Annotated in this window: 56 protein-coding genes (1 of these 56 running past the window's edge); 34 read left to right on the top strand and 22 right to left on the bottom strand. The window is 44.4% G+C overall.

Annotation, left to right across the window (positions count from 1 at the left end):
• Window positions 1-95, bottom strand: the 5' end (the start) of a protein-coding gene (locus NI468_RS04670; RefSeq protein WP_004280142.1) for an OsmC family protein. Its footprint begins 328 nt before the window's first position; 95 of the gene's 423 nt are visible here — the first part of the coding sequence; the start codon lies at window positions 93-95; the stop codon falls past the left edge of the window.
• A 147-nt stretch (window positions 96-242) separates the two neighbouring features.
• Between NI468_RS04670 and crp the strand changes: the two genes are divergently transcribed.
• The 4 genes from crp to clpB all read left to right on the top strand — a co-directional run bounded on the left by crp (window position 243) and on the right by clpB (window position 5,514).
• Window positions 243-950: a cAMP-activated global transcriptional regulator CRP gene (crp, locus tag NI468_RS04665; protein ID WP_004280141.1), complete on the top strand. Its 708-nt coding sequence runs from the start codon at window positions 243-245 to the stop codon at window positions 948-950.
• A 173-nt stretch (window positions 951-1,123) separates the two neighbouring features.
• Window positions 1,124-2,173, top strand: coding sequence for an NADP(H)-dependent aldo-keto reductase (locus NI468_RS04660; protein ID WP_253100265.1), 1,050 nt, complete (start codon window positions 1,124-1,126; stop codon window positions 2,171-2,173).
• A 144-nt stretch (window positions 2,174-2,317) separates the two neighbouring features.
• On the top strand, window positions 2,318-2,683 hold the full coding sequence (locus tag NI468_RS04655; protein WP_253100262.1) for an antitoxin Xre/MbcA/ParS toxin-binding domain-containing protein: 366 nt from the start codon (window positions 2,318-2,320) through the stop codon (window positions 2,681-2,683).
• Window positions 2,684-2,934: 251 nt separating this feature from the next.
• Window positions 2,935-5,514 (top strand): ATP-dependent chaperone ClpB, encoded by a 2,580-nt coding sequence (gene clpB, locus NI468_RS04650; protein ID WP_253100259.1) that lies wholly within the window; start codon window positions 2,935-2,937, stop codon window positions 5,512-5,514.
• A gap of 186 nt (window positions 5,515-5,700) precedes the next feature.
• Here the strand turns inward: clpB and rlmKL are convergent, their stop codons facing one another.
• Complete coding sequence (gene rlmKL, locus NI468_RS04645; RefSeq protein ID WP_071850358.1) at window positions 5,701-7,905, bottom strand: bifunctional 23S rRNA (guanine(2069)-N(7))-methyltransferase RlmK/23S rRNA (guanine(2445)-N(2))-methyltransferase RlmL; 2,205 nt, start codon at window positions 7,903-7,905, stop codon at window positions 5,701-5,703.
• Window positions 7,906-8,137: 232 nt separating this feature from the next.
• Between rlmKL and NI468_RS04640 the strand changes: the two genes are divergently transcribed.
• The 4 genes from NI468_RS04640 to NI468_RS04625 all read left to right on the top strand — a co-directional run bounded on the left by NI468_RS04640 (window position 8,138) and on the right by NI468_RS04625 (window position 12,642).
• Window positions 8,138-8,482, top strand: coding sequence for a hypothetical protein (locus tag NI468_RS04640; RefSeq protein WP_253100256.1), 345 nt, complete (start codon window positions 8,138-8,140; stop codon window positions 8,480-8,482).
• 224 nt (window positions 8,483-8,706) lie between these two features.
• Window positions 8,707-9,723: an aspartate carbamoyltransferase catalytic subunit gene (locus NI468_RS04635; RefSeq protein ID WP_004280134.1), complete on the top strand. Its 1,017-nt coding sequence runs from the start codon at window positions 8,707-8,709 to the stop codon at window positions 9,721-9,723.
• A 10-nt stretch (window positions 9,724-9,733) separates the two neighbouring features.
• Window positions 9,734-10,969 carry a dihydroorotase gene (locus NI468_RS04630; RefSeq protein ID WP_253100254.1) on the top strand — a complete coding sequence of 412 codons (1,236 nt, stop codon included), beginning with the start codon at window positions 9,734-9,736 and terminating at the stop codon, window positions 10,967-10,969.
• Window positions 10,970-11,151: 182 nt separating this feature from the next.
• Window positions 11,152-12,642 carry an OmpA family protein gene (locus NI468_RS04625; protein WP_253100251.1) on the top strand — a complete coding sequence of 497 codons (1,491 nt, stop codon included), beginning with the start codon at window positions 11,152-11,154 and terminating at the stop codon, window positions 12,640-12,642.
• 54 nt (window positions 12,643-12,696) lie between these two features.
• On the opposite strand, the gene NI468_RS04620 is transcribed toward NI468_RS04625, so the two are convergent.
• The 8 genes from NI468_RS04620 to NI468_RS04585 all read right to left on the bottom strand — a co-directional run bounded on the left by NI468_RS04620 (window position 12,697) and on the right by NI468_RS04585 (window position 22,173).
• Complete coding sequence (locus tag NI468_RS04620) at window positions 12,697-14,109, bottom strand: short-chain fatty acid transporter (protein WP_253100248.1); 1,413 nt, start codon at window positions 14,107-14,109, stop codon at window positions 12,697-12,699.
• A 96-nt stretch (window positions 14,110-14,205) separates the two neighbouring features.
• Window positions 14,206-14,844, bottom strand: a complete 639-nt coding sequence (locus NI468_RS04615) for a CoA transferase subunit B (RefSeq protein WP_253100245.1) — start codon at window positions 14,842-14,844, stop codon at window positions 14,206-14,208.
• A 2-nt stretch (window positions 14,845-14,846) separates the two neighbouring features.
• Window positions 14,847-15,551: a CoA transferase subunit A gene (locus NI468_RS04610; protein ID WP_253100242.1), complete on the bottom strand. Its 705-nt coding sequence runs from the start codon at window positions 15,549-15,551 to the stop codon at window positions 14,847-14,849.
• 93 nt (window positions 15,552-15,644) lie between these two features.
• Window positions 15,645-16,547, bottom strand: a complete 903-nt coding sequence (locus NI468_RS04605; protein ID WP_253100239.1) for a hydroxymethylglutaryl-CoA lyase — start codon at window positions 16,545-16,547, stop codon at window positions 15,645-15,647.
• Window positions 16,544-18,538 carry an acetyl/propionyl/methylcrotonyl-CoA carboxylase subunit alpha gene (locus NI468_RS04600; protein ID WP_253100236.1) on the bottom strand — a complete coding sequence of 665 codons (1,995 nt, stop codon included), beginning with the start codon at window positions 18,536-18,538 and terminating at the stop codon, window positions 16,544-16,546. Before NI468_RS04600 ends, NI468_RS04605 begins: the two co-directional genes overlap by 4 nt.
• Window positions 18,539-18,557: 19 nt before the next feature.
• Complete coding sequence (locus NI468_RS04595; protein WP_253100233.1) at window positions 18,558-19,352, bottom strand: enoyl-CoA hydratase/isomerase family protein; 795 nt, start codon at window positions 19,350-19,352, stop codon at window positions 18,558-18,560.
• A gap of 11 nt (window positions 19,353-19,363) precedes the next feature.
• Complete coding sequence (locus tag NI468_RS04590; RefSeq protein ID WP_005107314.1) at window positions 19,364-20,965, bottom strand: carboxyl transferase domain-containing protein; 1,602 nt, start codon at window positions 20,963-20,965, stop codon at window positions 19,364-19,366.
• 35 nt (window positions 20,966-21,000) lie between these two features.
• Entirely contained in the window at window positions 21,001-22,173 is a 1,173-nt protein-coding gene (locus NI468_RS04585) for an isovaleryl-CoA dehydrogenase (protein ID WP_004646592.1), read from the bottom strand.
• A 148-nt stretch (window positions 22,174-22,321) separates the two neighbouring features.
• On the opposite strand from NI468_RS04585, the gene NI468_RS04580 reads away from it, so the two are divergent.
• The 5 genes from NI468_RS04580 (at window position 22,322) to NI468_RS04560 (ending at window position 27,441) form a co-directional block, all read left to right on the top strand.
• Window positions 22,322-22,957 (top strand): TetR/AcrR family transcriptional regulator, encoded by a 636-nt coding sequence (locus NI468_RS04580; RefSeq protein WP_005251442.1) that lies wholly within the window; start codon window positions 22,322-22,324, stop codon window positions 22,955-22,957.
• Between the two features lie 98 nt (window positions 22,958-23,055).
• Window positions 23,056-24,744 (top strand): AMP-binding protein, encoded by a 1,689-nt coding sequence (locus tag NI468_RS04575; RefSeq protein ID WP_253100230.1) that lies wholly within the window; start codon window positions 23,056-23,058, stop codon window positions 24,742-24,744.
• Window positions 24,745-25,053: 309 nt separating this feature from the next.
• Window positions 25,054-25,722, top strand: coding sequence for a class I SAM-dependent methyltransferase (locus tag NI468_RS04570; RefSeq protein ID WP_213687127.1), 669 nt, complete (start codon window positions 25,054-25,056; stop codon window positions 25,720-25,722).
• A gap of 62 nt (window positions 25,723-25,784) precedes the next feature.
• On the top strand, window positions 25,785-26,582 hold the full coding sequence (locus tag NI468_RS04565; RefSeq protein WP_004280113.1) for a thioesterase family protein: 798 nt from the start codon (window positions 25,785-25,787) through the stop codon (window positions 26,580-26,582).
• 82 nt (window positions 26,583-26,664) lie between these two features.
• On the top strand, window positions 26,665-27,441 hold the full coding sequence (locus NI468_RS04560) for a Rossmann-like and DUF2520 domain-containing protein (RefSeq protein WP_253100378.1): 777 nt from the start codon (window positions 26,665-26,667) through the stop codon (window positions 27,439-27,441).
• Between the two features lie 92 nt (window positions 27,442-27,533).
• Here NI468_RS04560 and trmB read toward each other — a convergent pair whose 3' ends face one another.
• On the bottom strand, window positions 27,534-28,250 hold the full coding sequence (trmB, locus tag NI468_RS04555) for a tRNA (guanosine(46)-N7)-methyltransferase TrmB (protein WP_005104490.1): 717 nt from the start codon (window positions 28,248-28,250) through the stop codon (window positions 27,534-27,536).
• 151 nt (window positions 28,251-28,401) lie between these two features.
• Window positions 28,402-29,847 (bottom strand): SulP family inorganic anion transporter, encoded by a 1,446-nt coding sequence (locus NI468_RS04550; RefSeq protein ID WP_253100227.1) that lies wholly within the window; start codon window positions 29,845-29,847, stop codon window positions 28,402-28,404.
• A gap of 217 nt (window positions 29,848-30,064) precedes the next feature.
• Between NI468_RS04550 and NI468_RS04545 the strand changes: the two genes are divergently transcribed.
• Window positions 30,065-30,676: a glutathione binding-like protein gene (locus tag NI468_RS04545; protein ID WP_004280108.1), complete on the top strand. Its 612-nt coding sequence runs from the start codon at window positions 30,065-30,067 to the stop codon at window positions 30,674-30,676.
• Between the two features lie 54 nt (window positions 30,677-30,730).
• Here NI468_RS04545 and NI468_RS04540 read toward each other — a convergent pair whose 3' ends face one another.
• The 5 genes from NI468_RS04540 to NI468_RS04520 form a co-directional block, all read right to left on the bottom strand.
• Window positions 30,731-31,513 carry a thiazole synthase gene (locus tag NI468_RS04540; RefSeq protein WP_253100224.1) on the bottom strand — a complete coding sequence of 261 codons (783 nt, stop codon included), beginning with the start codon at window positions 31,511-31,513 and terminating at the stop codon, window positions 30,731-30,733.
• A 14-nt stretch (window positions 31,514-31,527) separates the two neighbouring features.
• A complete protein-coding gene (thiS, locus tag NI468_RS04535) occupies window positions 31,528-31,725 on the bottom strand; it encodes a sulfur carrier protein ThiS (RefSeq protein ID WP_004280105.1) in 198 nt (65 codons plus the stop codon).
• A gap of 35 nt (window positions 31,726-31,760) precedes the next feature.
• Window positions 31,761-32,126 carry a DUF423 domain-containing protein gene (locus NI468_RS04530; protein ID WP_004280103.1) on the bottom strand — a complete coding sequence of 122 codons (366 nt, stop codon included), beginning with the start codon at window positions 32,124-32,126 and terminating at the stop codon, window positions 31,761-31,763.
• A gap of 119 nt (window positions 32,127-32,245) precedes the next feature.
• Complete coding sequence (gene rpoH / locus NI468_RS04525) at window positions 32,246-33,115, bottom strand: RNA polymerase sigma factor RpoH (protein WP_004280101.1); 870 nt, start codon at window positions 33,113-33,115, stop codon at window positions 32,246-32,248.
• A gap of 136 nt (window positions 33,116-33,251) precedes the next feature.
• Window positions 33,252-33,485 carry a sulfurtransferase TusA family protein gene (locus NI468_RS04520; protein ID WP_035335151.1) on the bottom strand — a complete coding sequence of 78 codons (234 nt, stop codon included), beginning with the start codon at window positions 33,483-33,485 and terminating at the stop codon, window positions 33,252-33,254.
• 382 nt (window positions 33,486-33,867) lie between these two features.
• On the opposite strand from NI468_RS04520, the gene NI468_RS04515 reads away from it, so the two are divergent.
• Both NI468_RS04515 and rhlB read left to right on the top strand, forming a co-directional pair.
• Window positions 33,868-34,083 carry a cold-shock protein gene (locus tag NI468_RS04515; RefSeq protein ID WP_004280099.1) on the top strand — a complete coding sequence of 72 codons (216 nt, stop codon included), beginning with the start codon at window positions 33,868-33,870 and terminating at the stop codon, window positions 34,081-34,083.
• A gap of 101 nt (window positions 34,084-34,184) precedes the next feature.
• A complete protein-coding gene (gene rhlB / locus NI468_RS04510) occupies window positions 34,185-35,336 on the top strand; it encodes an ATP-dependent RNA helicase RhlB (RefSeq protein WP_222112041.1) in 1,152 nt (383 codons plus the stop codon).
• Between the two features lie 60 nt (window positions 35,337-35,396).
• Here the strand turns inward: rhlB and NI468_RS04505 are convergent, their stop codons facing one another.
• Window positions 35,397-35,777, bottom strand: coding sequence for a hypothetical protein (locus NI468_RS04505; protein ID WP_004646604.1), 381 nt, complete (start codon window positions 35,775-35,777; stop codon window positions 35,397-35,399).
• Window positions 35,778-36,036: 259 nt separating this feature from the next.
• Between NI468_RS04505 and NI468_RS04500 the strand changes: the two genes are divergently transcribed.
• From NI468_RS04500 to NI468_RS04440, 13 genes are all read left to right on the top strand, one after another.
• Window positions 36,037-36,618, top strand: a complete 582-nt coding sequence (locus tag NI468_RS04500) for a nitroreductase family protein (protein WP_253100221.1) — start codon at window positions 36,037-36,039, stop codon at window positions 36,616-36,618.
• Between the two features lie 33 nt (window positions 36,619-36,651).
• Window positions 36,652-37,725 (top strand): NAD(P)H-dependent glycerol-3-phosphate dehydrogenase, encoded by a 1,074-nt coding sequence (locus tag NI468_RS04495; RefSeq protein ID WP_253100218.1) that lies wholly within the window; start codon window positions 36,652-36,654, stop codon window positions 37,723-37,725.
• 76 nt (window positions 37,726-37,801) lie between these two features.
• A complete protein-coding gene (locus NI468_RS04490; protein ID WP_253100215.1) occupies window positions 37,802-38,257 on the top strand; it encodes a phosphoglycerate mutase family protein in 456 nt (151 codons plus the stop codon).
• 30 nt (window positions 38,258-38,287) lie between these two features.
• Entirely contained in the window at window positions 38,288-39,427 is a 1,140-nt protein-coding gene (gspL, locus tag NI468_RS04485) for a type II secretion system protein GspL (RefSeq protein WP_180086739.1), read from the top strand.
• Window positions 39,427-39,906 (top strand): type II secretion system protein GspM, encoded by a 480-nt coding sequence (gene gspM, locus NI468_RS04480; protein WP_004280088.1) that lies wholly within the window; start codon window positions 39,427-39,429, stop codon window positions 39,904-39,906. The genes gspL and gspM overlap by 1 nt, the downstream gene beginning before the upstream one ends.
• Before the next feature lie 90 nt (window positions 39,907-39,996).
• Window positions 39,997-40,998: a quinone-dependent dihydroorotate dehydrogenase gene (locus NI468_RS04475; protein WP_004729961.1), complete on the top strand. Its 1,002-nt coding sequence runs from the start codon at window positions 39,997-39,999 to the stop codon at window positions 40,996-40,998.
• A gap of 5 nt (window positions 40,999-41,003) precedes the next feature.
• On the top strand, window positions 41,004-41,585 hold the full coding sequence (locus tag NI468_RS04470; protein ID WP_005246742.1) for a CvpA family protein: 582 nt from the start codon (window positions 41,004-41,006) through the stop codon (window positions 41,583-41,585).
• Between the two features lie 24 nt (window positions 41,586-41,609).
• Window positions 41,610-43,145 carry an amidophosphoribosyltransferase gene (gene purF, locus NI468_RS04465; RefSeq protein WP_004729956.1) on the top strand — a complete coding sequence of 512 codons (1,536 nt, stop codon included), beginning with the start codon at window positions 41,610-41,612 and terminating at the stop codon, window positions 43,143-43,145.
• A gap of 89 nt (window positions 43,146-43,234) precedes the next feature.
• The gene (locus tag NI468_RS04460; protein ID WP_253100212.1) at window positions 43,235-45,124 is read left to right on the top strand and encodes a M48 family metalloprotease; all 1,890 of its coding nucleotides are present in this window, start codon (window positions 43,235-43,237) and stop codon (window positions 45,122-45,124) included.
• Window positions 45,125-45,328: 204 nt separating this feature from the next.
• Window positions 45,329-45,970, top strand: a complete 642-nt coding sequence (locus NI468_RS04455) for a hypothetical protein (protein WP_253100210.1) — start codon at window positions 45,329-45,331, stop codon at window positions 45,968-45,970.
• A gap of 22 nt (window positions 45,971-45,992) precedes the next feature.
• Window positions 45,993-46,958 carry a 2-hydroxyacid dehydrogenase gene (locus NI468_RS04450; RefSeq protein ID WP_253100207.1) on the top strand — a complete coding sequence of 322 codons (966 nt, stop codon included), beginning with the start codon at window positions 45,993-45,995 and terminating at the stop codon, window positions 46,956-46,958.
• A gap of 116 nt (window positions 46,959-47,074) precedes the next feature.
• Window positions 47,075-48,517, top strand: a complete 1,443-nt coding sequence (locus NI468_RS04445; protein WP_224216353.1) for a M48 family metalloprotease — start codon at window positions 47,075-47,077, stop codon at window positions 48,515-48,517.
• A gap of 107 nt (window positions 48,518-48,624) precedes the next feature.
• Window positions 48,625-48,984 (top strand): hypothetical protein, encoded by a 360-nt coding sequence (locus NI468_RS04440; protein ID WP_253100204.1) that lies wholly within the window; start codon window positions 48,625-48,627, stop codon window positions 48,982-48,984.
• A 72-nt stretch (window positions 48,985-49,056) separates the two neighbouring features.
• Here the strand turns inward: NI468_RS04440 and NI468_RS04435 are convergent, their stop codons facing one another.
• On the bottom strand, window positions 49,057-49,503 hold the full coding sequence (locus NI468_RS04435) for a GatB/YqeY domain-containing protein (protein ID WP_004280076.1): 447 nt from the start codon (window positions 49,501-49,503) through the stop codon (window positions 49,057-49,059).
• A gap of 33 nt (window positions 49,504-49,536) precedes the next feature.
• The gene (rpsU, locus tag NI468_RS04430; RefSeq protein WP_001136722.1) at window positions 49,537-49,752 is read right to left on the bottom strand and encodes a 30S ribosomal protein S21; all 216 of its coding nucleotides are present in this window, start codon (window positions 49,750-49,752) and stop codon (window positions 49,537-49,539) included.
• Window positions 49,753-49,899: 147 nt separating this feature from the next.
• Between rpsU and tsaD the strand changes: the two genes are divergently transcribed.
• The 3 genes from tsaD (at window position 49,900) to NI468_RS04415 (ending at window position 53,614) form a co-directional block, all read left to right on the top strand.
• Window positions 49,900-50,916, top strand: a complete 1,017-nt coding sequence (gene tsaD / locus NI468_RS04425; RefSeq protein ID WP_004280030.1) for a tRNA (adenosine(37)-N6)-threonylcarbamoyltransferase complex transferase subunit TsaD — start codon at window positions 49,900-49,902, stop codon at window positions 50,914-50,916.
• Window positions 50,917-51,119: 203 nt separating this feature from the next.
• Window positions 51,120-52,079, top strand: a complete 960-nt coding sequence (locus tag NI468_RS04420) for a sensor domain-containing diguanylate cyclase (RefSeq protein ID WP_004646617.1) — start codon at window positions 51,120-51,122, stop codon at window positions 52,077-52,079.
• Window positions 52,080-52,567: 488 nt separating this feature from the next.
• Entirely contained in the window at window positions 52,568-53,614 is a 1,047-nt protein-coding gene (locus tag NI468_RS04415; protein WP_253100201.1) for a hypothetical protein, read from the top strand.
• A gap of 99 nt (window positions 53,615-53,713) precedes the next feature.
• Here the strand turns inward: NI468_RS04415 and NI468_RS04410 are convergent, their stop codons facing one another.
• The gene (locus tag NI468_RS04410; protein ID WP_253100198.1) at window positions 53,714-54,127 is read right to left on the bottom strand and encodes a DUF6176 family protein; all 414 of its coding nucleotides are present in this window, start codon (window positions 54,125-54,127) and stop codon (window positions 53,714-53,716) included.
• Entirely contained in the window at window positions 54,117-54,989 is an 873-nt protein-coding gene (locus tag NI468_RS04405) for an ATP-binding protein (protein WP_005246732.1), read from the bottom strand. Before NI468_RS04405 ends, NI468_RS04410 begins: the two co-directional genes overlap by 11 nt.
• 188 nt (window positions 54,990-55,177) lie before the next feature.
• On the opposite strand from NI468_RS04405, the gene NI468_RS04400 reads away from it, so the two are divergent.
• Together NI468_RS04400 and NI468_RS04395 are read left to right on the top strand one after the other, a co-directional pair.
• Entirely contained in the window at window positions 55,178-56,689 is a 1,512-nt protein-coding gene (locus NI468_RS04400; protein ID WP_005246731.1) for a DUF3336 domain-containing protein, read from the top strand.
• A complete protein-coding gene (locus tag NI468_RS04395) occupies window positions 56,676-57,497 on the top strand; it encodes a protein kinase domain-containing protein (protein ID WP_213687139.1) in 822 nt (273 codons plus the stop codon). Before NI468_RS04400 ends, NI468_RS04395 begins: the two co-directional genes overlap by 14 nt.
• The last annotated feature ends 174 nt before the right edge of the window (window positions 57,498-57,671 follow it).

Below are 57,671 nucleotides of genomic sequence, written 5' to 3'. Positions count from 1 at the left end.
CCGTATTCAGCTGAACCATCCATGATAAGGCTATGACCACTTTGAGTTTTTGCTTCAAAAGCAACATTCTCTAACCAATGAACGCTTGTTTGCATTGCAACTACCTAAAAAAAGCTATAAATTTGTCAAGTAACTGTACACTAACATAAATTGGGTTGATACGGAATTTCAATCCCACTGTGTGACAAGTTCACATTAGGTCTTGTGCGATCTATAAATTATCCATAATCGGAACTGTTAGCATGACTTCAAACTTTTCACAATTAAGCACTGATGCGCTTTCTCCGGGGCAATTACCAGAATCCGTGAAAGCACTGTTAAAACGTGCATATATTAATCGTTATCCAAAACGTACCACGATCATTGATGCAGGATCAGAATCTAAATCTTTATATTTAATTCTGAAGGGGTCTGTATCTATCATTCTTCGTGAAGATGATGATCGTGAAATTGTCGTGGCTTATTTAAATGCGGGTGACTTCTTTGGGGAAATGGGTCTATTCGAGGTTAATCCACAACGTACTGCGGAAGTTCGTACGCGTGATGTGTGTGAAATTGCCGAAATTACCTATGAAAACTTTCACGAAATCAGCAAGCAATATCCTGATCTGAGCTATGCGGTATTTGCTCAATTGGTACGTCGCTTGAAAAATACAACACGTAAAGTCACTGATCTGGCATTTATTGATGTTTCAGGCCGGATTGCACGTTGTCTGATCGACCTGTCTTCACAGCCAGAAGCGATGATTTTGCCGAATGGCCGTCAGATTCGTATTACCCGTCAGGAAATTGGTCGCATTGTTGGCTGTTCCCGCGAAATGGTCGGACGTGTACTAAAAACCCTGGAAGAGCAGGGCATGATCGAAACCGATGGTAAAGCCATCCTGATCTTTGATGCTTCATTAGAAGAAGCATCTGAAGCAGTGGCAGATGGTGCCATAGACGAATAATCCAGATATTAAAAAGCAAATCTTCGGATTTGCTTTTTTTATGCGTCATTCCTCAATACATAAAAATTTAGAACAAGCTTCTCAGAAAAGATGATTTAAGTCTCCCTTATAATTCCGATAGGCTATAGCCCACTTAATCTCAATTCACTGAATAAAATTCACAGGATGTTTTTATGCAATTCAGACCATTGGCGGATACCGGCATTTTTTTGCCAGAAATTTGTTTGGGCACCATGACCTTTGGTGAGCAGAACACACAAGAACAGGCTTTTCAGCAACTGGATTATGCTTTAGATCAGGGAGTGTATTTCTGGGATACTGCGGAAATGTACCCGGTACCGCCAAAACCTGAAACGCAGGGTGCTACCGAGCGTATTATCGGGAACTGGATCGCTGCCCGTGGTGGCCGTGACAAACTTTTTTTAGCCTCAAAAATTGCCGGACCCTCGCAAGGTGGTAGCCATATCCGGGATGGTAAAACCCGTTTCGTTGCCGATGAAATTTCAGCAGCAATTGACCAGTCATTGTCACGCCTGCAAACGGATTATATTGACCTGTATCAGCTGCACTGGCCGCAACGCCCAACCAATTTCTTTGGCAAGCTGGGTTATGGCAATGCTGAAGCGGCAGAAGACCGTACCGTGACAGATCTCGAAGAAACCCTGACCGCCTTGCAGGATGAAATTAAAAAAGGCCGTATCCGTTATATTGGTCTTTCCAATGAAACCCCGTGGGGCACGATGAAATTTCTGCACCTCGCAGAGAAATTAGGTTTGTCCAAATTTGTCAGTGTACAAAACCCATATAACCTGCTGAACCGTACTTATGAAATCGGCATGTCAGAAATTGCCCATTATGAAGGTGTGGGCTTGTTGGCGTATTCACCTTTGGCATTTGGTTATCTGACCGGTAAATTCCGGCATGGTGCACGTCCTGCCAATGCGCGTGTAACACTGTTCTCCCGCTTTAGCCGTTATAGCAATCCGCAAAGTGAATGGGCAACCGAGCAATATGCCCAGCTGGCAGAACAGCATGGCTTAAGTCTTACCCAATTGGCTTTGGCCTTTATCACGCAGCAGTTCTTTGTGACCAGTACTATTATTGGTGCGACCAACTTGGATCAGCTCAAGGAAAACATTCAGGCGTTTGACGTGAATCTTTCTGAAGAAGTCTTGCAGGGCATTGAAGCCATTCACCGTCAGCAACCCAATCCGGCACCATAATTGTTCAAGTGTTCTCTTTAAATGCCCTTCAAGTGAGGGCATTTTTGTTTCAATAAAGGATCAAATTTAATGATAAACAATATAGCAAGAAAAGGATAAAGGCAGCATAATCAAAACAAGATTCATCAATAGAATTTGACAAAAATGAATAATGAAACGGATATTTCTAAATCCCAAGTATTAGCTATAGCAATATTCAACTTAGCTGAGCATTTGCAATTGCAAGAATCTGAGCTTGCATTAGTTCTGGATCTATCTGAAGCAGAATTATCGTCAATCATAAATCAAAAAGAATTAGAACCAGATACTACCGCAGGTAAAAGAGCAATAACTTTAATCAATATCTATCAGGCATTATTTAGCCTGAATGGTGGGGATCTGAGCTGGATGCGCCAGTTTATCAATTCGCCTAACAAGCTTTTGAATCATCAAACGCCAAGATCCTTGATGCAAACAGAACATGGTTTGAGTGAAGTATTGCGATTACTAGGAAGGTTGCAACCGTACTAAAAATATCTCTCTATTCTCTACTAAGCTGAAAAATAGCAGAGTAAATTAAATAAAATATGAATTGTTTATCTTCACCTTAAAAATTCTTCTAACCTCACTTGAAATATGATTTGATTACACCAATATTATTATTAAAGACTGTCTAAATGTTTATATTAAGTTTTTGAAAAATATATAAAAATGATTTGAAATTTTATCAAGTGCACCCATATATCCATCAAGTAGAAAATTTGTTGTGAGGAATAACAAGAATGCGTTTTGAAAAATTTACCAATCGCCTGCAGCAAACCCTTTCCGATGCACAATCGCTGGCCATGAGTAAGGATCATACCTCCATTGATGGGATCCATATCTTGGCCACCTTGATGGATGAAGCATCCAATGTCAGCCTGCTGCAACAGGCCGGTGCTAATCTGCGTGAGCTACAAACCAAGCTGCAAACAGCATTGAGCAATGCGGCAACCCTGACCAATCCATCAGCAGATATCAACCTCAGTCCTGAAGCGGCAAAAGTATTGCATCTGGCAGACAGCTTTGCGCAAAAAGCCGGAGATGAGTTTTTATCTACGGATTGGGTGCTGTTGGCGCTGGCAGAAACCGGAAATACCAAAACCTTATTAAATAGTATTGGCGTAAAGGCAGAGACTTTAGGTCAAGTGATTAATCAATTTCGAGGCGATGAAAAAGTCATGAGCAACAATCATGAAGATCAGCGTGATTCACTGAATAAGTATACCATTGATTTAACTGAACGTGCGTTGGCAGGCAAGCTTGATCCTGTGATTGGCCGTGATGATGAAATCCGCCGTACCATTCAGGTTCTGTCACGTCGTACCAAAAATAATCCGGTACTTATCGGTGAGCCGGGCGTGGGTAAAACTGCCATCGTCGAAGGTCTGGCGCAGCGAATTATCAATGGTGAAGTGCCTGAAGGACTCAAAGGTAAACGTGTTTTATCACTTGATTTAGGTTCTTTGCTGGCCGGTGCCAAATACCGTGGTGAGTTTGAAGAACGCTTAAAAGCCGTTCTGAAAGATATTGCCAAACACGAAGGCGAAATCATTCTGTTTATCGACGAGTTGCATACGCTGGTGGGTGCCGGTAAAGGCGATGGCGCGATGGATGCCGGTAATATGCTGAAACCTGCGCTGGCACGTGGCGAGCTGCGCTGTGTCGGTGCGACCACACTGGATGAATATCGTCAGTATATTGAAAAAGATGCAGCGCTGGAACGTCGTTTCCAGAAAGTGCTGGTCGATGAGCCAAGCGTGGAAGACACCATTGCAATTCTGCGTGGTCTGAAAGATCGCTATGCCACCCATCACGGGGTACAGATTCTGGATTCCGCGATTATTGCGGCAGCGAAAATGTCGCATCGTTATATCACCGACCGTCAGTTGCCTGATAAAGCCATTGACCTGATTGATGAAGCAGCATCACGTATCAAAATGGAACTCGACTCTAAACCAGAAGCTTTAGATAAACTGGAACGCCGTCTGATTCAGTTAAAAATGCAGCTGGAAGCGGTGAAAAAAGATGAAGACTCAGGTGCCAAAGCTGAGATTCAATACTTGTCCGATCAGATCGCCACAGTTGAAAAAGAGTATCATGACCTGGAAGAAGTCTGGCGTGCAGATAAAGCGCTAGTTGAAGGCAATAAAGATGTACAGATCAAACTGGATCAGGCGCGTACAGCACTTGAAAAAGCGCAACGTGAAGGTGATCTGGGCGAGGCGGCACGTTTGCAATATGGCGTGATTCCAGAACTGCAAAAGCAGCTTGAACTGGCTGAAAAAGCGGATGAAAGTACAACGCCAAAATTGCTGCGTAACAAAGTCACCGACAATGAAATTGCTGAAGTGGTCAGTGCCGCCACCGGTATTCCAGTGGCGAAAATGCTGCAAGGCGAGCGTGACAAGCTGCTGCATATGGAAGAATTCCTGCATAACCGTGTGGTCGGACAGGATGAAGCCGTGGTGGCGGTATCCAATGCAGTACGCCGTTCACGTGCCGGTCTGTCAGATCCGAACCGTCCAAGTGGGTCATTCCTGTTCCTGGGGCCAACGGGTGTCGGTAAAACAGAATTGACCAAAGCCTTGGCGAATTTCCTGTTTGACAGCGACGATGCCATGGTGCGTATCGATATGTCAGAATTTATGGAAAAACATTCGGTCAGCCGTTTGGTTGGTGCGCCTCCGGGCTATGTCGGTTATGAAGAAGGTGGGGTGCTTACTGAAGCCGTACGTCGTAAACCGTATAGTGTGATCTTGTTTGATGAAGTCGAAAAAGCGCATCCGGACGTATTTAACATCTTGCTACAGGTACTGGATGATGGCCGTTTAACTGACTCGCAAGGCCGGGTAGTGGACTTTAAAAACTCTGTGATCGTCATGACTTCGAACCTGGGTTCGCAGGATGTACGTGAATTGGGCGGTAATGCCACTAAAGAAGAAGTCCGTACGGTGGTGATGAATGCGGTATCGGAACATTTCCGTCCAGAATTTATCAACCGTATTGATGAACTGGTAGTGTTCCATGCGCTGGAAAAAGACCAGATTCGCGGTATTGCCGATATCCAGTTGGACCGTTTACGTCAACGTCTGGCAGAACGCGATATGCGCTTGTCGGTAGATGACAGCGCTTTCGATCAGCTGATCGAGGCCGGTTTTGATCCATTGTATGGAGCACGTCCACTGAAACGTGCAATCCAGCAGCGGATTGAAAATGGTCTGGCGCAGAAAATCCTGGGCGGAGAATTCCAGCCGGGCGATACCATTCTGGTGAAAGCTGAAGCAGGTGAGTTAATCTTTGAAAAAATGAAACTGAACTAAACCGCTTCTCCTTGCAACAAAAAACCCAGCCTAGGCTGGGTTTTTTTTAATCTTATTTTTAACTTCGAGCATCACAACATTTTTGTATTCTTGTTGCGGCGAGCTTTAAAACATTGCTTAAAACTCACCTCTGGAAAAAACGAAGAAGATATCAATCGTGATGAAAGCAGTTAGTCCATCATCAAATTACACTTGTGGATGACGGATTTTCCAGGCACGGTGAATCTTTTGATTACGCTTGAAGTCAGGCCCAATGGTTTCTTGAGTGATTTCTTCAACATCAAAGAACGCCAGAATTTCTTCATCCATCTCAAAACCGCGATAGTTATTTGAGAAATACAAGGTACCATCAGTCGTTAAGCGATTCATGGCACGTTTTAACAGGGATAAATGGTCACGCTGTACATCAAACGTACCGTAGAATTTCTTCGAATTCGAGAATGTTGGCGGATCAATAAAGATCAGCTCATATTGCTCATGACCTTCTTTCAGCCATTCGAAACAGTCAGAGGCAAAGAACTGGTGTTGTTCATCCGCATGATCTACAGTTAAACCGTTCAGAACAAAGTTTTCTTTTGACCAGTTCAAATAAGTATTCGACAGATCGACGCTGGTTGTACTTGCAGCACCACCCAAAGCAGCATGTAAACTTGCCGTTGAGGTATAGCTGTACAGGTTCAGGAAGTGTTTGCCTTTTGCTTCACGTGCAATACGTAAACGCATTTGACGGTGATCCAGAAACAGACCGGTATCCAGATAATCGGTCAGGTTGACCAGAATCTTGGCTTGACCTTCCTGAACGATAAAACGCTTGGATGCTGTACTTTGTTTGGTGTACTGGTTTTTACCTTCCTGACGCGCACGCGTTTTGATAAAGATCGCATCACGACCCAGACCTGTTACTGCACGAATCGCTTGTAGTGCCAGGTTAAAACGTTTCTTGGCTTTTTCCGGATCAATGGTTTTAGGTGGCGCATATTCTTGTACATGCAAACGCTCGCCATACAAATCTACTGCGACGTTAAAGTCAGGTAAATCTGCATCATAGAGACGTAAACAATGGATCTGTTCCTTGACTGCCCATTTTTTTAGAGCTTGCATGTTTTTGGTCAGACGGTTGGCAAACTCCATCGCACCTTCAATCGGCTCAAACTGCTGAGGCTGCCAGCTTTCTAGGAATGGACGTACCACAGCGGCCGGTTTAACCGTACCGAAGCGGATATAAATCGGTAATTTACCATTCATCAAACGCAGGATTTGCGGATCATTAAAGGCCAGCACGTCAGCCTGTTCCACTTGGGATGCAATCACTGCCGCTTTTTGATTCGGGAAATTCTTTTGCAGTAAAGCTGATAAACCGAGGTATAAAGAACGGTTTTGGGCTTTATCACCGAGACGTTCACCATAAGGCGGGTTGGTCACGAAGAATACTTTCTTGCCTTCCGCATGGAAATCAGGCCAGTCATTTAAAGTCCGTTCTTCGATCATGATATTGTCGAGAGCAGCTTCAAAACCCGCCGCGATAATATTTTGTCTGGTGGCTTTCACAGCTTCCCAGTCTGCATCGAAAGCATAGAATTGCGGTAATGGATTTTCCATTGCGGCTTGGTGGCGTTCAGCAGCTTCTGCCTTGATGCTCATCCAGAGTTCATGGTCATGACCATTCCAGCCATTAAAACCGAAACGGCGTACCAGGCCAGGCGCACGGTCGGTCAGGATCATTAGTGATTCAATAATAAACGTACCTGAACCACACATTGGATCGACAATGATGTCCGGATTAATCTGTTTAAGCTGGCCTTTTTGCAGAATCGCAGCAGCCAGGTTTTCCTTAATCGGTGCATCAGTCATGAAACGGCGATAACCGCGTTTATGCAAAGAGTCACCAGACAGGTCGAGGCAGTAAGTATGTTCTTTCTTGCCTGCCAGAATATACATGGTGATTTCTGGCTGTTTGGTGTCAATGCTTGGACGTTTGCCTACCGCTTCCATAAAGGAATCTACGACACCATCTTTGGCACGTAAAGTCGCGAACTGGGTGTTGACCTTGATGTCACGCTCGACATGCAAACGAATCGCAAAGGTGCTTTGTGGTGCAAAAATCAGCGACCAGTCGAAGCTGAGAGCCCCTTCATAGAGTTCTTCTGCCACATCACGGGCATCATGAGAAAATTCAATTTCATGCGTGTGGATTGGCATCAAAACACGTGAAGCCAGACGTGACCACATGCAGATACGATAAGCATTTTCCAGTGTGCCTTTAAAGGTCAAACGGCCCGGAAAACGCTCAATATTCTGAACACCTAAGCCTTGTATTTCTTCTTCTAATAAGGTTTCCAGACCATCGGCACAGGTGACCCAATAATTGCTTAAACGTGGAGAGGTATTCATATAATAGAGAGACCAAAAAAGATAAATAAAAAACTGCGCTAAGTTTACCGTATTTTTATATTGAAAGCTTTTGAAATTCTCTGAAAGGCCGTGGCATGTGATAGAGAAAAATAATATTCACACTATAAATTGAGGAACTGGTATGCATTTTGCTCTATACATGGCAAATCAGGCGGTCAGTCGATGGGGAGCGATGGCTGCCTGATTTTTCAATTTTATAATGGGGGTTAAGATGTTAGAGAATCAGTTACGCAACCATGACGCTTTTTCAGTGGCCACTTTAATCTATGCGCGTTTACGACGTGTTTCAGGTCGGGTGATTGATGCAATTTATCTGGCAGAGAACCTGGATTATGCCCGGCATGTGATTCAACTGGCAGAGCAGACCCAAGACCCAGATTTGAATCATCTGATCCAGCGCCTGAAAATGGTACTGGAGATTTCGGAAACAGCACAAGATTCACCAACAGAATCTGCACACCCAAGCCAGCAGGAAGGGCTGATCTCGGTCGAACCCGATCAGGACGATATCTATCGTGCACAGGTGTCACATCGTTATATTGGTGCACTGCGTTAAACCTGAGATGGGTGTGAATGCTCCAGACTGAAGCGCCCGTTGGTTTTGTACTTAAAATCAGCAAGATGCAAATCGGGTTAAATTATCTTATTGAAAAAATACAAAGGAATCTGATTTTTTATTTTTATTGTTCAGATGCTTTTTGTACAAGTAGCAGCATGGCCAACTATAAAAATTCGCCAATCTCTGTATAATATGTTGACTTAACGCATAAGGAATCTCTCATGCACTTGGCGGCATTGCATACACCGAGCCAGATTCAACTCAATAAAGAAGGTAATCTAAAACACTTCTTGACCATCGAAGGTCTTTCTAAAGAAACCCTGACAAAAATATTGGACACTGCACAGTCCTTTTTTAATGACCAAAATCAGCTGATCACCAATAATTTGCTCGAAGGCAAAACGGTGATGAACCTGTTCTTCGAAAATTCAACCCGTACCCGCACCACCTTTGAAGCCGCTGCCAAGCGCCTTTCTGCCAACGTTCTCAATATCGATATTGCCCGTTCGAGTACTTCCAAAGGTGAAACCCTGCGTGACACCTTATGGAATCTGGAAGCCATGGCGGCCGATATTTTCGTGGTGCGTCATTCATCTTCAGGGGCAGCGCATTTTATTGCCAAGGATGTCTGTCCAACAGTGGCAATTATTAATGCCGGTGATGGCCGTCATGCGCATCCGACTCAAGCGATGCTGGACATGCTGACCATTCGCCGCGAAACCAATAAAAAATTCGAAGAAATGTCGATTGCCATTATTGGCGATATCAAGCATTCACGTGTCGCGCGTTCAGATGTGGCTGCCTTGCAAACTTTAGGTTGCCAGGATATCCGGGTGATTGCACCGAATACCTTGCTGCCATTGGGTTTTGAAGAATATGGCGATGGTGTTCGTCTATTTAACAATATGGAAGACGGCATCAAAGACTGCGACGTGATCATTACCTTACGTATTCAAAACGAGCGGATTGATTCTCCGGCACTGGCCTCGCAAGCAGAGTTCTACAAAATGTATGGCTTGAATAAAGAACGTCTGGCCATGGCCAAACCGGATTGTATCGTGATGCATCCGGGACCAATGAACCGTGGTGTGGAAATTGATTCAAGTATTGCCGATGGTCCGCAATCTGTGATTTTGAAGCAGGTGACCAATGGTATTGCCGTGCGTATGGCGGTGTTGGCTTTATCGATGCAAGGCCAGTTACAAGAACAAGGTTTGATTGAAGCGATTGCGGGTTAAGGAATAAGTCATGACTATTGTAAAAATTGAAAATGTCCGTGTTCTTGATCCAATCCAAAACACTAATTCTATCCAGACCGTGTATCTGGAAAATGGAAAATTCGTTGCAGAAACAGCAGACGTCTCTGAAACGATTGATGGTCAAGGCAAATGGTTGATGCCCACCATGGTTGACCTGTGTGCGCGTTTACGTGAACCGGGTCAACAGCAACACGGTACGCTTAAGTCTGAAGGAAAAGCGGCACGTGAAAATGGCATTTTGCACGTATTTACGCCACCCGATTCAAAGCCAATCGTACAAGATAATGGTGCGCTGATTCACGGTCTGGTCGAAAAAGCCATGCTGGATGGTGGTATCTATCTTCAAGTGATTGGTGCACAAACCCAAGGCTTAAATGGTCAACAACCGGCAAATATGGCGGGCTTGAAAAAGGGCGGTTGTACTGCCGTTTCCAATGCCAGTGCACCGTTTGCCAATGATGACGTGGTACTGCGTACCCTTGAATATGCTGCAGGCTTAGACCTGACGGTGGTGTTTTATGCCGAAGAACCACAAATTGCCAAAGACGGCTGTGTACATGAAGGCTTTATTGCTTCACGTCAGGGTTTGCCGATGATTCCGGCATTGGCTGAAACTGTAGCGATTGCCAAATATCTGTTGATGATTGAAGCCACCAAAGTACGAGCACACTTTGGTCTATTGTCTTGCGGTGCTTCGGTGGAACTCATCCGTATTGCCAAGGAAAAAGGCTTACCGGTGACCTGTGATGTGGCGATGCATCAGTTACATTTGACCGATCATTTGATTGATGGATTTAATTCACTGGCACATGTACGTCCGCCGCTTCGTTCTGAACAGGACAAAGAATTATTGCGCCAAGGTGTGAAATCAGGCGTGATTGATGCGATCTGTACTCATCATGAACCGCTAAGCAGCTCTGCGAAAATGGCGCCGTTTGCTGAAACGCAGCCAGGTTTCACTGCTTTTGATACCTATGTGCCTTTTGGTCTGCAACTGATTCGTGAGGGGTTGTTGACTCCACTGGAATGGGTGGAAAAAGTGACCCTAGCTCCGGCTCGTGTTGCACAAATGGCAGATCGATGGATAAATGAATCAGGCTGGGTGCTGCTAGATCCGGAACTGGAATGGACCCTGAATAAAGAAAGCATCGTGTCACAAGGTAAAAATACCCCGCTCATTAATCAAAAAGTGCTGGGTAAAGTGGTTCAAACTTTTGCTGCTTAAATGATCCCAATTTTATAAAAGTCAGCTTCGGCTGGCTTTTTTTATTTTTTAAATTTTGTGTTGGTAAAATGAGTACTCAACAAAAACAGTGAAACTTTATGATATTCATACAATTATTTACATTTTCAAAAAATGGGGATCGTTACACTGATTAAATATTAAACATTAGAAAAATCAAAAGAATGGTGACGATTATGAATATAGACTTTATAGAACGCTTAAAAAGCGATGTTACGGCGATTGTGCTTCAAGGTGAAACCGAGCATTTATTTGCCAAAGATCAAGCTTTGGCTCAATTCTATCCCATATTTTTAAGTATATTGCGTGCACGTCCCGCCTGGATTGAGAATCTTGGTCAGCAACTTAATCCAAAAATTCATGAATTATTCAATGCAAACCCGGCACTCAAGCAGCAATTTCTCGATCAAGTGGATCAGAGCGCGCCACAAGATGAAATAGAGCATACCTTGAACCGGTCAATTGTACCGACTATGAATTTTTTACAGACCGAAGCGGGTGCTTCAAGTCCGGAAGCGATTAGCCATTTGCTGGAAACCCACGCCGATTCGATTCAGCGCGCATTACCCGTTTGGGCTGGACCTATTCTGGCAGCGCTAGGAGTTTCAACCTTGGCAGGGCAAAATTTAAATCAGGAGCCTGTATTGGCGGAGCAGACCATCATTGTTCAGGAAGAAAGAAAAACCGGCTTTTTATGGCCGTTTATTATTTTTCTGATCCTGGCGGGTTTGATCCTGTTTTTGGTTCGTAGCTGCATGCAGGATGATGTTGAAGATTCAAATACCCAAGCGACCAGTGAAGTTGCTGCAGCTCAGCCTGCATCCTTGCGATTAAGTACAGGCAGTAATGGCGAAATTGTCAGTTGTCAATTACAGCTGAATAATCCGCAGTATATGGAAATTTTGCAAAACGAGATCAAACAGATCTTTAATTATAATATTGGTTGTGGGGCGCTGAGCAGTGAGGTTTATCATTCAGAATTTATTGATCAGGATACTATTCCGACTGTGTTGAGAACAATGCAGGGAATGCCAAATGTGTCACTGGACTGGATTGGCAATCAGGTTTCAGTGCGTGCAGCAACCAATGCAGAGGCCGAGCGTCTGGCAGCACAAATTCGTAGTCTGGCCAAAAATGTCACAGTGGTGACCCAGCAGCCGCTCAATAGAAGTGACGTGATTAATACCGCCAATAGTGAGGCAGAACAAGCCTTGGCCAGTATCAAGACCGATAATGTTAAAGCGCTGGATGTGGCGACTGCACTGAATTTACAGATCATTAATTTTGATACGGCATCGACTGAAGTTCCCGAGGTCAATAAATTGGTGCTGGATCAGGCTGCTGCATTATTGCAACGAGCACCGCATGTCATTCTGAAGGTTACAGGACATGCCGATGCTCAGGGTAGTGAAGCAGAAAATAAGGTGCTGTCTGTGCAACGAGCTCAAGCGATTACCAGTTATCTCGTTGGAAAAGGGGTCAATCCTGCACAGTTACAGGCAGTTGGCATGGGAGAGGATCAGCCGGTTGAACCCAATGCCACACCTGCCGGACAGTTTCAGAATCGTCGCGTGACCTTTGAGGTCGTGAATACCGAAACGGGAATTGTACGTGAAGTAGATGATGAAGGTGTAGTTGAGAAGACAGGAAATTAAGAGAGCGGCCTAAATAAAAAAGGACGAATTTTCGTCCTTTTTTATTATCTTAAATTAAGAAAATACCGGCGGGCTATAAGTCAATGTCCGACCAAGGAACCACAGCAGGAACAGTACCAAAGGCAGATGGAAAATCAGCTGGGTCACCGTAAATCCAATCACATCTTTGGCTTTTAATTTCAGGATACCCAACATCGGAAGCATAAAGAATGGATTAATCAGATTCGGCAAGGCTTCTGCCGCATTATAAATCTGTACCGACCAGCCCAGATGCACTTTCAGGTCATGCGCAGCCTGCATCACATAGGGCGCTTCGATAATCCATTTCCCTCCGCCAGAAGGAATAAAGAAACCCAGAATCGCCGAGTATAAGCCCATCACAATGGCAAAGGTTTCCTGCGAGGCAATGGAAACAAAGAACTCGGCAATGTAATGTGACAATGACAGATCGGCCGGGTTTAGCGCATTGGTCATCATAAAGGCAATACTGCCATACAGCGGAAACTGGATCAGTACCCCAGAAATGGCGGGTACGGCTTTGGATACCGCATTCAGGAAATTTCGCGGTGTACCGTGTAAGGCCACGCCCAAAATCAGGAAGATAAAGTTATAGGTATTTAAGCTGGAAATGGCCAGAATCGGATTGCTTTTGGAAAATTCGTTAAACATCCAGACTGCGCCCAGAATCACAATCAGAATGCTTAAAATGGGTGAATTTTCCAGCCAATCCCCCGGTCTTTTTTCGGCAGATACTTCCGGTTTTTCTTCTTCAATCTGAATCGGAAAGTGCTCAATGGTTTTAATGTCAGACCCTTTAGGTGCTGACCAGTAAGCAATCGCAATTGAAGCTACAATCAGTACCGCCGTCATGATCATGGATTGCGGCAGGAAAATGGTTTCGGTAAATGAAATCACGCCCGTCAGATTATAAATCGGTTCAGGCAGACTGCTTTTATTGGCCTGTAACTGTGCAGCTGAAGAACTGATCCCCAGTGCCCAGGTCGCACCCATCCCGATAATCGCGGCAGCCGCAGCAGCGCGGTAATCCATGTTAAGCTCTTTACGCTGTGCCAGTGCAATCACTAGGAGTGCAGTCAGTACAGTACTCATGGCCCAATTAATCAGAGAAATTAACAGGCTGACCGTGGCGACCAGGACAATCGCACCACGACCGGAATGTGGCAGGCGCGCCATTTTCTGGATCAGAAGCTGGACAGGCTTAGATACGGAAACCACATAACCGACCACGATCAGCATGCACATCTGCAAGGTAAAGGGAATCAGGCTCCAGAAGCCGTCTCCAAAGGAAATCGCGACATCCTGTGCGGGTGCACCAATTCCGATGGCGGCAATCGCCACAATGATGACGCCAAGCAGGGCAAAAATATAAGAATCCGGAAACCATTTTTCAGACCAGTCGCTGACGCGCAAGGCGAAGCGCTGCAAAATATTTTGTTGAGTTTGCATGATTAAAATCCATTTATTCTGCGATTATTATTTTGAAATGAAACAGCTATATATAAAAAAGCCCTTAAGATGCTTCATTCTTAAGGGCTGGCTGGATCAGGCAGCGTTACGTAGTAGCGCTACCCCCGTGACTTTTTGAATCTCTTCAAAACTTACCTCTGGTGCCAGTTCAACCAGTCGAATTCCATCAGGACTAACATCCAGTACACCGAGATCGGTAATAATCCGGTTCACCACAGCCTGGCCGGTCAGCGGCAGACTACATTCTGGAACTATCTTAGGTGTACCATCTTTGGCGCAGTGTTCCATCAAGACCACGACCTTTTGTACACCCGCGACCAGATCCATGGCACCGCCCATGCCTTTGACCTTTTTGCCTGGAATCATCCAGTTGGCCAGATCACCAGTTTCGGACACTTCCATAGCACCCAGAATGGCAATATTGACATGACCGCCACGGATCATGGCAAAGGAGTCGGCACTTGAGAAAAATGAAGCACCTTTACGCGCGGTAACCGTCTGTTTACCGGCATTGATCAGGTCGGCATCCACTGTCTCCTCGGTTGGAAATTCGCCAATCCCCAGCAGGCCATTTTCCGACTGCAGCCAGACATTGATATTTTCCGGAATATAGTTCGCGACTAGCGTCGGCAGGCCAATCCCTAGATTGACGTAGAAACCATCTTCAAGCTCTTGTGCCGCGCGCTGCGCCATTTCATTACGTGTCCAAGCCATGATCAAGCCTCCGCCTTTAAAGTCATCTGTTCAATACGTTTTTCCGGTTGAGCATTCAGGACTATCCGGTTCACATAAATTCCCGGAAGATGGATCTCGTCCGGATCCAGCACGCCAATTTCTACAATTTCTTCAACTTCAGCAATGGTAATTTTGCCGGCCATGGCACAGACCGGATTAAAGTTCTGGGCGGTTTTACGGAAAATCAGGTTGCCAGCTTTATCGGCCTTATAGGCTTTAACCAAGGCGACATCAGCAGTTAAAGACTCTTCCAGGATATATTTCTTGCCCTTAAATTCACGTTCATCCTTACCTTCAGCGATTACGGTTCCGACACCCGTCGCCGTATAAAAAGCCGGAATACCGGCACCGCCAGCACGTAATTTTTCTGCCAAAGTCCCTTGTGGAGTAAGTTCAACTTCCAGTTCGCCATTTAAATATTGACGTTCGAATTCCTTATTTTCACCGACATAAGAGGAAATCATTTTTTTAATCTGTTTGGTTTCCAGCAGAAGTCCCAGACCGAAGCCGTCTACACCGGCATTATTGGAAATACAGGTCAAATTTTTGGCACCAGTTTCTTTTAGGGCCGTGATCAAAGCTTCTGGAATACCACATAGGCCGAAACCACCGACAGCCAGAGTATGACCATCTTGCACCACATCCTTTAAGGCGGATTGAGCGCTGTCATAAACCTTGTTTGACATCTTGTCACCTCTATTGTTATTACAGCAGACTTAAATCTGCTGTTTATATCCTTATGGGTTGCTTAAGTTTATTCTGCTCAAGCATGCTTATTGTTAAGCACAGGCTTTTTGCCAGTAGGCATTGGCATAATTGGATGGATTATTGCGCTGCAAGACTTCACTGATATTACGACTGGCCTGCATCAGGGCATCCAGCTGAATGCCGGTTTCATAGCCCATCTTGGAAAGCAGGTAATACAGGTCTTCGGTTGAGACATTGCCGGAAGCCCCTTTGGCATAAGGGCAACCACCTAGGCCAGCAATGGATGAATCAAAGACCCGGATGCCTTGCAACAGCGATTGGTAGATATTGGCGATGGCCATACCATAGGTATTGTGAAAATGACCTGCGAGAACTTTGGTATCAACTTGTGCCAAGCATGCTTCCCAGACTTTTTGCACACGGTCAGGGGTTGCGGTGCCAATGGTTTCACCCAACGATACTTCGTAGCAGCCCATCTCCAGCAAACGTTGCGTGACTTTCACCACCTGTTTCGGATCAATGGCACCTTCATAAGGACAGTCCACCATGCAGGAGACATAGCCGCGCACCTTAATATCATTGGCTATGGCCGCTGCCATGACATCGGCAAACTTCTCGAAACTTTCATCAATCGAGCAGTTGATGTTCTTGCGGGTAAAGCTTTCAGAAGCAGCGGTAAATACCGCGACTTCTTTGCAACCCACAGCCAGTGCCGATTCAAAACCTTTCAGATTTGGGGTTAACAAACTGAACTGAATATTCGGATCTTGGGGTAGGCTGGCAAAGAGCACATCACTGTCTGCCATTTGCGGTACCCATTTGGCTGAAACGCAGGAGCCAACTTCGATTGACTGTAGACCGGTTTTCATCAGGTCTAGAATCAGGTTTTTCCGGTCATTCAGGGTTAGTGGCGTCTTTTCATTTTGCAGGCCATCGCGTGGCCCGACTTCTACGATTTTGACAAAATCCGTCATGCCACTTCCTCCGCCAGAGGCTGGAACTCGACCAGTTCATCACCGGCCTTGACTTGGTCACCTTTCTGGAAATATGAACTTGCAATGATGCCGTCATGCGGTGCACGAATTGAATATTCGATCTTCATGGCTTCCAGCGTCATCAGTACATCATCTTTTTTGACTTTGTCATTGGCTGCCACGAGCACCTGGGTAATGACACCTGGCATTGGCGCGATCAGATTATTTTCCGTGCCTTGTTCATCCTGATTATTAAAATCAGACTTCAGGTAATTGAACTTATAGCTTTGACCATTCTGGAATAGGGTAATGCCTTGCTCAGTCTGGCTAAAAGTCAGTTTTTGCTGTTTACCCGCCAGTTGCAACGCTAAAGTATGGGCATCGACGAGCTGACCCTGAATTTGAATTTGCTGACCATTATAACTGACAACAAAACCTTGATCTTGGGCCTTGAACTGAATTTTCAGGTTGATGCCATTGCGTTGTAATTGCACTGTATGGCTATTTTGCTGATTCAGACGCCAGAATGCTTTTTGCTGCCACACCGGATTGCTTGGAACGGGGTTCTGTGCCTGACGTGACAGAAGTTCAATCAGCGCGGCACTGACCACCAGTTCGGTACTGATATCCGCAGAAGGTTTGAGCAGGAATTCCTCTTCACGCTGAATCAGGCCAGTATCTAAATGTGCATTTTTAAACGAATCACATAGCACCAGGCGATCTAGAAAGGCAATATTGTTACCCAGACCATCGACATGGAACTGACCCAGTGCATGGTGCATCTGGGTTAGGGCCGCTTCACGGTTTTTGCCCCAGACAATCAGTTTGGCAATCATCGGATCATAATAGGTGCTGATCTCGTCACCTTCGACAATACCGCTATCGACACGTACACAGTCACTTTGCTCCGGATAATGCAGGTAGCTGATCTGACCAATCGCAGGAATAAAGCCTTTTTCCGGTTCTTCTGCATAAACACGGGCTTCGAGTGCATGTCCATGAATCTGCAATTCATGCTGCTGCTTCGGTAAAGGTTCACCAAAGGCCACGCGCAATTGCCATTCCACCAGATCCTGTCCGGTAATCATTTCCGTCACTGGATGTTCAACCTGAAGACGGGTATTCATTTCCATGAAGTAAGCTGTGCCATCTTGCTCCACGATAAACTCGACTGTACCGGCACCGACATAGTTCACTGCACGCGCAGCATCGATTGCCGCCTGACGCATTGCCTCCAGTTTGTCTTCCGGCATTTTTGGTGCAGGCGCTTCTTCCAGCACTTTCTGGTGACGGCGCTGTACCGAGCAATCACGTTCGAACAGATGTACATAATTGCCGTGGGTATCACCAAATACCTGCACTTCAATATGACGTGGTTGAATCACATAGCGTTCAATCAGTACATCTTCATTACCAAAGCTGGAGCGTGCTTCACTTTTACATGAGGCCAGTGAACTCAGGAAGTCTTCACTGCGTTCCACCAGACGCATGCCTTTACCGCCACCGCCGGCACTGGCTTTAATCAATACCGGATAACCAATATTGTCTGCCTGCTGTTTCAGGAAATCTGCATCCTGATTGGTACCATGATAGCCGGGTGTTAAAGGCACACCGGCTTTTTCCATCAATGCTTTAGAGGTGGCTTTAAGACCCATTGCCAGAATGGCATCGACTGGCGGGCCAATAAATACAATATTATTGTCCTGACAGGCCAGGGCAAACTGGTCATTTTCGGACAGGAAACCATAACCCGGATGAATCGCCTGGGCACCAGTCGTTTTTGCCGCCTGAATAATACGGTCAATCTGTAAATAGCTTTGTGCTGCTGGCGATTCACCAATATAGATCGCTTCATCAGCTAGTTTCACATGCTGTGCCTGAGCATCGGCATCGGAGTAGACGGCAACGGTGGCAATTCCTAATTTCTTCGCTGTACGAATCACACGGCAGGCAATTTCACCACGGTTGGCAATTAAAATCTTCTCAAACATTGTAGGATCCTTCTCGTTGTTATGCCGTGGTCTTGATCCAAGCCGGGCTTTGTTTGTTTAAAAATGCATTCAGTCCATTTTTCGCCTCATCTCCCTGGCGAACATGGGCAATATGCTGTGCGGTTTTAAGCAGCAGATCTTCAGTCAAAACTTGTTGGTCAACCAGTTGAATCAACTGTTTGGATGCGCTCTGTGCAGCAGGACCACCCAGTAAGAGCGCTTCCACAATCTCATCAATTTTGCTGTCGAGCTGTTCTGGTGCAATCACTTCATGTGCCAGACCAATGCTTTGAGCCTGTTCCGCAGTAATCCGCTCGGCAGTCAGGAAATAACGTGAAGCTTGACGTGCACCAATTGCACGAATCACATACGGGCTGATGGTCGAAGGTGCCAGACCTAAACGTACTTCCGACGTCGCAAACTTGGCATCAGTACTGGCCACGCAAATATCACAGGCCGAAGCCAGACCCATGCCGCCGCCAAACGCAATACCATGTACCCGGGCAATGGTCGGCTGTTTCAAGGTTGCCAGACTTTGCAGCATTTTCGCCAGTTTGAGCGCATCCGCCTCATTGTCTGCCTGTGATGCCTGACCGGCCTGTTTCATCCAGTTCAGGTCAGCACCGGCCGAGAAGCTTTTGCCACGACCCGCCAGAATCACCACGCGTACATCATCACGGTTATTTAAAGACTGGAAGCAAGCATGCAGTTCTTCAATGACTTGAGTATTAAAGGCATTGTGCAGTTCAGCACGGTTAATCCAAACCGTTGCCACCTGATTCTGCTGTTCGAGCTGTAAAAATTGATATGTCATTTTGTCACCTCTTACATGCGGAACACGCCGAATTTGGTTGGCTGGATGGGCGCATTCAGGGCTGCAGCCAGACTCAAGGCTAGTACTTCACGCGATTGCGCTGGATCAATCACACCATCATCCCATAAACGCGAAGACGCATAATAAGGATGGCCTTGGCGTTCGTACTGGTCACGAATCGGCTGTTTAAACTGGTCTTCTTCTTCAGCTGACCAAGTTCCGCCTTTTTGCTCAATCTGGTCACGTTTTAAGGTCGACAAGACGCTGGAGGCCTGTTCACCGCCCATCACTGAAATACGCGAGTTTGGCCAGGTCCACATAAAGCGTGGCGAGTAAGCGCGTCCACACATACCATAGTTGCCTGCACCAAAAGAACCGCCAATCACTAGAGTCAGTTTCGGTACATTGGCATTGGCGACGGCCATCACCAGCTTAGCACCATTTTTGGCAATGCCTTCATTTTCATACTGGCGGCCGACCATAAAGCCGGTAATATTTTGCAGGAAAATCAGCGGAATATTGCGCTGGGTACACAGTTCAATAAAATGTGCGCCTTTTTGGGCAGACTCGGAAAATAGAATGCCATTATTGGCAATAATCCCGACCGGCATGCCATAGAGCTTGGCAAAACCGGTCACCAGGGTAGTGCCGAAACGTGCCTTGAACTCGTCAAAACGTGAGCCATCGACAATACGCGCTATCACTTCACGGATATCAAAAGGCTTGCGCGCGTCACTCGGCACAATGCCGTACAGTTCCGAACTGTCAAACAGCGGCGCTTCGATTTCATCTGCGGTCTTGTTTGGCTTTTTGTTCAGGTTGGCCACGATGTTGCGGGCAATCGCAAGTGCATGTTCATCGTTTTCAGCCAGATGATCAGCCACGCCAGACAAACGGGTATGCACATCACCACCACCGAGATCCTCACTGGACACCACTTCACCAGTAGCTGCCTTAACTAGAGGAGGGCCGCCGAGGAAGATCGTGCCCTGATTGCGGACAATAATGGTTTCATCTGACATGGCAGGCACATAAGCACCGCCTGCAGTACAGCTGCCCATCACCACTGCAATTTGGGCGATACCTTGGCTCGACATACGTGCCTGATTGTAGAAAATACGGCCGAAGTGATCGCGGTCTGGAAATACTTCATCCTGTAAAGGCAAATATGCACCGCCTGAATCCACCAGATAAATACAAGTCAGATGGTTCTGTTCGGCAATTTCCTGGGCACGTAAATGCTTTTTCACTGTTAATGGATAATAAGTACCGCCTTTCACCGTAGCATCATTGGCGATGATCATGCAGGTCACACCGTTGACCTGACCAACACCAGCGACCACACCTGCGGCAGGAACATCATCCTGATACACCTGATAGGCAGCCAGCTGACCAATTTCCAGAAAAGCGGTTCCTGGATCGATCAGGTGATTAATCCGTTCACGGGGGAGTAATTTGCCACGGTCCAGATGTTTTTGACGGGCAGTTTCGCCACCACCCAAAGCAATTTTTTCAACTTTCTGTTTTAGGTCATCCACCAGTTGCAGCATGGCAGTCTGGTTGGTTTTAAACTCTTCACTACGTATATTGATTTTGCTCGATAACTGATTCATGACCAACATCCTTGTTTTATTCTAAGTGTTAAGGTTTAGGCTGTTTCGTTGAAAAGTTCACGGCCAATCAGCATGCGGCGGATTTCTGAAGTACCGGCGCCAATTTCATACAGTTTGGCATCACGCCATAAACGGCCGGCAGCAAATTCGTTGATATAACCGTTACCACCTAAAGTCTGAATGGTTTCTCCTGCCATCCAGGTCGCTTTTTCAGCAGCATATAAAATGGCACTGGCAGCATCTTTACGCAGGCTACGGCTATGCTCAGCTTTGTCACATTCAGCACCGACCGCATAAACCAGTGCCTTACAGGCTAGCCAGGTCGAATACATGTCGGCAATTTTGCCTTGCATTAACTGGAATTCGCCCAGCGCCTGACCAAACTGTTTACGGTCATGAATATATGGAATCACGGTATCCATACAGGCATCCATAATCCCCAGTGGGCCAGCACTCAATACAGCACGCTCATAGTCCAGACCACTCATCAAGACCTTGGTGCCATTACCGACGCCGCCCATGACGTTTTCTTTGGGTACTTCGACATTGTCAAAAAACAGCGGATAAGTGTTTGAACCGCGCATACCCAGTTTGTCCAAATGTGTGCCATGACTGAAACCTGGCATATTTTTTTCAACCAGAAAGGCGGTCATGCCTTTGGCGCCGGCCTGCAAATCGGTTTTTGCATAGACCACCAGGACATCGGCATCGCCACCATTGGTGATCCACATTTTTGAACCATTCAACAGGTAGTGATCGCCTTTGTCTTCTGCTTTCAGTTTCATGCTCACCACATCCGAGCCTGCATTCGGTTCAGACATTGCCAAGGCACCGACATATTCACCTGAAATCAGTTTAGGCAGATAACGCTGTTTCTGTTCTTCAGTACCATTTCGCTTAATTTGGTTCACGCATAGGTTAGAATGTGCGCCATAGGACAGCCCAATGGATGCAGAAGCACGGGAAATTTCCTGCATGGCAATGATGTGCGCCAGATAACCAAAATTTGAACCGCCATATTCCTCACTGACTGTCAGCCCGAGCAGGCCCATCTCGCCAAATTTTTTCCAAAGGTGAGCAGGGAACTCGTTGTCACGGTCAACCTGTTGAGCAATCGGGGTAATTTCTTTGGCGCAAAATGCGGCCACTGAATCACGAAGCGCTATTAGAGTTTCATCCAAACCGAAATCCAAGCTTTGTAAATTCATTCTTCATCCATCCTGAGGTTATATTTGTTGTGTCCAAAAAAGCATTGTTGTTGTGCTTGTGGTTTTAACATACAACGAAAAAATAAAAAAGTGAATCTATATTCACAAAATGATTTACAATTCATTTTATCTTGTTGAGATTAATTTTATGAGTTATAAAAGATCATCATTGATGCAGGAACGAATGGAACAAAATCGCCTGTCGATTTTGGAATCTGCTCGTGAACTGATTATTCAAGGGGGCTTGAAGGAGGCATCGATTCAGGCGATTGCAGAACGCGCAGGCGTTTCTACAGGGCTGGTCTATCGATATTTCGAAAGCAAAAGCCAGATTTTAATTGAGGTTTTGTCGGCCGCGATTCAGCATGAAGTCGGAATTCTGAACCATATTGCCGAGTCAGATTTATCGCCAAAACTGAAATTGCAAAAATCTGTTACAACTTTTGTCAAGCGTGCCATGAATAGCCCCCAATTGGCGTATTCACTGATGTTCGAACCGGTTGATCCGGAAATGGAACATGAGCGTTTTCGCAGTAAGCAGCTGCTTAAGCAGAGCATTAAGGAAATTCTGGCCGAAGGAAAGGTCAATGGAGAATTCGAATTTGAAGATTTGAATACGGCAGCGTTGGGCGTGGTTGGTGCCATGACCTTTGTCGTGATTGAACCTTTAAATCCGTCCCGAAATGTCATGTTTGATCAGAAGTATAAGGATCACTTTGTCAAACAGATTGCCGATTTTTGTGTCAACGCAGTACGTGGGCAGGAGGAAAATTTACAAGCATAAACACACAAAAAACCGGTACACAGACAAGGTCGTCGTGGTCATAAAACAATTAGTAAAGTTGAAAATCAGAATTACAAAGAATCAAGGAGATCGATTCAATGACACAAGTACGGTTAAGCTATGCCTATGGAACCAGCAGCCAGCCTTTATTGGGCATGACGATTGGTGAAAAATTTGATCAGGCTTGCGAGCGGTATGCAGAACGTGATGCGGTAGTGAGTTTGCATCAGAACATACGCCTCAGTTACCGGCAGCTACAGGAACAAGTCAATGCCTTTGCCTGTCAGCTGCTGAAAATGGGTATGCAAAAAGGTGACCGTCTGGCGATCTGGTCGCCGAACTGTGTGGAATGGACCATTACCCAGTTTGCAGCCTTCAAGGCAGGCATTATTCTGGTGAATTTAAATCCAGCTTATAAAAGCAACGAGCTTGAATATGTGCTGAATAAAGTCTCTTGTAAGGGACTGGTGATTGCAGCGCAGTTTAAGACGACGGACTATCAGGAAATTCTGACTAAAATTGCACCGGAATTGCAGGAAACCGAAGGTAAATTCCTTAATGCAGAGCGACTGCCACATTTAAAGCATGTGATTAAAATTGATGATCAGCAGCATACCGGCATCCACCGTTTTCAGGATTTACTAAGCTCGCCTAGTGCGCAAGAGTTGGAACAACTGCAACAGATCTCCAGTGAATTGCAGTTTGATGAAACGATTAATATCCAGTTTACCTCGGGCACTACGGGCAATCCGAAAGGCACCATGTTGACCCATAATAATATTTTAAATAATGGTTATTTTGTCGGTGAAGCCATTCATTTAGGGCCAGAAGACCGTGTCTGTATTTCAGTGCCTTTATTCCACTGTTTTGGTATGGTCATGGGCAATCTGGCCTGTATTACGCATGGCTCTGCCATGATCTATCCATCAGCTGTATTTAATCCGCTGGAAACCTTGAAAGCCATTCAGCAGGAAAAATGTACTGCGGCTTATGGTGTGCCAACCATGTTTATCGCCATTCTTGAGCATGAACAGTTTGACGAATTTGACCTGTCCAGTCTGCGTACCGGGATTATGGCGGGTAGTCCATGTCCGCAGGAAATTATGCAGCGCGTGATTGAACGCATGCATATGTCTGAAATCACGATTTGTTATGGCATGACCGAAACTGCGCCAGTGAGTGCACAAAGCTCAACGGCAGACAGTGTCGAGCGACGTGTTAGTACGGTTGGCCGGGTACATCCGCATCTGGAAGTTAAAATTGTCGATGAAAATGGCAAGGTGGTGCCACGCGGTCAATTGGGCGAGCTATGTGTACGCGGTTATTCCGTCATGCTCGGTTACTGGGAAGACCAGGACAAAACTCAGGAAGTGATTGATGCTGCACGCTGGATGCATACCGGTGATATCGCTGAAATGGATGATGAAGGCTTTGTGAAAATCAAGGGTCGAATCAAGGATGTCGTCATTCGTGGCGGAGAAAACCTGTTCCCGAAAGAAATCGAAGATTTCCTTTATACCCATCCTGCCGTTTCAGATGTACAGGTGATCGGTGTGCCAGACCATAAATATGGTGAGGAACTTTGTGCTTGCATCATCCTGCATGAAAATGATCCGTGTACTGAGGAAACTATCCGTCAGTATTGTAAGGAGCATATTTCTCACAATAAAGTGCCACGTTATGTGCGTTTCTTCCAGGAATTTCCAATGACGGCTTCCGGTAAGGCGCAGAAGTTCAAATTGCGTGAATTTATGCGTGAAGAGCTGAACTTGAAAGAGATTGCTTAAATTGTATTGATGCGATTCTTAAATGGGGCAAAGCAGTATTTAATGCATGCATTGCCTCCATTTGTATAACGGTTTCGATATCAATGTTTAGGCTTTTCTTACTTTTGATGGGCCAAAAGTAAGCAAAATCCCTTTATTTTGCTGAAGGGACTTCCATGTCCCTCAGCAAAATGGCGACATCCATGTCGCCGGGTCTATGATCAAATTTCAAGAAAACAGTAAATAAGATCAAGCTACAAGATTTAAATATTCAATCTATCTAAATACCCGCCTGAGTTTTAGATTCGTGCATAGATTTAGAGTAAAAATATGGCAAAAAACTTTCACAGTGAAGTCGTGGTCGTCAGTTATGACGATCATATCCGTAAACTGATTCCCGGTTATGAACTGGTGCATCAGCAGATTGAAGCAATTCTCAGCACTGAACTCCCAGAAACCGCACATATATTAATAGTGGGTTGCGGAACAGGTTATGAATTGTCGTATTTATTAGAGCAACATCCAGACTGGACCTTTACTGCAATTGATCCATCAGCAGCCATGCTGAAACAGGCTAGTAAAAATCTGAATTCTATAGATCGACAAAGGGTGCAATTCATCCAAAGCACGATTCAAGATTTGAATCAGCCGGATACTTTCGATGCCGCATTGGCCATTCTGGTGGCTCATTTCATTCCAAATTCCGAAAAAAATGGATTTTTTCAGGCTATCCATCAGTGTCTTAAAACCAACGGTCTTGCATTGACCTATGACCTGATGCAACCCGAAGATCAGCAAGACATCAAAATTATGCAGAAGCTGGCACAGCAGACAGGGTTAAGCATGGTGCAAAGTAGCAAGATGATTGAACGCTTGGAGCAGGATTTTCACTTGTTATCTGCGCAAAATTTTACAGCACTTTTAACCAAAGTCGGATTTAAACAGTGCAAAATTTATTGTCAAATCATGAATTATCATGGCTTTTTGCTCAGAAAATAAAGATCAAAGAACTTTTTGCAAATTCTAAAGTTTAAGAGAATATTCAGGGAAGTATTAAAACAATGTCGGCATATTACAGTTTTATTCAGCGCGAACAGCATGCAGATGGCAGTACTACGGCTTATTACCGTTCTAATATTCATGCACAAGGTGCGTGGAATCCGCATGAGCAGCACATGGCGCCAGCCACCGGTATTCTATGCGTCGAACTGGAACAGTTTCAGCCACGTGCTGACATGCGTATTGGTCGGGTCGGACTGGATATTTTTGGCCTGATAGCCTTTGGTGAATTTTCGATTACCACACGCATGATCCGTCCGGGTAAAACCATTGAACTGGTTGAAGCTGAAATGTGTGCCAATGGTAAAACCTGTATCGTGGCACGCGCGTGGAGAATGCTAACTTCAAATACCACGGCCATTGCTGGAGTGGAAGATTTTCCGATCGAAAGTCCAGAATATTTACCGGTTTGGGAGGGTATGCGCTGCTGGCCGGGCGGTTATATCCAGAGTATTGAAACCCGGGCACATGCTGACCATCGTGCAGGCAAGGGCATTGTCTGGCTAAGAAATTCGCTGGACATGGTAGAAGGTCAACCGACGACAGACTTTAGTCGTTTGCTCGGTATGGTCGATACGGCCAATGGCATTGTGCCACGTCAGGACCCGAATTCCGGTTGGGGATTTCCGAATCTGGACCTGCAGATTCATATGCACCGTCTGCCGCAGGGTAAATGGCTGGGACTGGAAGTGGTGCAGCAATATGGTGAAGATGGTATTGGTTTGACCAGCGGGATTCTGCATGATGTTCATGGACCTTTTGGTCGAAGTGAACAAATTCTGACCCTGCGAAAGTTTTAAAGTCTATTCGAAACATCAAGACCAATTGCCTCAATCTTTATTTATTGGCATGCTGTGCGCAATGAGTCAGGAACAGCACAAGATGCGGATAAGTATGATTGGGGCAGGGCGAGTGGCATATCATCTTGCCCTTGTATTGTCAGCACAACATGAGATCGTACAGATCTACAGTCGAACCCTAGAAAAATCACAGCAACTGGCTGAGCAATTCAACGCTCAGGCCATCGCTCGACCTGAACAGCTGAGTCATGAGGTGGATCTGGTCATTATCGCGGTCAGTGATCAGTCGATTGCCAGCGTCATTGAACAGATTCATCCGTATCTGCAGCAGAATCTGATCGTACATACCTCTGGCAGTACCCATCTTGACTTACTGAAAAATGTGCATGCGCGTGCAGGCGTATTTTATCCTTTACAGACCTTTAGTCTGGAACGCCAGATTGATTGGCAGCAGACGCCAGTGTTTATTGAAGCGGTGAATGAACAGGACCAAATCCTGTTATTAGAGCTGGCAAATAGCCTAAGCAATCGTGTTTATACTTATAGTTCTAGTCAACGTCTCAGTTTGCATCTTGCAGCGGTATTTGCCTGTAACTTTGCCAATTATTGCTATGACATGGCCAAGCAGGTAGTGGATGCACAACAGGTCGATTTCAGTTTACTGTATCCCTTGATACTGGAAACCGCCAATAAAGCTACTCAGAATGATCCCAAACAAATGCAGACCGGTCCAGCGATGCGTGGTGATCAGAATATTTTGAATATGCATCAGCAGATGCTAGGCAATATGCAGCGGGAAGATTTACAAAATGTCTATCAGCTATTGAGCCAGCAGATTCTCATGCGTCATCAGAAATGAAGAAGCTGATAATTTATCTACGGAGCAGGGTTCAAAGACAAATTCTGCCCATAAAAAAGCGCTGAATAATCAGCGCTTTTTTGAGTCTTAGATTAAGAAATTTTCTTGAAGATAAAATCATTAATCTTGTGACCTGCTTCAATCCCGCGACGTTCAAACTTGGTTTGTGGACGCCATTCCGGACGAGGATAGCTATTGCCTTTGCCCGCCAGATTTTCCAGTCGTGGACGTTCTTCCAATACTTCAATCATCCATTCCGCATACGGTTCCCAGTCCGTTGCAGCATGGAAAGTTCCGCCAAGTTCTAGCTTTTGCTCCACCAGTGGCATACGGTCATGCGAAACAAAACGGCGTTTAAAATGACGCTTTTTCTGCCATGGATCCGGGAAATACAATTGCACAGTATTGATACTATTGTCTGGCATTTCACGTAATACCTGAATTGCATCAGCATCCAGCACACGTAAGTTCGTTAGGCCTTCAACACCTGCTTCATACACGCACTGCGCAATTCCAGGTACATGGACCTCAATCCCGACAAAGTTTCGCTCAGGATTGGCTTTGGCCATCAATACCAGTGAACGGCCCATACCAAAACCGATTTCTACAGTCAAAGGACGTTCAGGATGTTCAAAGTGCTCACGCAAATCACCGACTGGATATTCCAAAATTAAGTGACCATATTGTTCAAGCGCAGTACGTTGAGAGGTGTTTAGCGGCATTGAGCGGCGCATAAACGTCACGATTTCACGGTGCTCGCTTAAGTTTTCCAGCTCCACGACTTGCTGGTCTAATTGATCGTTCGACATAACTTTGGCAAATCTAAAAATTCAGAATGCGGTATTTTAAGTCCTGAGCCGAGCAAGTCAAACTTTTCTCGGTATTTCTCCATAAAAATTGGCGAGATCTTCCAGATAAAATAAAAGAGCCAATTGAGGCTCTTTTATTAATCACCGTTCATCAGCTACTAAACCGGTCAATCAGTGTACTGCTGGCTTCATTTAAACCGATCACTGTTACGTCTATATTTTGGGCTTTAAATTTCTGGATCACATTATTCAACATGTTCACTGAGGTCACATCCCAGATATGCGCGTGGGTTAAATCCAGTTCGACATGCTCAAGCTTTTCCTTAAAATCAAAGAACTGATAGAATTTTTCTGTACTGCTGAAGAATATCTGTCCGGAAATAATATAGCTGCGTGAATGAGCCGAATTCGAATGTGTATGCACATGTACGGTTCTTTCCAATTTATTAATAAAGAACAGAGCAGAAAGCAGCACGCCGACAAATACACCGAGTGCCAGATTATGAGTGGCAAGCACGACAATAATCACGGCAATCATCACGGTATTAAATTCCAGTGGATGTTTGCTGAATTGCTTGATTGCTCCCCATTGGAAGGTGGTAAATGCCACCATAATCATGATTGCAACCAGTGCTGCCATCGGAATATAAGCCAGCCAGTCTTTCAGGAATACCACCAGACAGAGCAGAAATACCCCAGCGACCAGAGTCGATAAACGGGTACGTGCCCCTGAAGACACATTGATAATTGACTGGCCGATCATGGCACAACCGGCCATCCCGCCCATAAAGCCGCTGACAATATTGGCCATACCCTGACCACGACATTCCTGATGACGGTCACCTTCAGTTCCGGTCACTTCATCAATGACCGTAGTGGTCATCATGCTTTCCAGCAAACCGACAGTCGCCAAGGTAAAGGAATAAGGCAGGATAATTTGCAAGGTTTCCAGATTGAGTGGAATTTCTGGAATCAGGAATACTGGCAAAGTATCCGGGAATTGTCCAAGATCGCTCACGGTACGCATATCTGCACTTAACAACAGCGCCAACCCGCTTAATACGATAATACAGATTAAAGGTGAGGGAATGGCTTTACCGATTTTAGGGATATAAGGAAACAGATAAATAATTGTCAGACCAATCGCAATAAACAGATAACCGGTGCTATCCATCCGGTTAATTTCCGGGATTTGTGCCACAAATATCAGGATCGCCAAGGCATTCAAAAATCCGTATACCACCGCCTGCGATACAAAACGCATTAATTTAGCGACTTTAAAATACCCCGCAATGACCTGAATGATACCGGTCAGAATTGTGGCAGCCAGCAGATATTGCAGACCATGTTCTTTTACCAAGGTAATCATCAAAAGCGCCATTGCGCCTGTAGCAGCAGAGATCATGGCGGGACGTCCGCCAAAAAAGGCAATGGATACTGCAATGCAGAAAGAAGCATATAAACCGACTTGCGGATCGACGCCGGCAATGGCAGAGAAGGCAATTGATTCAGGAATCAGGGCAAGTCCCACCACCAGACCTGCCAGTACATCTGTGCGGATATTGGAAAACCATTCTTCTTTTTTCAGGCTAATCACGAAATATCATCTATATTTGGAAAACCTGTGTATGTTAAACAGATAGAGATAAAAATCTACACAAGATTGACTTGCAAAAGCCCGGAATATCCTGAATATTGAATGAGTAACTGCCCTGAAATGATAGTTACGCTTTTTTGCAATTTACAGGTTTGATCACTTGAAAGTTTGTCAGAAGCGATTTAAAACATTGAGAAGTGTATAACAAGGATCAGAAATGAAGCTTTACTATTCACCAGGTGCCTGCTCACTGGCAGCACATATTATTTTAAATGAAATTAATGTCGATTTTGATTTGGAACGTGTTGATTTAAAAACACATAAAACAGAAAAAGGTACGGATTATTACGAAGTTAATCCTAAAGGCTATGTACCAGCGTTAGAAATTAACCCTGGTCTGATCCTGACAGAAAATGTTGCGATTCTACCGTTTCTTGCTCAACACGATCCAAAACAAGATCTAATTCCACCATCGGGCATGGGACGTGCCAAGGTGCTGGAATGGTTAGGTTATCTGAACTCTGAACTACATGATGCCTATGCGGTGTTCTTCGGTGGCAAGTTATCCGAAGATGAAAAGAAAAAAGCCTATGCGGAGATTGATCGTCTATTGAGTTATATCGATAAAGCGATTGGTGAATCGGACAATGATTATCTGGTGGATGATAACTTTGGGCCTGCGGATGCCTATCTATTTGTCTTGACCAACTGGTCGAACCAGATTGAGCATGATTTGAGTCCATATAAAAATATTATTCATATCCGTAATAAAGTGGCAGAACGTCAGTCTGTACAGATTGCTATGCGTGATGAAGGTCTGATTCCTTAACTAAAAACAAAAATAAAGGACTCAATTGAGTCCTTTATTTTTGTTCATGAAAATTTATTTAAAGAAATAGCCGGTTTCCGGTGAGCTGGCATTGGCCATACGCTTGCGCGGCATACGGCCTGCAAGAAAAGCTTCTCGGCCTGCTTCAACGGCTTTTTTCATCGCAGATGCCATTAATACCGGATTTTGTGCAGCTGCAATCGCTGTATTCATGAGTACACCATCACAACCCAGTTCCATCGCAATCGCGGCATCACTTGCTGTACCGACACCGGCATCGACCAGGACAGGAACTTTGGCATTTTCCTTGATGATTGACAGGGTATGTGGATTCAGAATGCCCAGACCAGAACCAATCAGGCTACCCAATGGCATAATCGCAACACAGCCCATGCTTTCCAGCTCTTGCGCCACGATCGGATCATCCGAGGTATAAACCATGATCTCAAAGCCATCGTCAATCAAGGTGCGCGCAGCTTTCAGTGTTTCGGTTACGTTTGGATAAAGTGTCTTTTCATCACCCAAAACTTCAAGTTTGACCAGATTGTGGCCATCGAGCAACTCACGCGCCAGCATACAGGTGCGGACGGCACTATTGGCATCGAAGCAACCTGCGGTATTCGGCAAAATGGTATATTTTTCCGGAGGAATGACTGACAGCAGGTTCGGCTGGTCAGGATTTTGGCCAATATTGACACGGCGAATAGCGACAGTGACAATCTCTGCACCACTGGTTTCAATGGCCTGCTGAGTTTCATTTAAATCTTTGTATTTGCCCGTGCCTACCAAAAGGCGTGACTGGAATTGGCGTGAACCAATCTGTAATAAATCTTGCATAATTGTCCCGAGTATTAGCCGCCACCGACCGCGTGAATAATTTCTATTTTGTCTGTATCGCAAATTGGCGTATCGCCCAATCTGCTTTTAGGAATAATCATTTCATTGACTTCAACTGCAAAACGCTTACCCTCAAGCGCCATACTCTGAATCAGTTCCAGCAGATTCTTGCAGTGAGTTTCCTGTTGTTCGCCATTGATGTAAATCATCATTCTAGCAACCCTCCATGATTAAGTGTTGTTCAAACTTATCTGGCGTATTTTAAAGCATTCCAGGCCAGAATTAACCATCCGGCAATCATTAAAGCCCCGCCGATGGGCGTAATAGCACCTAAACCGCGGGGTAATCCTAAGGCCATGATATACAGTGAGCCAGAAAACAGTAAAATGCCGACCTGAATCAGACCGAAGCTCCATTGAATGGGCAATGCAGGGATGACTTTCGCCAGTAAAGAAAGAATCAGTAGTCCTAAGGCATGATAGAAAAAATAATCCGTTGCCGTTTGCCACCAGCCGAGCTGTGCTTCAGTCGCCCGCGCTTTTAAACCATGTGCACCAAAAGCACCGAGCATGACTGCAAGTGCCAAATTAAGTGCTGAAATCGCAATCCACATTTGAATTGATCTTCCTGATAAAGTTTGCGCTCAACCTTAGCATAAATTCAAAATGCGGACATAAAAAAGCCTTCATCAAAGAAGGCTTTTTCGAGGTAAATCAGTAACAGAATTTGGTATTAATTGGATGACATCGCCACTTTAATTTTTTCCATGGCATTTTTTTCCAGCTGACGAATACGTTCCGCAGAAACATTATATTCGGCTGCAAGTTCGTGCAGGGTCGATTTCTCGTCATCTAGCCAGCGACGCTGCAAGATATTACGTGAACGATCATCGAGCTGATCCATGGCTTCATGCAGAGCAGAAGTACTTTGCTCTTCATAGTCTTCATTTTCAATCAGACGGGCCGGATCATAACGGTTATCTTCAAGATACAACGCTGGTGCAACATGGGTGGAACCTTCATCATCGTCATCGCTTGAAGCATCAAAAGCCGCATCATACGCCGTCAGACGGCCTTCCATTTCCAGGACTTGTTCTGGTGTGACATTTAAATCATTGGCAATCGACTGTGCTTCTGCGAGCGTCAACTTTTTCGATGATTTCTTCAGGCTGCGCAGATTAAAGAACAGTTTACGTTGCGCTTTAGTGGTGGCGATTTTCACGATACGCCAGTTACGGATCACGTATTCGTGAATTTCCGCCTTGATCCAGTGCACGGCAAATGACACCAAACGTACGCCCATATTCGGGTCAAAACGTTTCACAGCTTTCATCAGACCCAGGTTGCCTTCCTGAATCAGGTCACCTTGTGGCAGACCATAACCTGCATAACTACGCGCAATATGTACCACAAAACGCAAGTGCGACATGACCAGCATTTTCGCTGCATCTAAATCTTGGTCATAGTAATAGCGTTCAGCCAACTCTTTTTCTTGTTCGGCTGTTAAAATTGGAATCTGATTGACAGTGCTGATATAAGCACCGAGGTTGACACCTGGCGCCGATAATGACAGGGGCATCAACTGATTGCGGCTGTCACTCATGTGTTCTCCTTGAAGTGCGGGATAACCCTAAACTAGGTTTTATCTTAATCCAATCTCTCCACAAATAATGGATATTTGGGTAGAGAAATGTAAAAAAGTATACGAAAGTGAGGATCAACAGTTTAATTGAAAATTTTTAAGATTCAATTAAGTAGTGAAACTCTGTATCAGAAATTTTTTTAAATTCAAGCTTGAGCTGATGCAGCTGACAATAGCGGCTGACATCCGTCTGGCTATGCGGATCAGATGATTTCAGCAGGAATGTTTTCTGATTTCCGGCCTTTAATGCGCGCTTTAACATTAATAGCGGCATCGGGCACGGTTTTCCCATGGCGTCTATAAGGCTGAAATGCGCTGGATCTTCGAGCATTACGGTTTCATTTAGGTAGCAGAAAAGGCTATAAATAGTAGCAAATATGATGCCAGAACCAAACTAGTTTAAGAAAAAGAAGATCTAAATGACTTTATAAAGTCTTTTGACAATTTTCATCAAAAAAATAACTAAATCAAACAGAACATGCTAAAAAAAATCTATTAATTGTGATAAACCCATGTTAAGCTCGTTGCGTATTTGGGACTTTGAATAAACAAAGTGATTGTTTTTCACCCTATTACATAAATGGATGTAACCGGGATTTTGTTGATAGTTTTACAGAATGATTACAAGCTTAAAAATAATATTTTCAAACTTGTTTGCTCTGCTGTTTGCAACACCGGGTGGTCCTTCTTTTAGTTTCAATGAGGATTAACTTATGACAGCTGCTCGCGAACAAGGCGTAGTTAAGTGGTTTAACGATACTAAAGGCTTCGGCTTTATTCAACGTAACGGCGGCGATGACGTATTCGTTCATTTCCGTGCTATCCAAGGTGACGGTCACCGTTCACTTCGTGACGGCCAACGTGTTGAATTCAGTGTTGTTAAAGGCCAAAAAGGCTTTCAAGCTGAAGAAGTTCAACCATTAGACTAATCTTCGGATTAAGCTAAAAAGAAAACGCTCCAATATAACTTGGGGCGTTTTTTGTTTATACTATCCCTATCTTAGTGATTACCCAATTAGAGCACCGCTTTATGTCATCTGGTTTTGAAACCTTAAATTTACATCCCAATCTAAAAAAAGCGATTGATGCTTTAGGCTTTACCACCATGACGCCTATCCAGCAGAAGGTTTTGAAATTCACGCTGGCAGGACATGATGCCATTGGCCGTGCACAGACAGGTACAGGCAAAACTGCTGCCTTTTTAATTAGTATCATGAATGATCTGTTAAATAATCCGATTCAGGAACAACGCTATCGTGGTGAGCCACGTGCGCTGATTTTGGCACCGACCCGTGAACTAGCGTTACAGATCGAAAGCGATGCACAGGATCTGGCGAAATATGCTGGTCTCAATGTGGTGACCTTGCTGGGTGGTGTGGATTTTGACAAGCAAAAGAACCAGCTTAATAAAGCGCCTGTCGATATTATGGTGGCTACACCGGGTCGTTTGATCGATTTTGTAGAACAAAAAGAAGTCTGGCTGGACCAGATTGAATTTTTGGTCATTGATGAAGCCGACCGCCTATTGGATATGGGCTTTATTCCTTCAGTAAAGCGCATTGTACGTTTCTCGCCGCGTAAAGAGCAGCGTCAGACTTTAATGTTCTCCGCTACTTTTAGTTACGATGTACTGAATCTAGCACAGCAATGGTTATTTGAACCGGTCACAGTTGAAATTGAACCGGAAAAGAAAACTAATGCCGATGTCGAGCAACGGGTTTATATGGTCGCCAAGGCGGACAAATATAAATTATTGCAAGAAATCCTGCGTGATGAGCCGATTGAAAAAGTCATGATTTTTGCCAATCGTCGTGATCAAGTGCGCAAACTTTATGATCATTTAAAACGGGATGGTTATAAGGTGGTGATGTTGTCTGGTGAAATCGCGCAAGATAAACGCACGAAAATGTTAGATCAATTCAAAAATGGTCAGCATAATATTATGATTGCGACGGATGTGGCAGGGCGTGGTATCCATGTTGATGGTGTATCGCATGTAGTGAACTTCACCTTGCCGGAACAGTCGGATGATTATGTGCATCGTATTGGCCGTACCGGTCGTGCGGGAACCAGTGGTGTGAGTATCAGTTTCCTTGCAGAAGATGATGCGTTCTATCTGCCAGAAATTGAAAAAGCCATTGGGCAAAAATTGCCTTTGACCCGCCTGGAAGGTTACTGCTAATCCAGACCATAGAAAAACCGCTCTTGAAGAGCGGTTTTTTATTGCGCTGTGGTTTAAGGCTTATTTGGCCTGACAGCGAAATGTAAGCACTGTCTGATAATCATCATTCTGGTTTAAACCGGTATTGGTACCTGCGATATTCCCGAGAACGGTAGCCGCTGCCTGAATCATCTGACCTGTTTGTTCATCGACCACGCCTTTTAAAGCGCCGTTATAAGCTGTCTTTTCATCCACAATAATTGGGGTTGATCGAGAGCCACAGGCTTTATTGGCCGCAGTAATCGCGTTGTTTTTCGAGGTCAGTTGATTTTTACCTAATCCGGTCACTTCGTACTGGTTATTTTCCTTTTGCACTGCCAATGCAGTCGGGTTTGAGGCACAAGCAGTAAGCAATAATGCGGAAATAGCTAATCCGCTGAAAGCGATTGTTTTTTTCATCATGAAATCTCGAGTAAATAGGATGCTGAATATTTCAACACAGCAAGCAGCGCAGATTTTGTAGCTGTTGTATAGGTTTGGCAATTTTTGGTATAGCTCTATGTGACTTAGGTGAAAAATAGAGCAGCACAGGATTGAAAAACCAAGCAACTTTATCTTCAAATTGTGATGAGCGTGCTGAATCGCTATGAAGTTTCTAGCGTATTTTTCTTTGAATATGCTAATCTTGAGTATGGTTTTTTAAGTGTAGATATACAAGGCAATGACGGAATCTGCGATTGACATCGTTCATCAAAATATTCACCAACGGCAATCGATTGGTCATCTGCTGGCACCCGCACCCAATGCAGAACAACTGGAAAGAGCCTTTCAAGCGGCATTAACTGCACCCGATCATCATCGGCTCAAGCCGACCACATTTGTGGTGGTTCCTGATGACCAACGTGAAGCCTTTGGAGAATTGCTGTCGCAGGCGCTCATCGATTTGGGTGAAACTGAAACAGCGCAGATTGAGCGGGTCAAGAATCATCCATTTCGTGCGCCTTTACTGGTACTTGCCTTAACGCGTTTGCAGGATCATCCTAAAGTTCCGCATTTTGAACAAATCCTTAGTTCAGGCGCAGCGATTCAGAATTTTCTGCTGTCACTTCAGGTTCAGGGTTTCTCAACCATGTGGCGTAGCGGTGCTGTAGTCGAGTCTGGCCTGTTTAAGCAGGCATTGGGAATTTCAAAAGACGATCTGGTCTCGGGTATTATTTATATTGGCACTGCCGCAAAAGCAATTCCAGCACGCACAGAGATTCGAACCGGTGATTTTGTCAGTTACTGGAACCAGAACAGCTAGTTTGCACGGTATAACAGGATATTAAAAAATAAGATGTCAGAATTAAATTTCTCAAAACTGGTAGAACCGGTTGCAGTTGATCATAAGACAGCTTTAAGAGTAACGGTATTGGGTGGGGGCAGCTTTGGTACTGCAATGGCCAATACTGCAGTGCGTAATGGTTGCAATACCATGATCTGGATTCGTGATGAAGCAGTTGCGGCAGATATTAATGCCACCCATATCAATAAACGCTATTTGCCAGATTTTAAGTTAGAAGAAAATCTGCTGGCGGTGTCAGATCTGGAACAGGCTGTGCGTGATCGCGATATTATTTTAGTCGCAATTCCGAGCCATTCTTTCCGGGATGTTTTGCAGCAAATCAAACCTTTTATTACATCGCAAGCCGTGATCTCGCTGACCAAGGGTATTGAAGCCAAAACCTTTAGTTTCATGAGCGATATTATTCGTGAAGTGTTGCCTGAAGTGCCTTATGGTGTGTTATCAGGACCGAATCTGGCCAAGGAAATTGTGGCAGGACAGCCGGCAGGAACCGTGATTGCCAGCCAGTCCGAGCTGGTGCGTTATGCCGTACAACAAGCCCTACATAGTGCCTTGTTCCGCGTATTTGCTAGTGATGATGTGCATGGGGTAGAACTCGGGGGCGCATTAAAAAATATCTATGCTGTCGCGATGGGCATGGCTGCTGCGTATAACGTGGGTGAAAATACCAAGAGTATGATCCTGACCCGTGCTTTGGCCGAAATGAGCCGTTTTGCAGTAAAACTCGGTGCTAATCCGCTGACTTTCCTTGGGCTTTCAGGGGTGGGTGATTTGTTCGCAACCTGTAGCAGTCCGCTCAGTCGTAATTATCAGGTGGGTTACGCACTTGGCAAGGGTAAGACTTTGGAGCAGGCAACAACTGAACTGGGTCAAACGGCAGAAGGGATTAATACCATTTTGCAGGTCAAGGCACGTTCGGAAGAACTCGATGTGTATATGCCGATTACTTCGGCCTTGTATGATGTGATTTTTGAAGGTGCGCCGCCACTCAATATTGCCTTGTCATTGATGAAAAATGGTCATCGCAGTGATGTTGAATTTGTCTTGCCACATCATCAAGTCTGATCTATAACACAGGGACTGTCTGCGAATTGTCATATCAGCTAGTTAACATGCAGGCAAAAGAATATAAGGAAATCAAATGCAACTGACTTTAGTTCGACATGGCGAGGCCGCACCACCGGTCAATGGTAATGACACCAAGCGACCTTTAACGGAGCGTGGTCATCAACAGGCTGAGCAGACTTCACAGTTCTTAAAGGATCTGATTAAGCCTGAAGTCTTTGTGGTCAGTCCGTTATTGCGTGCGCAGGAAACTCTGGCACATTTGCAGCAGTATTTTAAAGATGTGCCGGTGGTGATCTGTAATACCATCAAACCGGATGATGATGCCAAAGTCGCAGTGGAATGGTTGTCGCAACTGCCTTATGAGTCGATTGCAGTGGTATGCCATATGAATGTGGTGGCACATATGTCTTCCATTCTGCTGGCTGAATCTTTTCAACCTTATGCATTGGCAGAAGCACGTATTTATGATCAGGCGGTGATTGCCCCTAGCTTATCCACACAGATAAAAAGCTTTAGTCCTACACTATAAAAAATTAATTAAAACGGCAGAACACAATCAATGTTGTATTTATGGATGCCTGAAGCCAATGGGGTTTGGCAATGGTCAACTGGGGAATTCTGGAACACTGCGGACACATTAGAACAGCTGATTCAGGATATACAGGCTCATCATGGCGAAGAGGCGGTGGTATTTTTCCCGAGCCGTCATGTGCAAATTTTGCAGCAGACCTTGCCCAAGAGCCAATATAAGAAAATGGGCAATGATGGCATTAAATATTTGCTCGAAGAATATGTGGTGCTGCCGGTAGATGCCATGAAAGTGCTGCATCATTTTCAACAGCCGGATCAGATCAGCATTATGGGAATTGCGAATTCTACGCTTGAGACCTTGCAACATGCTTTAAGCCTGATCCCGGTCAAGCTAGCAGCTTTGTTGCCGGACTTTTTGGTGCTGCCGGTTCCTGATGCCAATCAGCGTGTGATTGCGCAAATCGGTGGACGTTTGCTGGTGCGCGAGTCGGAATATATAGGCCAGTCGCTGGATGATCTAAGCCTTTATCTGGATTATCAGCCCAAGGATCTCAGCTATAAGGTGAGCAATCTGAACCAGGAGCAGTTGCGTAGTCTTGAAGCACTGGTCACTCAGGAGCAACTGGAGTCTTTCCAATATGGAATTCCTGTACTGAAAAAACCGAAACAGCATCCGTTTAATGTCTTGCCTAAAGCAAAATCCAATGGCGCTATTTCCGGCTACTGGAAAGCCTGCGCGGCGGTTTTTCTGGGTATTTTAGTATTGCAGTTTAGTTATGATGCTGTGCGCTGGTATCAATATAAGAAAGTGGCGAATCAGACCGCCGCGCAAGCCATCGACCAGTTTAAATACTGGTTTGGACAAAATTATCCGGTCACTGAGCAGAATATCAAAAGTCAGTTTGAAGGGCAGTTGCGTCAAAGCCAGATTGCAGATACGCATGCATTGCAGCTGATTAGTCGGGTGGGGCCAGTCTTGATGCAAAATCAGATTGTGGCACAACGGGTGAATTATGATGCTTCTGTGTTAAGTATGGAGCTTAAGGCCAATTCATCAGAAACGTTAAATGCACTGACCACACAATTAAGCCAGCAAGGCTTTAAGGTGGAGCTGGGGAATATTCAGGCCAGCGGAACAGCTGCGATCGGACTGGTGAGGATTCAATAATGAAAGGCATTGAAGCGCTACAAAATCGTATGGATCAGTCTTTTGAAAAACTGAGTGATTATCTGGACAGCTTGTCGGTACGTGAACGGGTAATGGTGATTTTTACCACTGTTTTTGTGATTGTGGCGGCAGTCGGTTCTGCACTCTGGTATATGCATCAGGCGGCAGACACCCAGCAAAAACGCTTAAATCAGCTGAAAGATACCATTGTCTGGATGCAAAGTAATGCAGTGACCATGAAACCGGCTGGGGACACCCAACTGGATGCTGCAGAGAAAGTACAGCGGGTCGCACAGCAGCAAGGATTGTCGGTGGCTTCCCAGCAAATGGAAGGAAAAATTCAATTGGCGGTCATGCATGAAAATTATGCAGTACTGGCAAATTTCCTGACTCAGCTGGCACAAATGGGGCTAAGTATCGAGAAAATGGAACTAAATAATGAGGCAGGACAGATTAAATTAACGGCGACCATACAATAAACGGTAAAAATAAAGATTTGCAAAGCATGGTTTTTTTGTCAGCCTATGCCTATAATATGCCGACTTAAAAAGCAGTAGACTTTTCTGGATATGTTGTATTCTCTAGCCCGCCCTTTGTTGTTTTCTTTAGCACCAGAGCGTGCACATGAGCTGACATTATCACTATTGAAATCATCCCATAAAATGGGCTTGATGCGTCAAAACGTTGCTGCGAAACCTGTGACCTGTATGGGAATCGAATTTCCCAATCCGGTAGGTCTTGCGGCAGGTTTGGACAAAAATGGTGCCTATATTGACGCCCTTGCCGGTCAAGGTTTTGGTTTTATTGAAATTGGTACCATTACCCCGCGACCGCAAGCCGGCAATCCTCATCCGCGTTTATTCCGTTTGCCACAGGCCAAAGCCATTATTAACCGTATGGGCTTTAATAATGATGGCGTGGATCAGCTGGTTGAAAATGTCAAAGCGGCCAAATTTAAAGGCATTCTCGGTATTAATATCGGTAAAAACGCTGATACTCCGGTAGAAAAAGCAGTAGATGATTACCTCATCTGTTTAGAAAAAGTCTATAATTATGCTTCTTATATTACCGTCAACATTTCTTCTCCCAATACCAAAAACCTGCGCAGCCTGCAAAGTGGTGATGCACTCACCGAACTGCTGGAAACACTGAAGAAGCGTCAGCTTGAATTGGCTCAGGAATACCAGCATTATGTACCTTTGGTACTGAAAGTGGCGCCTGATCTGGATAACAGCGATATTGCCTTTATTGCCAAGCAATTATTGCAATTCAAGATTGATGGCCTGATCGTGACCAATACCACACTGTCACGTGAAGGTGTAGAGGGTCTGGAGCATGCAGAGGAAGCAGGTGGTTTGTCTGGCGCGCCAGTATTTGAGAAAAGTACCGCATGTCTGGCTGCATTTGCTGCGGTATTAAAAGGACAAATTCCATTGATTGGTGTGGGTGGTATTCTTTCAGGTGCAGATGCTGCTGCCAAGAAACAGGCAGGCGCCAGCCTTGTACAAGTTTATAGTGGCCTCATCTATACTGGACCTAAACTTGTAAAAGATTGTGTAGACGCACTTTAAATCCTATGAATGCCATTGATATCTTTCTACTGATTATCTTGCTCATTGGAGGGCTCAACGGTTTGCGTCAAGGATTTATTAAAGCCTTTGCGAACTTAGTGGGATGGATCTTTGCCCTGATTGTTGCGGCAAAATATTCAACGCTACTTGCGCCGTCTATGGTTGCTCTGAGTACAGATCCAGTCGTACAAAAGATTGCGGCCTTCGCTTTTATCGTCCTGCTGATTGTAGTTCTGACCTGGATCGTTACTGCACTGTTGAACCGTATTTTAAAGAGTCTTAAACTGGGCCCTCTCAACCGTCTGGCGGGTGGTGTCTTTGGTAGCCTGAAAGGTTTGCTGATTGTTCTGATTACCATGCAGGGAATTGGCCCGTGGGTAGAAAGCTCACCTCACTGGAAACAGTCCAAGTTTATTCAAGCCTTATTGCCTTATGCACCTTGGGCAACTCAAATGTCGAAAGAAGCCGCGAATGGCGCACTACAACATATCAAGCCTGAAGGGACATCGAAACCTTCAGCTTCATCATCTGAAACATCGTCCAAGTCTGGAGCTGCAGATGAGTCTACAAATAATCCTTTTTATTAATCCTAGCTTGTCTGCGAGGTTGCTATGTGTGGAGTAGTTGGTATAGCTGGTAAATCACCCGTTAACCAAATGTTGTTTGATGCATTAACGATGTTACAACATCGTGGACAAGATGCAGCTGGGATCGTGACATGTGATGAAGGACGTTTATTCCTGCGCAAAGACAATGGCATGGTGCGTGATGTATTCCATACCCGTCATATGCGTGCTTTGAAAGGAAATTACGGTATTGGTCATGTGCGTTATCCAACAGCCGGTTCATCGAGCAGTGCTGAAGCACAGCCGTTTTATGTGAACTCGCCGTACGGGATTACCTTGGCACATAATGGTAACCTGACGAATGCCGAAGAAATTCATGATGATCTGTTCAAAACTGACTTGCGTCATATGAACACCGATTCTGATTCGGAAGTCCTGTTAAACGTGTTTGCGCATGAATTGCAAAAACATGGCAAATTGGTACCGACGTCGGAAGATATTTTCCATGCGGTGACGCGTGTGCATGAGCGTTGCAAAGGCGCTTATGGTGTGGTGGCGATGATTACCGGTCAGGGACTGGTAGGCTTCCGTGATCCAAATGGTATTCGTCCACTGATCTACGGTTCACGTGAAACTGAACAGGGTATGGAATATATCATTGCTTCTGAATCTGTTGCGATTACTGCGCTGGGCTTTAAAGTTGAGCGTGATATTTTGCCTGGTGAAGCGGTATTTATTGATTTAGAAGGTAATTTTTTTACCAAGCAATGTGCGGCGAATGCTGAATACCGTCCTTGTATTTTTGAATATGTTTATTTTGCCCGTCCAGATGCCATCATTGATGGAATCTCGGTGTATAAAGCACGTTTGAAAATGGGTGAGAAGCTGGCGCAAAAAATTCTGCGTGAGTGGGGTGAAGAGCATGATATTGATGTGGTGATTCCGATTCCGGATACTTCACGTACTTCAGCGCTAGAACTTGCCAATATGTTGGGCGTGAAATTCCGTGAAGGTTTCATGAAAAACCGTTATATCGGCCGGACCTTTATTATGCCGGGACAGCAGCTGCGTAAAAAATCGGTACGTCAGAAACTCAACCCGGTTGAGCTTGAGTTTAAAGGTAAAAACGTACTGTTGGTGGATGACTCGATTGTCCGTGGTACGACCTGTAATGAAATTATCCAGATGGCTCGTGATTCTGGCGCGAAAAAAGTATTCTTTGCGTCTGCAGCACCGATGGTGAAATATCCAAACGTTTACGGTATTGATATGCCGGCGAAATCTGAGCTGATTGCATCGGAACGTAGCGTAGAAGAAATCCGTGAAATTATTGGTGCTGACCGTCTGATTTTCCAAGATCTGGAAGATTTGAAAGATGCGGTAAGAACCACCAAAGTACCGGATGTCAAAGACTTTGATTGTTCAGTCTTTGATGGCATCTATGTTTCGGGCGGTATTGATGCGCAATATCTGGATGATCTTCAGCAAAAACGTAGTGACAGTGCCATGAAAGAAAGCAATTATATTGATGTCAATATTGATGCAGCTTCAGTGGATTTGACTGGCGTACGCGAAGTCTAAGTAGTTAAAATCATCATGAAAAAGCGGGAATTTCCCGCTTTTTTGTTTTATGATGAGCCCATTGAAAATCATCATTTTAGGATTCTGCATTGCGAAACGTAGGATACGATTTTATAAAAAACAAAAATATAGTACTGCCTGTAAGTTTTTGCCTGATTGCAATTCTGTTGACTATTTTTATTATTAATACCGTTGTTGGTCTCTTTGTTTTTTATACTGATCCTAGCCAGTCAATCTTCTGGCATGTGCTGAGTCCTTATCTGATTGCTTTGCTGTTATGTGCCATGATGATCTCGGTCATCTACGAGTTTTATATTTTTCGCAATGGTGGTTATTCACTGGCGAAGCAGTTGGGTGCGCGTCGGTTGAGTCCGATGGACGGTATTCCCGAAGAAAGTGCTGCATTGCACATTAACCAACAGTTGGCAGAGACTTTTCTGATTGATGTTCCTGCAGTATATGTGCTGCCCGATGAAGTCGGTGTCAATGCGCTGACGGCGGGTTTTAGTCCGCGGGATACCGCAATTATCCTAACTTGGGGTGCGATACAAACACTGGATAAAGTCGAGCTGTATGGCTTGCTCAGCCATGAATTCAATAAAATCCTCTCTGGTGAAGCTGCAGAAAATACCCGTTTGAAAATTCTGTATAGCAGTCTAACCACGTTTAGTCAGTGTGGCAGTAAGATTGCCAAGTCCGGTTTTTATCGAGCGGGTAGTCCCCGTGAAAACAAGTTTGAAACTTTCTATGTTGCAGTCGGTGCGGTGATCTGGCTGATTGGTAGTTTGGGTGTTTTTATTTCCCGTTTTATTAAATATATTTCACTGGGTGGTCGAACCTATAAAAATGATCGGAAGACCCGTCGCCTGATTCAAAATGATGCCAATATCCAGACTTTACTCAGAATCCATGTGCATCATTCTGGCTCGCAGATTTATAGTGAATATGCTGAATCCATTTCACATATGTGCTTTGCCAATTCCTTGAGCCCACAAAACTGGCTGAATATTCATCCCAATATCAATCAGCGGATTTATGAATTAAATCCTGCCTTGATTCAGGACTTACAGCTTGAGAATCTGAAAAAACTCAAAAATCAGCCTTTGTTTAGTTTGTTCCGTTCTTTAGAAGAAGTGGTGCCTGAAACTGCAATGAGCTGGAGCTCGCCACAGCCTTTGCCATTATTGCGGCTGTCTCCGATCAGTTTTGCGATTAAAGATGCGATCAAACCACTGAATCCGGAACTTCGGCTCAAGATGCCACGTCCGGAACTGATTAAGCGTGCATTACAAACCGCAACTGGTTCTCGTGAAGTGATGGTCGCCATTTTAATGATCCGTCAATATCGTGAATTTATTCCGACTGAGGCTGAAGTTAGCCGTGCCATTGTAGATTCATTGCTCAATCTGGACGGGCGGGTGCATATCTCGATTTTCCAGCAAGCTTGTAACAATATTGGTGGCATGCCGACAACTGTTGCACGCCAGTTTTTGATGAAGCTGGCAGGGATTATTCAGGAAGATGGCGAAATTGGCCTGTTGGATGCATTATTACTGGAATGTGTGAAATACGAACTGAATTTGCTTCCTGCACATACGCCTACAGCACTCGATGAGGTCAAGCCACAGATTGTGCGTTTGATCGACGCCTTGCTGCATGTACAGCAGATTAATAGCGGCAACCAGCTTGAGGTGCGGGAGCGGATTTTAAACCGGATTCTGACCGCTCAGGAACTGGACTTATATAATGAAATTTCTGATGAGCCGATTGATCTAGCAGAAATCCTGAATGATATTGCGGGGCTGTTATTGCGTGATCGCCTCAGTATTTTAGGTATTGCAGAGGCCTGTTTGTGGAGTGATCGTATCGTGACACAGGATGAGTTGGACGTGATAGAGCTGTTGTATTGGCGCTTGGGTTTTGAGGCAGAACAGGTCGTTCAGCAAATGTTAAAGAAGAACAGTTTAACCATTCTGTAGAAAATAAATGAGAACGCGCAGCTTTAGCCGGAATCTGTTATAACAGCAGGAATGGTTTAATTGTGTATTAAAAGCACGGTTTTTAGCAGACAGCTAAACTTTGTACTAGAATCCATCAGGATAAAAAAGAAAAGCTGAAAAAGTTCGGCAAAGCACAGGCAATCCGGCTAAAATGTTCAGCCTGAAATTGGTGATGATGAAAAGATGATTGGGCATCAGCGTGACATACTGGCAACATTAGGAATCGATCTCTGGATTCCTGGGGACAGCGCATGTCAGCCGCATCAGGTCTCGATCTGGCGTGATCAGGCTGAACCTGAATTTCATACCGAGATTGTCTTGTCTCAGCATCATCCGGTCGAGGCGCTGGTGGAGTTGCCGATTCCTGAACCAGAGTCGCTCGGCACGTTTAAGACTGATACCTCGCCTACAATACCTGAAGTTTTAGCTGTTCAGGAACCTCGTGAAAGTGTACACATCCCGCCATTCAGTTTACAGGCTTTAAGTTTGACACATTGCAGTATCGTGATTGATGCAACTGGAATGACTGAAGCCACCCTAAATTTATGGGCAAATATCCAGCGTGCTGTTTCGGGTGATTTTCATGAGCTGAACTGGCCATTTCCTTGGGCCAATGTCCAGGATGGACGTGGTGTGGAATCCTATATTCAAGGATTTCTGGATGGGATGAGGACAGAGAAACATATTATTTTCTTGGGGCCGGTAGCGCACATTTCAAATATCAAAGCAATCCAGTTAGCGTCCCTGCAAGAGATGCTGGATCAGCCGATTCTAAAAAAACGTTTATGGCAGTTTATGCAAAATAGGTCTGCCAGTCTGGAATAATTCTGCTGTGGAATAAAAATAGATGAAACAAAAAGTGGTTGTATTTAGTCAAATTGATGCTGATATTCAAAATAGGCTCGAACAAAATTATCAGGTGAGCTATATACAACCGAAGCTGGGTGATGTGAATCAACAGCTTTTGCAGCAGGTTCGGGATGCTGATGGTATGATTGGTGCAGGACGTTTGCTGAATCGCGATAATCTGGCCAGTGCTACCCGATTGAAAATTATCTCCAGTGTCAGTGTCGGTTATGACAACTATGATCTGGATTATTTAAATGAAAGAAAAATCTATCTGAGTCATACACCGCATGTGCTGACCGAAACTACAGCTGATCTTGCTTTTACTTTACTGATGTCAGCGGCACGCAAAGTGGCTTATCTGGATCAATGGACCAAGCAGGGGCAATGGCAGCGTACTGTGGGTGAAGCACAATTTGGTGTGGATATTTTTGGAAAAACCCTGGGAATTATTGGTCTGGGCCATATTGGGGCTGCGATCGCACGCCGTGGTTTTTACGGTTTTAATATGAATATTCTGTATTATAATCGCCGGGAAAAACCAGAACTTGCTCAAGGGTTGAATGCGAAATATTGCCAGCTTGAGGAACTGTTACAGCGTTCTGACTTTGTGGTCGTTGCAGTAGATTTGAATGCGGATTCTAAGGCGCTGATTGCGACAGCGGAATTGGCTAAAATGCAATCCCATGCAGTATTGGTCAATATTTCACGTGGCTCGGTCATTGATGAACAGGCATTAATTTCAGCTTTAAAAGCCAAGCAGGTTTTTGCTGCCGGTCTGGATGTGTATCAGAAAGAGCCGTTAAAGGAATCGGAATTATTCCAGTTGGATAATGTGGTTACATTGCCACATGTGGGTTCGGCCACTGCAGCCACCCGTAAAAAAATGGCAGAACTGGCTTATCAGAATCTTGTTGATGCCTTGGAAGGACGAGTGCCCCGTTATGTGGTCAATCCGGAATTTTAAAATGCATCTGATTCGTCGTTTAAATGGTATTAAAAAATAACATTTTCTTGCGTCTCTGCTCATTGTTCAATGCTATATTCAAGATAAATTAGATCGGCAGGATTAGAGATTTTTCATTGAAACGATTGGCGCTGGCGTGTGGCTTAAGTCTGTATATGGTAGCAGGGCACGGCTCTAACCATGATTTTAATCAAGTAAATGTACAATTTTCTGTGCCTGATATTGGTACAGGCGTCGGCTTACTCGATCAACAAAAAGAAAAAATGATCGGTGAAAAAGTCTATCGTGAAGTGCATAAACAAATGCCGGTCCTGCAAAATCCATGGCTTGAAGATCAGTTGCTTTCAGTATTTTCTCATATCCTGAGTCAGACTCAATTGCAACAGCCGATCGGTTTGCTGGTCATTAATGATCCCCAAATTAATGCTTTCGCCGTACCGGGTGGCCTCTTTGCACTTAATGCTGGTCTGATTAATTCAGCCCGAAACATGGATGAAGTGGCAGGAGTGATGGCGCATGAAATTGCACATGTCACACAACGTCATTACAGTCGCTCTCAGGATGCCTTTAAAGGGCAAGGTTTACTGGCGCTAGCCGGAATTCTCGTCGGTGCTTTGGTCGCTTCTCAGGCAGATGGCGATGTCGGCACAGCGGTCATGATGGGTTCACAGGCAGCACTTCTGGATAAACAGCTCACTTATAGTCGTAATCAGGAACGTGAGGCAGACCGGATTGGTATGCAATATATGTATCGTTCCGGCTATAACCCGCATAGTATGGCAGATTTCTTTGAGGTGATGCATCGCTCGACCAGCCGATTAAGCTTTCTGCCGGATTTCTGGTTTACTCATCCGCTGACCACCGAGCGTATGAGTGAAGCGCGTTTACGTGCCAACCAGCTTCCTGCGGTGAAACGTAATCTCAATGATCAAGACTTTGAAATTATCAAGTGGTATAGCAGGGTGTTGTCTGGTCAGACCAATGCAGAGCAGCTTATCCTGATGGACCGGCAAAATAATTTTGCAGGCCAGCTTGCCTTAACTGCCTATCAAATACAGCAAAGTGATTTTCAGGCCGCGCAGGCTACTTTAGATCGAGCAAAAAAGCATAACCAGAAGCATCCTTTACAGGTTTTATTCCAGACTGATATTTATTTAGCCCAGAACCAGCTTGATGCAGCTTTGAAAAGTGTAGCGTCAGCAGCGCGGATCATGCCAGAGAATCGAGCGCTCAATTATAAATATGCAGAAGTGTTGATTCGTGCCAAGCAACCCGATAAAGCAAAAGTTTTAGTGCAGCGATTTTTAAATGCCAATTCACGTGATGTGAGTGGCTGGCGACTGATGCAAGTGGCTGCCAATGCAGAGCCAGATTCGCCGATCAAGGCTGCTAATGTACTGCGCTATCGTGCAGAAGTAGAATATTGGTCGGGATATGAAGAAACCGCCATCAAATCATTATTACATGCCCAGCGTAGCGTGAAAAACAATCAATCTTTATCGTCCACCATTCGCCAGCGTCTGAAACAGATGCAGCAGGCACATCAATACAAGATTTAAGGTTGCACTGGGTTTTAAGTTTTTGTATCAGGATGATATAGCAAGAATATATTCAATCAGGCTACAATCTTTTTGAAAGATCAGCGTGAATCAAACTGAAGCATAATATGAAAAAAATACTATTGGGTATGTGTCTACTGGGGTGGAGTTATGGGATTTTTGCTGCGAGTGCAGTTGAATATATAGAAGCGATAGAGCGAATTAATGCAGATTATAAAAAGGAATCGCGTCAATTTTTAAGTGGGTTAAATCCGCAGCAACTGGGATTTAGTCCTGAGCAGAATGCAAAATTTTGTGGAATTGTAGGACGCTATGTTGATCGTTTATATCAGGCCGCTGACCAGAATCGTGCTTATCTGGATCGTCAGTTTCAAAATATGAGTAAACAGGATGTAATTGTAGAAGTGAAATCGTCTAAAGAGATGCAATTACTCAAGCGTTATCAGGTCGATTGTAATTTGCAATGAGAATACGTCAAGAACTGTCTTTGATGATTAAAGGCAGTTCAACGTTAAAGAGAAAATGCTAGAGAGTAGGGATTAAGCAAGTTGCGCTTTGATTTTGGCGGAAACTTGTGCAGGATCGGCGCGCCCGGCTATGAGCGGACGCAGAGAATTCATCACCTTACCCATATCTTTCATGCTAGTAGCTTGTTGCGCTGCAATAGCTTGCGCAATCATGGAATCAAGTTCTTCCTCAGTCATAGCTTCTGGTAGAAACTGAGACAAAATCTCAATTTCGGCTTGTTCCTTACTAGCTAAATCATCTCGGCCAGCGCCTGCAAAGGCTTTAACCGATTCTTTACGTTGTTTAATTTGTTTTTCAATGACCGCAAGAACCTGAGCGTCGTCAAGTTCTTTGCGCTCATCGACTTCGATTTGCTTAATTGCTGCCTGTAGACTGCGAATGACCGTCAGCTTGGACATTTCTTTGGCACGCATTGTTGCTTTCAAAACATCCGTGATTTGGTCTTTTAAAGTCGTCATTATTTATTCCAGGCAATCAATCACAAATTAATCTTAGTAAAGGCGAGTCGTACGTACTGATTCACGCGCCAATTTCTTTTGGTAGCGTTTAACAGCAGCAGCTTTTTTGCGCTTACGTTCTTGAGTTGGTTTCTCGTAGAATTCACGCTTACGTACGTCAGCAAGAACACCCGCTTTTTCGCATGAACGTTTGAAACGACGGATAGCTACGTCTACTGGTTCGCCTTCTTTCAATTTAACTTGTGGCATGAAGAATCCTCATATCAGTTAGGGTAAGATCTCGGGCTGAATTGCCCTCAATCACAAGTGAAGGTCAGTATTTTACTCATTTACATCTCATACCACAAGTCTATAATAGTTGCTGCAATAGAATTGATACAGGTTATAGGCAGTTTAATGATCGTTTTAGGCTTGGAAACGTCGTGTGATGAAACAGGACTTGCGCTATATGACAGCGAGTTGGGTTTGCGCGGACAGGTGCTTTATAGCCAGATTAAACTGCACGCAGAATATGGCGGTGTAGTTCCAGAGCTGGCGTCACGTGATCATGTACGTAAATTGATTCCACTTATCAATGAGCTGCTGGAACAGAGCGGCGTGAAAAAATCAGAGATTGATGCAGTGGCTTATACGCGCGGACCGGGTCTGATGGGTGCACTCATGACAGGTGCATTGTTTGGTCGTACTTTGGCCTTTGCATTGAATAAACCCGCAATTGGTGTGCATCATATGGAAGGTCATATGCTAGCACCTTTGTTGTCAGAAACTCCACCTGAGTTTCCATTTGTTGCATTGTTGGTATCAGGTGGGCATTCACAACTTATGGCAGCTTATGGCATTGGCCAGTATGAACTCTTGGGTGAATCTATTGATGATGCGGCAGGCGAAGCCTTTGATAAAGTCGCGAAGATGATGGGTCTGCCGTATCCAGGTGGTCCAAATATCTCCAAACTGGCGGAGCAGGGTGACCCGAATGCCTTTGCATTCCCGCGTCCAATGCTGCATCAAGGCCTAGAATTTTCATTCAGTGGTTTAAAAACAGCTGTTTCTGTACAGATGAAAAAACTTGGTGATGAAAATCGTGATGCCGATATCGCTGCCAGTTTTCAGGAAGCCATTGTTGATACTTTGGTGAAAAAGTCGGTAAAAGCACTGAAGCAAACTGGGCTTAAACGTCTGGTGATTGCGGGCGGTGTCAGTGCCAACAAGCGTTTACGTGAGCGTTTAGAAGCAGATTTAGCCAAGATCCGTGCATCTGTTTATTATGCTGAACCTGCACTCTGTACAGACAATGGTGCCATGATTGCTTTTGCGGGCTATCAGCGTTTAAAAGCAGGGCAGCATGATGGCTTGGCGGTGACCACCACACCACGCTGGCCAATGACGGAATTGACTAATCCGACAGAGGCATAGATTTCAGGCTTCAAAAAAAGAGGCTAAGGCCTCTTTTTTATTGTGAATTTTAAATGAAAACTTATAGCAACGGTATGTTGTAAATATATAGTTTTATGGCTGTATTTAGAGCTCTTATATTCTATTGAAACCGGAAAAATAGTTTAATAGCTTAAGTTGATATCATGCATATTTTTACAGGTTTGCAGCAGAGGCAATCTCGAATGGAAAATATAAATTTCAAAAGTTTTCAGGATGCTGGAGAGGCGGTGTTAAAGTTTTTGCATCAGCATTTTGGCTTTAATTTATGGATGATCACCCGGGTAGAAGGCCAAGACTGGATTGTACTGCAAAGTGAAGATCATGGTTATGATATACGACCCGGTCAAGTGTTTCAGTGGGCTGATTCTTTTTGTTCTCATATGGTCGCAGGTAAGGCCCCGAGAATTGCCCCCCGCTCTGAAGAAATTCCTTTATACGCCACAGCGCCGATTAATCAGCAGGTCTGTATAAAATCTTATATTGGTCAGCCACTCCTTAAAGAAGATGGCAGTTTGTTTGGAACGCTCTGTGCGATTGATCCAGAAACCAAATCAGAAGCTATTGTGCAAGATATACAACTGGTCGAGTTGTTGGGACAATTACTCAGTTCGATCTTGCAGGCAGAATTACGTCAGAGTGAGCAGATGAGACAGCATGAATTATTGCAGGAAGAAGCCAGTAAAGATGAATTGACCGGGCTATATAATCGTCGCGCTTGGGAAAAACTGCTGCGAGCAGAAGAAGAGCGTTGCAAGCAATATGGTCATCCCGCCGCTGTATTATTTATTGACCTGAATGACCTAAAAAAAGTGAATGATAATTTAGGTCATGATGAAGGTGACAAACTGATTCAAAATGCAGCGCAAATATTACGAGATAATGTACGGATCAATGATATTGTTGCTCGTTTGGGTGGTGATGAGTTTGTGATTCTTAGCGTGGAAAATGATGAAACGGGTACTGAAAGTTTAGTGGATCGTTTAATTAATGCCTTTGCAGCAGCAAACATTGGCGCAGCGATTGGTATGGCGATGCGTCATCCTGGTCATGGTTTATTTGCAGCGCTCGCACAAGCGGATCAGAACATGTTTGAATATAAGCGTCGGAAAAAATTCAGTGAATCCGTGACCAATCTAAAATAATCGACGCTTTAAATCTTCTGTAAATAATTAAGTATTTCATATCATAAAAATGATCATTTTATATGCTCTAAAGTCATCCTATCTTTCAATATTCTCTTTCATGGCTCTGTATAAAAGTTGAACATGATTCTCCATAAAAAGAAAATTCAATCCATCTTTAACTTAACAATTACAAATTTTATAAGCTTTGTTGCAAAGTAAATTGATTTAATTAAATGCGCTTTAATTGTATTGAAAAGTGACACTGGTAAGGAACAAGATTCAAATAAGCACTTCATTTCTTATGATAATTGTTGTTTGAAATATACATTAAAATTACAGAACCAAAAATTTCTTTGTTTAAAGATTAAGCGATATCGAAGGATAAAGCTGGCTGCCAAGAAAAAATATCACCGGCAGAAATAGCATTTGAGCTGTTCAGTTTCGAGAAGGCCAATCTTTAGTGATCACCAAATAAAAATGCAAAGAAATTTTAGGGAATAAATTTTATGAAAAAGCAGATTTCTATCTTTGGACTTGCTCTTGTTTCGGGTTTAATGAGTGCTTGTGGCGGTGGTGGGGGAAGTAGCTCAGACAGTCCTACTGTCACTACACCTCCAAATGTTCCTACGGAAAGTATTTCCCCTGAGCTTTCAGAGGAGTTTGTCCCGTTTGAAGATCAGGATATTGTAAAGAAAATTCGCGATAAAATTTCCGGAAATACCAGTAATGATACCGACTATAATGTTGCTCTAGGTCACATGATTGGAGAAGTATTCGCAGATTATCCTTATGGGCGTACTGCACGTATTATCAAAATTTATAATTTGGGCATCAATAGTATTAAATATCCAAATCTGATCTGTTCGGAAGTCAATACCACTGGTTCGGTCAAAACCCTGAAATTAAAAACAGATAAAGATAACTGTATTATTCTGGATAAAACTTACCGTAAAGGCTCAAACATTACTCAGACGGTGAATGGTGACACGACGACTTTAAGCTTTAGCAATGTCCGTTATGGTTCAAATGTAGATTTTAATCTCAAGGACGACTACCTGATTTCTGGCACAATTGTGCATCGTAAAACCAAAAATAACATGGGGCAATCCGAATCTTATCAAATCGATCAGTTGGAATTCCAGCGTATCGTCGAGACCGGTCAGGCAGGTACTTCTGGAATCGCGTTTGATACAAAGAGCAAAGAATATCTGCAGGTGCGTAATTATAATTACAGCTTAGTCGATGATTATGGCAGTGGCAGTAATGGGATTCGTACCTTAACCAGTCGTGGTACGATTATCGGTCAGCCTGATCTGGCAGATTATCGTTACAGTTTTGATTTTAATACCACGACACCATTTAAAATGGATGAAACCGTATTAAATAACTATAAGCATTTGCCAAAAGAGGGCGTGCTTAGAATTGATGACAATTATGATCAGGTGATTGAAGTCAAACAGAACCAGCCTGAATCGTTGAAGGCTACTGTTTATTTCAATGGCAGTCAGATTGATGACCTGCTGTGGTCTACCATTATCGGGGATAAAAAATAATTAGAGATGTCAAAAAAGCCCTGTATTTCCGGGGCTTTTTTTATTATTGATCAGGGTGATGTTTATTATAAAACTATTTTGAATAGCCGTGCTAATAAATCAGGTCGCTGTAGTATCCAATAACAATTCAGCAGAATATACCGCCTGCCATGAAGTTTTAAACTGTTTATGCACTTGGTCAATTGGGAAAGTACTGAGTTTTGCAATATTTTGCGCTTTTTGAATATTGTCGGCGCGCATATATGCAATCAAATAGTCCTGACCATGAAGTTGCAGATAAAACCAGGACTCGACATGAACCTGTTCAGCCTTAAGCGTTTCAATTACTTCGTCTTGACGTGCTTTCAAAGTACGCTGCCAGTCATGAACTTGCTGCATGTGTAAGGGCTTAAGTTGAATGAGAACTGCGCCGACATCCATAATTTTAATTTTCTTTTGAATATCATCATTATATAAATGATTTATATGAAAAAAGCGACCTGAACCGGTCGCTTTTAAGTTGTTAAGAGGCATTTAGTTGGGTTGAACCAATCCAGTGTTTGGAAAACTGATAGGCAGCACGTCCTGAACGTTGACCGCGTGCCTGACACCAGCGTAGGGCTTCAGCACGGGTTTCTGGCGTGAGTTCCATGCCTGCCTTTTTGAGGTAATGTTCGACAATTTCCAAATACAGGTTCTGATCCATTGGATAGAAAGACAGCCATAAACCAAAGCGGTCAGACAGTGAAATTTTTTCTTCAATCGCTTCCTGAGGATGTAATTCAGTATATTGCGGCACATCAACTCGGGTAACGGGCGTATTTTCATGCATGAATTCGGGTAATAAATGACGACGGTTACTGGTCGCATAAATCACAAAATTGCTGGAACCGGACTGTAAAGAACCATCCAGAACACTCTTTAAACTGCGATAATTTTCATCTTCGGCATTAAAGGCCAGATCATCACAGTAGACAATAAACTTCTCTGGACGCTCTGCAATGAGTTGCTGAATTTGAGGCAGATCGGATAAATCATCCCGTTCGATTTCAATTAATCGTAACCCTTGATCTGCATACTCGGTGAGTAGGGCACGAACAATGGAGGATTTACCCGTACCGCGTGAACCGGTCAGTAAGACATCATTGGCAGGTAAGCCGTTTAAAAACTGCAACGTGTTCTGGATGACTTTTTCTTTTTGTCGCTCAATCCCTTTTAAATCGGCCAGTTCCATCTGTCTAAGTTGATGAATCGGTTTGAGTTCACCCTGTTGCCACTTATAGGCATGGGCAGAAAAATCAGGAATTTGTTTCAGTTCGGGCAGACTTTGCTGAAGTTGCTGCAGAACAGTCGAAAGGGTATTTAAAATATGCTCAGGTAACTCAATTTTCGCCATGATTTAACATTACAGATTTGAAATTATGCCTAAGATAGTAGCATTGCAAAATTCACAGTCAAAGCCGGAAAAGTATGATAATTTGCTTAAAGTAGAGAATTTTCGTTATTGTAGAGGATAGAAAATTTGTACACATTTTCTGGCTCTGGGTACGAGCTGTATCAAGAATAAATATAGGGAAAAGGCAGATGCTGTTTAAAGATTTTACTCAGGATATTAATCCACATCAGGCCTATCGTATTAAAAAGCTCAAGCAGCAGCTGCAACAGGCTGAGTCCTATGAGGAATGGAAATATATTGCCCTGAAAATAGATGAAGAATCAGGTGCACAGGAATGGAAATTTGATAACAGTTCACCCTACTTTGATGCAGAAGTGATTGCACATCGTCTGGGTAAATTACGACGCTATCGACAACAAAAGCGCACCCGTGACCTGATGTATATTTTGCGCGAAGGCCTGAGCTACGATATTGCCAACATTGCCCATCCTCTACTGTTTACCGAAGCCTATGTGGGCACTAAAAGAATTATTGAAGATTATGTCGAAGAAGTCAGCCAAGGCTTAGCCTATATTGCTTCAATAGACTGTACCTGTCTCAGTATGGAAGAAAAAATCGAATATTTTCAGCATTGTCAGCGCGCCTATGGCCAGCCAGCCCTGATGTTTTCCGGTGGTTCGACGCTGGGTCTGTTTCATACTGGTGTATGCAAAGCCTTAATGGAGCAGGACTTGTTGCCGAAGGTAATGTCCGGTTCAAGTGCGGGTGCCATCATGACCGCCATGTTAGGTGTATCCAAACCTTCGCAATATATTGATATTTTGAAAGGCCATAATTTCTTTCATGAGGCTTTTCATTTCCGCACCATGAGTGAATTGATGAAAGGTAATGGTGGTCTGGCGGATGTAAAATATCTAAAAAAATTTCTGGTCGAAAATCTGGGTGATCTGACCTTCGAAGAAGCACTCAAAACCTCAGGTCTGCATATCAATATTGCGGTTGCACCTTATGATGCTGGACAGGATGCACGCATTTTAAATGCCTATACTTCTCCGGATTTGCTGGTCTGGAGTGCGGTACTGGCGTCTTGTGCGGTGCCGGTTCTGTTTCCACCGGTTCGTTTGACCAGTAAGCGCTATGATGGTCAATATACGCCTTATATGGGTTCAACCCGCTGGGTGGATGGCAGCGTGCGCAGTGATTTTCCGCAGGAGAAAATGGCACGCCTGTATAATATTAATTATACCATTGCCAGTCAGACCAACCCGCATATCGTGCCATTCATGCAGGATGATATTTCACGTTTCCGTAAAGGTACTTTGAGTTGGCCACAACGAATTGTTCGCCGTCAGGGCGCGGTGATTACCAAAGGAATGATGGATTTTGCCCGAGAGCATGCCGGAAGCTTACCTCCTGTACGCCGTCTGCTGGATCATGGATATGGTGTGGTGGATCAGCGTTATTATGGTGATGTGAATATTGTCGGTAAATATAGCCTGCGCCACTATAGCTATATGTTGCAAAATCCGCGGCCATATCTATTTAAAATTTTACAGCGTGAAGGCGAGCGTGCCACATGGCCGAAAATTTCCCTTATTGAGACTCAGGAACGGGTCGGGAAAACTATTCAGCATTGTCTGGAGCTGCTAAATTATCAGCATACACTTAATCCAATACCTGAATACATTGCCACGACTTAATTTAGATCATCTCGATATTTCTGATTTTGAACTACGAACCAAAGCCCGTAGTCTGGGTTTTGGTCGGCGTCTTTATTATGCCAAGGGAAATGCGCTCTGGCTAAAAACCCAGATATCGCATAGATCTGATAGTTTAATATCATCTCCACATGCTGAACTAGGCTGGCAACATGAGCTGGATTTTTATCAGGCTCATGCCAGCTCAGGTGATCTAAATTTTTTCCTTCCACATCAAATTATTCAACAGCCTTTCAAGATCAATCATGAACAATTTGAGCAGGCCTTAATTCTGGTCGATGCGCCGGCGCATTTTCAGATCATGCCGCATCAGCAATCCATCACGCAAATTCGGCAACATTTGCTGCAAGCTGTGGAGCCTTTAATCTGCCTGCAAGAATTGGGTTATTTGCATGCCGATTTAAAGCAGGAACATTTTGTAAATAATCAGGGCAGGGTCTGCCTGCTTGATTTTGAGCATGTCCAAATACTCCATCAGAATGACCTGCATGAACTGAATGCGACACCGCGTTATATGGCGCCGGAACTGTTCCAAGGCCAAGCCAAGAGCCTACAAAGTGAAGTTTATGCTTTGGGTGTTATTTTTTATGAGTGGTTGAGTGGTCAGCGTTTACAGGCGACAGATTATCTGGATTGGGCCTTTTTGCATTGTCAGCGTCTGAAAGTTGAGTTGCCGCAGCACTTACAGGCTTTTCAAGGCTTATTAGAAGAAATGTTAAGTAAGCAGAAGCAGCATAGATTGGCCGATTTTCAAGCTGTGAAAGACTACTTAATGACTGAAATTGAATGAGAAAAATACAATAAAACTTGAATTGTTTCTTATTTAATCAAACGAGTGTTTTTTTATGATAAACGGCTTGTCAGCTGGAAATGATCTCTATAATATACACAGCCATTGGGGACGTGGCGAAATTGGTAGACGCACTGGATTTAGGTTCCAGCGCCGCGAGGTGTGAGAGTTCGA

The organism is Acinetobacter lwoffii, assembly GCF_024129355.1.
Lineage (GTDB): Bacteria > Pseudomonadota > Gammaproteobacteria > Pseudomonadales > Moraxellaceae > Acinetobacter > Acinetobacter lwoffii_I.
The sequence above is the reverse complement of the archived record's forward strand: the minus strand, read 5'-3'. Positions and strand labels throughout refer to the sequence as shown.

What these genes read in the sequence shown, in the direction of transcription:
- crp (WP_004280141.1), top strand. Translation starts at nt 243, where the DNA reads ATGACTTCAAACTTTTCACAATTAAGCACTGATGCGCTTTCTCCGGGG.
- NI468_RS04660 (WP_253100265.1), top strand. Translation starts at nt 1,124, where the DNA reads ATGCAATTCAGACCATTGGCGGATACCGGCATTTTTTTGCCAGAAATT.
- NI468_RS04655 (WP_253100262.1), top strand. Translation starts at nt 2,318, where the DNA reads ATGAATAATGAAACGGATATTTCTAAATCCCAAGTATTAGCTATAGCA.
- clpB (WP_253100259.1), top strand. Translation starts at nt 2,935, where the DNA reads ATGCGTTTTGAAAAATTTACCAATCGCCTGCAGCAAACCCTTTCCGAT.
- rlmKL (WP_071850358.1), bottom strand. Translation starts at nt 7,905, where the DNA reads ATGAATACCTCTCCACGTTTAAGCAATTATTGGGTCACCTGTGCCGAT.
- NI468_RS04640 (WP_253100256.1), top strand. Translation starts at nt 8,138, where the DNA reads ATGTTAGAGAATCAGTTACGCAACCATGACGCTTTTTCAGTGGCCACT.
- NI468_RS04635 (WP_004280134.1), top strand. Translation starts at nt 8,707, where the DNA reads ATGCACTTGGCGGCATTGCATACACCGAGCCAGATTCAACTCAATAAA.
- NI468_RS04630 (WP_253100254.1), top strand. Translation starts at nt 9,734, where the DNA reads ATGACTATTGTAAAAATTGAAAATGTCCGTGTTCTTGATCCAATCCAA.
- NI468_RS04625 (WP_253100251.1), top strand. Translation starts at nt 11,152, where the DNA reads ATGGTGACGATTATGAATATAGACTTTATAGAACGCTTAAAAAGCGAT.
- NI468_RS04620 (WP_253100248.1), bottom strand. Translation starts at nt 14,109, where the DNA reads ATGCAAACTCAACAAAATATTTTGCAGCGCTTCGCCTTGCGCGTCAGC.
- NI468_RS04615 (WP_253100245.1), bottom strand. Translation starts at nt 14,844, where the DNA reads ATGGCTTGGACACGTAATGAAATGGCGCAGCGCGCGGCACAAGAGCTT.
- NI468_RS04610 (WP_253100242.1), bottom strand. Translation starts at nt 15,551, where the DNA reads ATGTCAAACAAGGTTTATGACAGCGCTCAATCCGCCTTAAAGGATGTG.
- NI468_RS04605 (WP_253100239.1), bottom strand. Translation starts at nt 16,547, where the DNA reads ATGACGGATTTTGTCAAAATCGTAGAAGTCGGGCCACGCGATGGCCTG.
- NI468_RS04600 (WP_253100236.1), bottom strand. Translation starts at nt 18,538, where the DNA reads ATGTTTGAGAAGATTTTAATTGCCAACCGTGGTGAAATTGCCTGCCGT.
- NI468_RS04595 (WP_253100233.1), bottom strand. Translation starts at nt 19,352, where the DNA reads ATGACATATCAATTTTTACAGCTCGAACAGCAGAATCAGGTGGCAACG.
- NI468_RS04590 (WP_005107314.1), bottom strand. Translation starts at nt 20,965, where the DNA reads ATGAATCAGTTATCGAGCAAAATCAATATACGTAGTGAAGAGTTTAAA.
- NI468_RS04585 (WP_004646592.1), bottom strand. Translation starts at nt 22,173, where the DNA reads ATGAATTTACAAAGCTTGGATTTCGGTTTGGATGAAACTCTAATAGCG.
- NI468_RS04580 (WP_005251442.1), top strand. Translation starts at nt 22,322, where the DNA reads ATGAGTTATAAAAGATCATCATTGATGCAGGAACGAATGGAACAAAAT.
- NI468_RS04575 (WP_253100230.1), top strand. Translation starts at nt 23,056, where the DNA reads ATGACACAAGTACGGTTAAGCTATGCCTATGGAACCAGCAGCCAGCCT.
- NI468_RS04570 (WP_213687127.1), top strand. Translation starts at nt 25,054, where the DNA reads ATGGCAAAAAACTTTCACAGTGAAGTCGTGGTCGTCAGTTATGACGAT.
- NI468_RS04565 (WP_004280113.1), top strand. Translation starts at nt 25,785, where the DNA reads ATGTCGGCATATTACAGTTTTATTCAGCGCGAACAGCATGCAGATGGC.
- NI468_RS04560 (WP_253100378.1), top strand. Translation starts at nt 26,665, where the DNA reads ATGCGGATAAGTATGATTGGGGCAGGGCGAGTGGCATATCATCTTGCC.
- trmB (WP_005104490.1), bottom strand. Translation starts at nt 28,250, where the DNA reads ATGTCGAACGATCAATTAGACCAGCAAGTCGTGGAGCTGGAAAACTTA.
- NI468_RS04545 (WP_004280108.1), top strand. Translation starts at nt 30,065, where the DNA reads ATGAAGCTTTACTATTCACCAGGTGCCTGCTCACTGGCAGCACATATT.
- NI468_RS04540 (WP_253100224.1), bottom strand. Translation starts at nt 31,513, where the DNA reads ATGCAAGATTTATTACAGATTGGTTCACGCCAATTCCAGTCACGCCTT.
- thiS (WP_004280105.1), bottom strand. Translation starts at nt 31,725, where the DNA reads ATGATGATTTACATCAATGGCGAACAACAGGAAACTCACTGCAAGAAT.
- NI468_RS04530 (WP_004280103.1), bottom strand. Translation starts at nt 32,126, where the DNA reads ATGTGGATTGCGATTTCAGCACTTAATTTGGCACTTGCAGTCATGCTC.
- rpoH (WP_004280101.1), bottom strand. Translation starts at nt 33,115, where the DNA reads ATGAGTGACAGCCGCAATCAGTTGATGCCCCTGTCATTATCGGCGCCA.
- NI468_RS04520 (WP_035335151.1), bottom strand. Translation starts at nt 33,485, where the DNA reads ATGCTCGAAGATCCAGCGCATTTCAGCCTTATAGACGCCATGGGAAAA.
- NI468_RS04515 (WP_004280099.1), top strand. Translation starts at nt 33,868, where the DNA reads ATGACAGCTGCTCGCGAACAAGGCGTAGTTAAGTGGTTTAACGATACT.
- rhlB (WP_222112041.1), top strand. Translation starts at nt 34,185, where the DNA reads ATGTCATCTGGTTTTGAAACCTTAAATTTACATCCCAATCTAAAAAAA.
- NI468_RS04505 (WP_004646604.1), bottom strand. Translation starts at nt 35,777, where the DNA reads ATGATGAAAAAAACAATCGCTTTCAGCGGATTAGCTATTTCCGCATTA.
- NI468_RS04500 (WP_253100221.1), top strand. Translation starts at nt 36,037, where the DNA reads ATGACGGAATCTGCGATTGACATCGTTCATCAAAATATTCACCAACGG.
- NI468_RS04495 (WP_253100218.1), top strand. Translation starts at nt 36,652, where the DNA reads ATGTCAGAATTAAATTTCTCAAAACTGGTAGAACCGGTTGCAGTTGAT.
- NI468_RS04490 (WP_253100215.1), top strand. Translation starts at nt 37,802, where the DNA reads ATGCAACTGACTTTAGTTCGACATGGCGAGGCCGCACCACCGGTCAAT.
- gspL (WP_180086739.1), top strand. Translation starts at nt 38,288, where the DNA reads ATGTTGTATTTATGGATGCCTGAAGCCAATGGGGTTTGGCAATGGTCA.
- gspM (WP_004280088.1), top strand. Translation starts at nt 39,427, where the DNA reads ATGAAAGGCATTGAAGCGCTACAAAATCGTATGGATCAGTCTTTTGAA.
- NI468_RS04475 (WP_004729961.1), top strand. Translation starts at nt 39,997, where the DNA reads ATGTTGTATTCTCTAGCCCGCCCTTTGTTGTTTTCTTTAGCACCAGAG.
- NI468_RS04470 (WP_005246742.1), top strand. Translation starts at nt 41,004, where the DNA reads ATGAATGCCATTGATATCTTTCTACTGATTATCTTGCTCATTGGAGGG.
- purF (WP_004729956.1), top strand. Translation starts at nt 41,610, where the DNA reads ATGTGTGGAGTAGTTGGTATAGCTGGTAAATCACCCGTTAACCAAATG.
- NI468_RS04455 (WP_253100210.1), top strand. Translation starts at nt 45,329, where the DNA reads ATGATTGGGCATCAGCGTGACATACTGGCAACATTAGGAATCGATCTC.
- NI468_RS04450 (WP_253100207.1), top strand. Translation starts at nt 45,993, where the DNA reads ATGAAACAAAAAGTGGTTGTATTTAGTCAAATTGATGCTGATATTCAA.
- NI468_RS04440 (WP_253100204.1), top strand. Translation starts at nt 48,625, where the DNA reads ATGAAAAAAATACTATTGGGTATGTGTCTACTGGGGTGGAGTTATGGG.
- NI468_RS04435 (WP_004280076.1), bottom strand. Translation starts at nt 49,503, where the DNA reads ATGACGACTTTAAAAGACCAAATCACGGATGTTTTGAAAGCAACAATG.
- rpsU (WP_001136722.1), bottom strand. Translation starts at nt 49,752, where the DNA reads ATGCCACAAGTTAAATTGAAAGAAGGCGAACCAGTAGACGTAGCTATC.
- tsaD (WP_004280030.1), top strand. Translation starts at nt 49,900, where the DNA reads ATGATCGTTTTAGGCTTGGAAACGTCGTGTGATGAAACAGGACTTGCG.
- NI468_RS04420 (WP_004646617.1), top strand. Translation starts at nt 51,120, where the DNA reads ATGGAAAATATAAATTTCAAAAGTTTTCAGGATGCTGGAGAGGCGGTG.
- NI468_RS04415 (WP_253100201.1), top strand. Translation starts at nt 52,568, where the DNA reads ATGAAAAAGCAGATTTCTATCTTTGGACTTGCTCTTGTTTCGGGTTTA.
- NI468_RS04410 (WP_253100198.1), bottom strand. Translation starts at nt 54,127, where the DNA reads ATGCCTCTTAACAACTTAAAAGCGACCGGTTCAGGTCGCTTTTTTCAT.
- NI468_RS04405 (WP_005246732.1), bottom strand. Translation starts at nt 54,989, where the DNA reads ATGGCGAAAATTGAGTTACCTGAGCATATTTTAAATACCCTTTCGACT.
- NI468_RS04400 (WP_005246731.1), top strand. Translation starts at nt 55,178, where the DNA reads ATGCTGTTTAAAGATTTTACTCAGGATATTAATCCACATCAGGCCTAT.